The 57,671-nt window shown below is 38.4% G+C and carries 58 protein-coding genes (1 of these 58 running past the window's edge); 38 read left to right on the top strand and 20 right to left on the bottom strand.

Features of this window, described 5'->3' with window-relative positions; translation table 11 throughout:
* Positions 1-1,027 carry the 5' portion of a sulfurtransferase gene (locus DI076_RS07465; protein WP_108959328.1) on the bottom strand. 557 nt of this gene lie to the left of the window's left edge, so only the first 1,027 of its 1,584 coding nucleotides appear in the window; its start codon is at positions 1,025-1,027; its stop codon lies beyond the left edge, outside the window.
* A gap of 377 nt (positions 1,028-1,404) precedes the next feature.
* Between DI076_RS07465 and acpP the strand changes: the two genes are divergently transcribed.
* From acpP to DI076_RS07435, 6 genes are read left to right on the top strand one after another with little or no spacing between them, the layout of a single operon-like run.
* On the top strand, positions 1,405-1,638 hold the full coding sequence (gene acpP, locus DI076_RS07460) for an acyl carrier protein (protein WP_002974954.1): 234 nt from the start codon (positions 1,405-1,407) through the stop codon (positions 1,636-1,638).
* A 53-nt stretch (positions 1,639-1,691) separates the two neighbouring features.
* On the top strand, positions 1,692-2,420 hold the full coding sequence (rnc, locus tag DI076_RS07455) for a ribonuclease III (protein ID WP_108959327.1): 729 nt from the start codon (positions 1,692-1,694) through the stop codon (positions 2,418-2,420).
* On the top strand, positions 2,420-2,881 hold the full coding sequence (locus tag DI076_RS07450; protein WP_372487286.1) for an NUDIX hydrolase: 462 nt from the start codon (positions 2,420-2,422) through the stop codon (positions 2,879-2,881). Before rnc ends, DI076_RS07450 begins: the two co-directional genes overlap by 1 nt.
* Positions 2,878-3,978 (top strand): 3-dehydroquinate synthase, encoded by a 1,101-nt coding sequence (gene aroB, locus DI076_RS07445; RefSeq protein ID WP_108959326.1) that lies wholly within the window; start codon positions 2,878-2,880, stop codon positions 3,976-3,978. The genes DI076_RS07450 and aroB overlap by 4 nt, the downstream gene beginning before the upstream one ends.
* A complete protein-coding gene (locus DI076_RS07440; protein WP_108959325.1) occupies positions 3,971-4,867 on the top strand; it encodes a mechanosensitive ion channel family protein in 897 nt (298 codons plus the stop codon). Before aroB ends, DI076_RS07440 begins: the two co-directional genes overlap by 8 nt.
* The gene (locus DI076_RS07435; RefSeq protein ID WP_108959324.1) at positions 4,842-5,582 is read left to right on the top strand and encodes a toxin-antitoxin system YwqK family antitoxin; all 741 of its coding nucleotides are present in this window, start codon (positions 4,842-4,844) and stop codon (positions 5,580-5,582) included. The genes DI076_RS07440 and DI076_RS07435 overlap by 26 nt, the downstream gene beginning before the upstream one ends.
* 2 nt (positions 5,583-5,584) lie before the next feature.
* Here DI076_RS07435 and DI076_RS07430 read toward each other — a convergent pair whose 3' ends face one another.
* Together DI076_RS07430 and DI076_RS07425 are read right to left on the bottom strand one after the other, a co-directional pair.
* On the bottom strand, positions 5,585-6,604 hold the full coding sequence (locus tag DI076_RS07430; RefSeq protein ID WP_108959323.1) for an LIC_10230 family protein: 1,020 nt from the start codon (positions 6,602-6,604) through the stop codon (positions 5,585-5,587).
* A gap of 6 nt (positions 6,605-6,610) precedes the next feature.
* Complete coding sequence (locus tag DI076_RS07425; RefSeq protein WP_108959322.1) at positions 6,611-7,597, bottom strand: hypothetical protein; 987 nt, start codon at positions 7,595-7,597, stop codon at positions 6,611-6,613.
* A gap of 60 nt (positions 7,598-7,657) precedes the next feature.
* On the opposite strand from DI076_RS07425, the gene DI076_RS07420 reads away from it, so the two are divergent.
* The 11 genes from DI076_RS07420 to DI076_RS07370 all read left to right on the top strand — a co-directional run bounded on the left by DI076_RS07420 (position 7,658) and on the right by DI076_RS07370 (position 19,645).
* The gene (locus tag DI076_RS07420) at positions 7,658-9,010 is read left to right on the top strand and encodes an ABC transporter permease (protein ID WP_174705034.1); all 1,353 of its coding nucleotides are present in this window, start codon (positions 7,658-7,660) and stop codon (positions 9,008-9,010) included.
* Entirely contained in the window at positions 9,003-9,701 is a 699-nt protein-coding gene (locus tag DI076_RS07415) for an ABC transporter ATP-binding protein (RefSeq protein ID WP_108959321.1), read from the top strand. The genes DI076_RS07420 and DI076_RS07415 overlap by 8 nt, the downstream gene beginning before the upstream one ends.
* A complete protein-coding gene (locus DI076_RS07410) occupies positions 9,701-10,495 on the top strand; it encodes an ATP--guanido phosphotransferase (RefSeq protein ID WP_108959320.1) in 795 nt (264 codons plus the stop codon). Before DI076_RS07415 ends, DI076_RS07410 begins: the two co-directional genes overlap by 1 nt.
* Positions 10,496-10,555: 60 nt before the next feature.
* Entirely contained in the window at positions 10,556-13,108 is a 2,553-nt protein-coding gene (locus tag DI076_RS07405; RefSeq protein WP_108959319.1) for an ATP-dependent Clp protease ATP-binding subunit, read from the top strand.
* A gap of 25 nt (positions 13,109-13,133) precedes the next feature.
* Positions 13,134-13,568, top strand: a complete 435-nt coding sequence (locus tag DI076_RS07400; protein ID WP_108959318.1) for a hypothetical protein — start codon at positions 13,134-13,136, stop codon at positions 13,566-13,568.
* Positions 13,565-14,344, top strand: coding sequence for a tetratricopeptide repeat protein (locus DI076_RS07395; protein WP_108959317.1), 780 nt, complete (start codon positions 13,565-13,567; stop codon positions 14,342-14,344). The genes DI076_RS07400 and DI076_RS07395 overlap by 4 nt, the downstream gene beginning before the upstream one ends.
* Entirely contained in the window at positions 14,341-15,630 is a 1,290-nt protein-coding gene (gene mtaB, locus DI076_RS07390) for a tRNA (N(6)-L-threonylcarbamoyladenosine(37)-C(2))-methylthiotransferase MtaB (RefSeq protein WP_108959316.1), read from the top strand. Before DI076_RS07395 ends, mtaB begins: the two co-directional genes overlap by 4 nt.
* A 53-nt stretch (positions 15,631-15,683) precedes the next feature.
* Positions 15,684-16,454 carry an efflux RND transporter periplasmic adaptor subunit gene (locus tag DI076_RS07385; protein ID WP_108959315.1) on the top strand — a complete coding sequence of 257 codons (771 nt, stop codon included), beginning with the start codon at positions 15,684-15,686 and terminating at the stop codon, positions 16,452-16,454.
* Positions 16,455-17,708, top strand: a complete 1,254-nt coding sequence (locus tag DI076_RS07380; RefSeq protein ID WP_108959314.1) for an ABC transporter permease — start codon at positions 16,455-16,457, stop codon at positions 17,706-17,708.
* Positions 17,705-18,376, top strand: a complete 672-nt coding sequence (locus tag DI076_RS07375) for an ABC transporter ATP-binding protein (protein ID WP_108959313.1) — start codon at positions 17,705-17,707, stop codon at positions 18,374-18,376. Before DI076_RS07380 ends, DI076_RS07375 begins: the two co-directional genes overlap by 4 nt.
* Positions 18,377-18,472: 96 nt before the next feature.
* Entirely contained in the window at positions 18,473-19,645 is a 1,173-nt protein-coding gene (locus tag DI076_RS07370) for a trans-sulfuration enzyme family protein (protein ID WP_108959312.1), read from the top strand.
* Here the strand turns inward: DI076_RS07370 and DI076_RS07365 are convergent.
* From DI076_RS07365 to DI076_RS07330, 8 genes are all read right to left on the bottom strand, one after another.
* Entirely contained in the window at positions 19,605-20,666 is a 1,062-nt protein-coding gene (locus DI076_RS07365) for a multiheme c-type cytochrome (RefSeq protein ID WP_245918323.1), read from the bottom strand. The two genes, DI076_RS07370 and DI076_RS07365, sit on opposite strands and share 41 nt — an antisense overlap.
* A 190-nt stretch (positions 20,667-20,856) precedes the next feature.
* On the bottom strand, positions 20,857-22,305 hold the full coding sequence (locus tag DI076_RS07360) for a rhodanese (RefSeq protein WP_108959310.1): 1,449 nt from the start codon (positions 22,303-22,305) through the stop codon (positions 20,857-20,859).
* A gap of 9 nt (positions 22,306-22,314) precedes the next feature.
* On the bottom strand, positions 22,315-23,271 hold the full coding sequence (locus DI076_RS07355; RefSeq protein WP_108959309.1) for a hypothetical protein: 957 nt from the start codon (positions 23,269-23,271) through the stop codon (positions 22,315-22,317).
* Entirely contained in the window at positions 23,268-23,633 is a 366-nt protein-coding gene (locus tag DI076_RS07350) for a hypothetical protein (RefSeq protein WP_108959308.1), read from the bottom strand. Before DI076_RS07350 ends, DI076_RS07355 begins: the two co-directional genes overlap by 4 nt.
* An 81-nt stretch (positions 23,634-23,714) precedes the next feature.
* The gene (locus DI076_RS07345) at positions 23,715-25,070 is read right to left on the bottom strand and encodes a rhodanese-like domain-containing protein (protein WP_108959307.1); all 1,356 of its coding nucleotides are present in this window, start codon (positions 25,068-25,070) and stop codon (positions 23,715-23,717) included.
* 222 nt (positions 25,071-25,292) lie between these two features.
* The gene (locus DI076_RS07340) at positions 25,293-25,904 is read right to left on the bottom strand and encodes an XRE family transcriptional regulator (protein WP_108959306.1); all 612 of its coding nucleotides are present in this window, start codon (positions 25,902-25,904) and stop codon (positions 25,293-25,295) included.
* A gap of 4 nt (positions 25,905-25,908) precedes the next feature.
* Positions 25,909-27,201 carry a hypothetical protein gene (locus DI076_RS07335; RefSeq protein WP_245918322.1) on the bottom strand — a complete coding sequence of 431 codons (1,293 nt, stop codon included), beginning with the start codon at positions 27,199-27,201 and terminating at the stop codon, positions 25,909-25,911.
* A 10-nt stretch (positions 27,202-27,211) separates the two neighbouring features.
* Entirely contained in the window at positions 27,212-27,688 is a 477-nt protein-coding gene (locus DI076_RS07330) for a DUF4395 domain-containing protein (RefSeq protein WP_108959305.1), read from the bottom strand.
* 137 nt (positions 27,689-27,825) lie between these two features.
* Between DI076_RS07330 and DI076_RS07325 the strand changes: the two genes are divergently transcribed.
* Genes DI076_RS07325 through DI076_RS07305 form a run of 5 tightly spaced genes read left to right on the top strand, consistent with a single transcriptional unit; the run spans position 27,826 to position 32,609 of the window.
* Positions 27,826-28,746 (top strand): sulfurtransferase, encoded by a 921-nt coding sequence (locus DI076_RS07325; protein WP_108959304.1) that lies wholly within the window; start codon positions 27,826-27,828, stop codon positions 28,744-28,746.
* A 2-nt stretch (positions 28,747-28,748) separates the two neighbouring features.
* On the top strand, positions 28,749-30,071 hold the full coding sequence (locus DI076_RS07320; RefSeq protein WP_245918321.1) for a multiheme c-type cytochrome: 1,323 nt from the start codon (positions 28,749-28,751) through the stop codon (positions 30,069-30,071).
* On the top strand, positions 30,049-30,774 hold the full coding sequence (locus tag DI076_RS07315; RefSeq protein ID WP_108959302.1) for a glycosyltransferase family 2 protein: 726 nt from the start codon (positions 30,049-30,051) through the stop codon (positions 30,772-30,774). Before DI076_RS07320 ends, DI076_RS07315 begins: the two co-directional genes overlap by 23 nt.
* A 16-nt stretch (positions 30,775-30,790) precedes the next feature.
* On the top strand, positions 30,791-32,077 hold the full coding sequence (locus DI076_RS07310; protein WP_108959502.1) for an MptA/MptB family glycosyltransferase: 1,287 nt from the start codon (positions 30,791-30,793) through the stop codon (positions 32,075-32,077).
* A complete protein-coding gene (locus DI076_RS07305) occupies positions 32,070-32,609 on the top strand; it encodes a TIGR04282 family arsenosugar biosynthesis glycosyltransferase (RefSeq protein WP_369689761.1) in 540 nt (179 codons plus the stop codon). The genes DI076_RS07310 and DI076_RS07305 overlap by 8 nt, the downstream gene beginning before the upstream one ends.
* Here DI076_RS07305 and DI076_RS07300 read toward each other — a convergent pair.
* Complete coding sequence (locus DI076_RS07300) at positions 32,599-33,078, bottom strand: OmpA family protein (RefSeq protein WP_108959300.1); 480 nt, start codon at positions 33,076-33,078, stop codon at positions 32,599-32,601. The genes DI076_RS07305 and DI076_RS07300 overlap by 11 nt on opposite strands.
* 102 nt (positions 33,079-33,180) lie before the next feature.
* Here DI076_RS07300 and lpxD point away from each other — a divergent pair, with 102 nt between their 5' ends.
* Positions 33,181-34,200, top strand: coding sequence for a UDP-3-O-(3-hydroxymyristoyl)glucosamine N-acyltransferase (lpxD, locus tag DI076_RS07295; RefSeq protein ID WP_108959299.1), 1,020 nt, complete (start codon positions 33,181-33,183; stop codon positions 34,198-34,200).
* A gap of 7 nt (positions 34,201-34,207) precedes the next feature.
* Here lpxD and DI076_RS07290 read toward each other — a convergent pair whose 3' ends face one another.
* Genes DI076_RS07290 through DI076_RS07275 form a run of 4 tightly spaced genes read right to left on the bottom strand, consistent with a single transcriptional unit; the run spans position 34,208 to position 36,075 of the window.
* Positions 34,208-34,627: an SRPBCC family protein gene (locus DI076_RS07290; protein WP_108959298.1), complete on the bottom strand. Its 420-nt coding sequence runs from the start codon at positions 34,625-34,627 to the stop codon at positions 34,208-34,210.
* Positions 34,628-34,975: an arsenate reductase family protein gene (locus DI076_RS07285; protein ID WP_108959297.1), complete on the bottom strand. Its 348-nt coding sequence runs from the start codon at positions 34,973-34,975 to the stop codon at positions 34,628-34,630.
* Positions 34,972-35,211: a hypothetical protein gene (locus DI076_RS07280; RefSeq protein ID WP_108959296.1), complete on the bottom strand. Its 240-nt coding sequence runs from the start codon at positions 35,209-35,211 to the stop codon at positions 34,972-34,974. The genes DI076_RS07285 and DI076_RS07280 overlap by 4 nt, the downstream gene beginning before the upstream one ends.
* A 39-nt stretch (positions 35,212-35,250) precedes the next feature.
* A complete protein-coding gene (locus DI076_RS07275) occupies positions 35,251-36,075 on the bottom strand; it encodes an LIC_11366 family protein (RefSeq protein WP_108959501.1) in 825 nt (274 codons plus the stop codon).
* A gap of 35 nt (positions 36,076-36,110) precedes the next feature.
* Here DI076_RS07275 and asd point away from each other — a divergent pair, with 35 nt between their 5' ends.
* From asd to DI076_RS07205, 14 genes are all read left to right on the top strand, one after another.
* Positions 36,111-38,357 (top strand): archaetidylserine decarboxylase, encoded by a 2,247-nt coding sequence (gene asd, locus DI076_RS07270; RefSeq protein WP_108959295.1) that lies wholly within the window; start codon positions 36,111-36,113, stop codon positions 38,355-38,357.
* A 1-nt stretch (position 38,358) separates the two neighbouring features.
* Positions 38,359-38,679 (top strand): DUF971 domain-containing protein, encoded by a 321-nt coding sequence (locus DI076_RS07265; protein ID WP_100718993.1) that lies wholly within the window; start codon positions 38,359-38,361, stop codon positions 38,677-38,679.
* Positions 38,680-38,775: 96 nt separating this feature from the next.
* Complete coding sequence (gene fliN / locus DI076_RS07260; RefSeq protein ID WP_108959294.1) at positions 38,776-39,846, top strand: flagellar motor switch protein FliN; 1,071 nt, start codon at positions 38,776-38,778, stop codon at positions 39,844-39,846.
* A gap of 17 nt (positions 39,847-39,863) precedes the next feature.
* Positions 39,864-40,673, top strand: coding sequence for a FliO/MopB family protein (locus DI076_RS07255; protein WP_245918320.1), 810 nt, complete (start codon positions 39,864-39,866; stop codon positions 40,671-40,673).
* The gene (fliP, locus tag DI076_RS07250; RefSeq protein WP_108959293.1) at positions 40,670-41,479 is read left to right on the top strand and encodes a flagellar type III secretion system pore protein FliP; all 810 of its coding nucleotides are present in this window, start codon (positions 40,670-40,672) and stop codon (positions 41,477-41,479) included. Before DI076_RS07255 ends, fliP begins: the two co-directional genes overlap by 4 nt.
* Entirely contained in the window at positions 41,476-41,739 is a 264-nt protein-coding gene (fliQ, locus tag DI076_RS07245) for a flagellar biosynthesis protein FliQ (RefSeq protein WP_012389491.1), read from the top strand. Before fliP ends, fliQ begins: the two co-directional genes overlap by 4 nt.
* A 1-nt stretch (position 41,740) precedes the next feature.
* Positions 41,741-42,523 carry a flagellar biosynthetic protein FliR gene (fliR, locus tag DI076_RS07240; RefSeq protein WP_108959292.1) on the top strand — a complete coding sequence of 261 codons (783 nt, stop codon included), beginning with the start codon at positions 41,741-41,743 and terminating at the stop codon, positions 42,521-42,523.
* Complete coding sequence (locus DI076_RS07235; protein WP_245918319.1) at positions 42,520-43,791, top strand: EscU/YscU/HrcU family type III secretion system export apparatus switch protein; 1,272 nt, start codon at positions 42,520-42,522, stop codon at positions 43,789-43,791. The genes fliR and DI076_RS07235 overlap by 4 nt, the downstream gene beginning before the upstream one ends.
* Before the next feature lie 4 nt (positions 43,792-43,795).
* Positions 43,796-45,910: a flagellar biosynthesis protein FlhA gene (locus tag DI076_RS07230; protein WP_108959291.1), complete on the top strand. Its 2,115-nt coding sequence runs from the start codon at positions 43,796-43,798 to the stop codon at positions 45,908-45,910.
* 10 nt (positions 45,911-45,920) lie between these two features.
* On the top strand, positions 45,921-46,892 hold the full coding sequence (gene dusA, locus DI076_RS07225; RefSeq protein WP_108959290.1) for a tRNA dihydrouridine(20/20a) synthase DusA: 972 nt from the start codon (positions 45,921-45,923) through the stop codon (positions 46,890-46,892).
* Positions 46,893-47,215: 323 nt separating this feature from the next.
* Positions 47,216-48,913 carry a DNA repair helicase XPB gene (locus DI076_RS07220; protein WP_108959498.1) on the top strand — a complete coding sequence of 566 codons (1,698 nt, stop codon included), beginning with the start codon at positions 47,216-47,218 and terminating at the stop codon, positions 48,911-48,913.
* 8 nt (positions 48,914-48,921) lie between these two features.
* On the top strand, positions 48,922-50,139 hold the full coding sequence (locus DI076_RS07215) for a pyridoxal phosphate-dependent aminotransferase (RefSeq protein ID WP_108959289.1): 1,218 nt from the start codon (positions 48,922-48,924) through the stop codon (positions 50,137-50,139).
* A gap of 1 nt (position 50,140) precedes the next feature.
* Positions 50,141-51,283 (top strand): SH3 domain-containing protein, encoded by a 1,143-nt coding sequence (locus DI076_RS07210; protein WP_174705033.1) that lies wholly within the window; start codon positions 50,141-50,143, stop codon positions 51,281-51,283.
* A gap of 34 nt (positions 51,284-51,317) precedes the next feature.
* Positions 51,318-52,115 (top strand): alpha/beta fold hydrolase, encoded by a 798-nt coding sequence (locus DI076_RS07205; protein WP_108959288.1) that lies wholly within the window; start codon positions 51,318-51,320, stop codon positions 52,113-52,115.
* A 5-nt stretch (positions 52,116-52,120) separates the two neighbouring features.
* On the opposite strand, the gene DI076_RS07200 is transcribed toward DI076_RS07205, so the two are convergent.
* Entirely contained in the window at positions 52,121-52,591 is a 471-nt protein-coding gene (locus DI076_RS07200) for a Dps family protein (RefSeq protein WP_108959287.1), read from the bottom strand.
* Between the two features lie 75 nt (positions 52,592-52,666).
* On the bottom strand, positions 52,667-53,284 hold the full coding sequence (locus tag DI076_RS07195; RefSeq protein ID WP_245918318.1) for a CsgG/HfaB family protein: 618 nt from the start codon (positions 53,282-53,284) through the stop codon (positions 52,667-52,669).
* A gap of 126 nt (positions 53,285-53,410) precedes the next feature.
* On the opposite strand from DI076_RS07195, the gene DI076_RS07190 reads away from it, so the two are divergent.
* Entirely contained in the window at positions 53,411-54,322 is a 912-nt protein-coding gene (locus DI076_RS07190; protein WP_108959495.1) for an alpha/beta hydrolase, read from the top strand.
* A 47-nt stretch (positions 54,323-54,369) separates the two neighbouring features.
* Here DI076_RS07190 and DI076_RS07185 read toward each other — a convergent pair whose 3' ends face one another.
* Both DI076_RS07185 and DI076_RS07180 read right to left on the bottom strand, forming a co-directional pair.
* Positions 54,370-56,082 (bottom strand): hypothetical protein, encoded by a 1,713-nt coding sequence (locus tag DI076_RS07185; RefSeq protein ID WP_108959286.1) that lies wholly within the window; start codon positions 56,080-56,082, stop codon positions 54,370-54,372.
* Positions 56,083-56,092: 10 nt separating this feature from the next.
* On the bottom strand, positions 56,093-57,124 hold the full coding sequence (locus DI076_RS07180; protein WP_108959285.1) for an LA_0442/LA_0875 N-terminal domain-containing protein: 1,032 nt from the start codon (positions 57,122-57,124) through the stop codon (positions 56,093-56,095).
* Positions 57,125-57,671 lie beyond the last annotated feature (547 nt).

The following is a 57,671-nucleotide window of genomic DNA, read 5'->3' as shown; positions in this document are numbered from 1 at the left end:
CACTTGCTCCCCAAACAACTGGAGCACCTGCAGAATCATAACCAGTTGTTATGTATTGAGAGGTATCACCATTCACTCCAGCAGACCGACCAGATCCAAATTGTGTAGAGGGTCTTGCATCAATCAGAAATTGTGTATTCGTAATCCCAAATACATTGGAAGTTGTTAGATTGTTTTTTGCAATTTCATATACATCTTCTAAACCAAGTGTAATTGCAGTATTGTCCACACGCAATTGGCGCACACTGAATGTTCCTTTGGTAGTTGGTAATGTCGATTTTGTTGTACTGGTTTGCGCAGATTGAACGAAATTATTGGTGATATTGTATCGTAAGTTTCCATTCAATATGGCTAAATGTTTTACATCCACTCCCCAATACCGTAACCAATAAAATCCTCTAGTTATGTCTTGGATGGCTCCTGCAACCGTGGCAGTGGCTGCTCCTGGATCAGCACTAACAGTAGTTCCATTCCCCGTACCAGCAGCAAACACAACTAAATCTTTTGTTGGATCAATATTGTAAGTGTTTAACCAATCATCCACAAACGTTCCATTGGCCTGGTAACGGATGGAATTATTGAATAAACCTGAGTCACGAGTTTGGTTAAACCGAAATCCACCGGAGGGAAGGTCTGGTGTTGTGTAATCATTTAACAAATAAACATAAACACCTGAAGATGGATCGGATTTGATATATGCATTATGACCATCACCCGAAACACGGTTTGCGGCATCTGTTTGTAAGACCACAAGTTTCCCTGTAATCCCCGAGGGTCGATTTGTTTGCCAGTTGCTCACCCAAGAATTTAGAGTTGATCCTGTGATGAGTCCCCATTTGTTCTCATTATAATCAGCAGAAGATTCATTCGTGAGATCAGATACTGTATTCACGCGGATCTGATTGGCTGCCAAAACGAGTAGGCTTGCGAGTAATGAATCGTTATTCTCATCTTTTTTTTCAGTACAAAAAACGAAGGAAGAGAGTAGGAAGAGGGAAGTGAGAGTTTTTGTCCATTTCCGAATCATGGAAGTCTCCTAAAAAAGTTATTTCTTAGAGTTGATTTCGGATTCCCTTCCTGGTTCGGGAAGTAAGTTTCGTTATAACGAAGTATATTTCTGTTAAAATGGATCAATTGGCTGGAAATCAGGGCAAGATATTGCCATCTCTTGGAAACTAAGACAGAATGGTTCTTTTTTCCGCGTTTGTTTCGATAGAAGATCCTATTAATATATGTTAGGTGATGTTAGAACGATGTCAAAGGTTTCAAGAGGAAAATAATCTATTTAGACTTGCCAAAAATTCCGACAATTTCATTTTAAAAAAACGCTAGGCGTACATATATACCTGGCGGAAAACGATTTAACACTTGCCCCACTGTTCACAGTGGCCTGGAGGATATAAAATGGCAGATTTCGAAAAAATTAAGTCAATCATCGTAGAACAACTTGGTGTTGATGAATCAGAAGTTACACCTGAAGCTCACTTCATCAATGATCTTGGTGCTGACTCTCTTGACACAGTTGAACTAGTGATGGCTCTTGAAGAAGAGTTTGGTGTGGAAATTTCTGATGAAGACGCAGAAAAAATCCAAACCGTAGGCGATGTAATTAAATTCATCGATAAACTTAAGGGGTAATTCCCAATCCAAAAACCGGGTTCCCCGAATAGAGGAACCCGGATCTTTTTCCCTTGTCCCAATCCATTCGCATCAAACTTTCTCCTGAAAGAATCATCTCTCTAAAAGAACTACAATCCCTTACAAACACAAGTTTTAAGGATGTTTCTCTTCTCCACCTAGCTTTTGTTCATAGGTCCTTTGCCAATGAAGATTCAGATCGGTATCTATCTGACAATGAACGATTGGAATTTTTAGGTGATTCGGTCCTTGGGATCCTGGCAGCTGAATACCTTTATAAATCATTACCTAAGGGCAAGGAGGGGATCTTAGCGAAACTCAAAAGCAAAATGGTATCTGCACCTGCTATTGCCAAATTGGCACGTGTGTACCGGTTCCCTGATTTTTTGTTATTGGGAAAGGGTGAAAAAGAAAAAGGGGAAGTGAACTTAAATTTACAAGCAGACTGTTTTGAAGCTTTCTTAGGTGCTTTGTATCTTGACCAAGGTTTGAACAGTTGTCGGATCTTTTTAACCCCACATTTCCAAACGATGGAAAAAAAAATAGAGTCTGCGGAAGAAACAAAAGATTACAAAACCATATTACAGGAATATTGCCAAAAAAAATGGAAAAAATTACCTGAGTATATTCTATTGAAAGAAGAAGGGCCTGACCACGATAAAGAATTTTCTGTATCAGTTTCCTGTGAAAATCATTTTCAAACGACGGGTGATGGAAAGAATAAACGGAGAGCCGAACAAATGGCCGCAAAAGCAGCTCTGCGTGTTTTGAACTTATTATGATCGATTTTTTACTCAAATCAAAATCCATGAGAGTCCGGGTAGCCGCACTCATCCAAGATCCCAAAGGCAAAATTTTACTCGTCCAACAACAGAAAAAACAATCTGGGTATTGGTTACTTCCTGGTGGGGGAATTGAATTTGGTGAATCTGGTGAAGAAGCTCTCAAACGAGAACTAAGAGAAGAACTGTCTCTCGAAGTAAGCCACACTGAATTTTTATTATTAAATGAATCCATTGATCCCAACAAAAAAAGACACCTGATACAAATTGTATTTTTAACAAAGGTAAAAGAACTTTTGCCAGTACTCAATGCGAAAGAAAAAGCAATATCAGGATTTGGTTATTTCACACCAAAAGAAATTCTATCTATGGATTTAAGACCTGATATAAAACATTTCTTTCGGACCAAAAGCACAAATAAACCTAGATATATTTCAAGCCCATGGGTGAATGAACCATGAAGTTATCAGAACGAGAAGTCGTCGGTTCAGGATTTGTTTACCCTGTCGAGTTACATGAAGACTTTGTTGGTCTTTCTGAAAAACTGAACAAACTCAAAAAAATATCACATGTCTTTGTTCTCACAAGCCGTGAAATCGCAGGCATTTACGAAAAGTATTTAATCAAAGAACTCAAAAACAGCTCTCTTCCTTTTTCCTTTATTTACTTAAAATCTGGTGAAAAAAACAAACACATTGACCGCGTCAAAAAAGTGTACCACCAACTCATTGAAGCCGATGCTGATCGAAATGCGGTGATCATTGCCTTTGGTGGCGGAGTGGTGGGTGATTTTGCTGGTTTCATCGCTGCTACCTACCAGAGAGGGGTTCGGTTCATCCAAGTCCCTACAACCTTACTTGCTTGCGTGGATTCTTCTGTAGGTGGAAAGGTCGCAGTAAATGTTGATTCAGGCAAAAACATGGTGGGTGCATTTTACCAACCACAATTTGTTTTTGCTCCCCTTTTCACACTCTCTACCTTACCAAAAAAAGAATGGAGTTGTGGTCTTGCGGAAGTGGTCAAACATTCCTTTTTAGACGGTGGGAATTTTTTAGAAACTATTTCCAAATCCAAACGTTCTGATTTTTTTGAAAAGTCAGATATCCTGCGTTATGCGATCGAAGAATCCGTACGAGTGAAGTCATCAATTGTTTCCCAAGATGAAAAAGAATCGGGATTACGTGCCGTCCTCAATTTAGGGCACACAACTGGCCATGCAATTGAATCCCTAACACTTTACAAAAAGTATTCACATGGAGAGGCAGTTTCTGTAGGTCTTGTAACTGCATTGTTATTATCAAAAGAATTAGTTGGTTTTTCTGAATCCAACTTCCAAAAAGCGATTTCACTCATGTCCCAATTAGAATTGCCAACTGTATTGGAAGAAAAACCGGATTTGGTTCTGAAACACATGGAACATGATAAAAAAAAGGATGGAAATACTTTAAAGTTTGTTCTCTTGGAAGACTTCGGTAAACCAAAGTTTGGTGTTCCAGTGGAAAGGAAACAAATTCTCGAAATATTGAAACGCCATAAAGGAAACAAACTCAATGGGTAGTGGAAGTATAAAAGAATTTTATTTAGATCTCAATCCATTAACTCTACTTAAAAATAGTAATAGAGAATTTGCTGAAACGCTCATTTTATTTGCGTACATGGTTGTGTTTGCAGTGATTTGTTACAAAATCACAATGTTCCTTGTCGAGAGAATTAAACCGGCTCTCGACCCAGTTCATGAATACAATCGAAGGAAAGTAGCAAGGATGGGTTTTTTAATCGTTTTTGCGATAGCCTATTTACCTATCATTTTTTCGAGTTTATCACTTCTTCCAACAGTGCTAGGTCTTGCTGGCGCAGGGATTGTGATCTCACTGAAAGAAGTTTGGCTCAACATGGTTGGTTGGTTTATGATCATGGGAGCCAATGGATTTAAGGTGGGTGATCGGATAGAAATTGATTCGATCAAGGGTGATGTTGTAAACATTGGATTTTTTAAGTTTACCTTACTTGAAATTGCACAAGACCCAAGATTTGAACAGTCGACAAATCGTCTGATTCATTTCCCAAATTATAATATTGTCTTACATCGTTTTTTTGTCGTATCAGAAACTATGGATTTTGTTTGGGATGAGTTTCGTGTATACTTGGAACTTCGATCCAACTGGGAAAAAGCAGAAAAAATTTGTTCCCAAATTTTACATGAAGAGTTGGTGCTCGCTCCTGAACTAGTGGAATCCAAAATTCGAGAAATGTCAAAAAACTATCTCGTAAGACTTGGTAAAACAACACCAATTGTTTACACATCATTGGAACCAGAAGGAACCATTTTAATGTGTTTGCGTTATCTTACACCAATTCGTTCCAAACGATTGAATCGAATCTTAATCTCAAAAGAAATCTTAACCAAATTTAGAGAAGAAAATGACATCTACATCTACACCCATTAAAGACAGTCCTGTTTGGATTTTTATTTCCCTTCTCTTAATTATTTTCCTTGGTGGATATTTATTTGGTCCATGCAAAGGAAGTACTGAAAGACCAAATACAGTTCCTAAAGATGCAAGTTTTGATAAAAAAACGAATCACTACCAAATGATTGGAGAAGGTTATTTTCGTGAATGGTATGAAAACGGTAATTTAGTGGCAATTGTACCCATCGATGCTCTCGGAAGGCCAGATGGAATTGGAAAAAAATTAAACTATTTCGATGGTACCACCATTATGGAAGGAAAAATGGTGAATGGTGAGAGAGATGGACTTTGGAAATTCTACTTCTCAGATGGCAAAATGTATATAGAACAAAACTATAAAGCAGGTTACCGAAAAAAACAACTTTGGATCCAATCTGCTGAAATTGGAAATGAAAACGGTGCTTACTTTCGTTATTACCGCAATGGCAGATTGAATGAAAAGGGATTCTTTGATGGAGGGCTTCGCACAGGTGATTGGGTTAGATATTACCCTGATACAAAAGTAGAAGCTAAGGGCAGTTATTCAGAAGACAAAAAAATCGGTGAGTGGTTTTATTATTATCCAACGGGTGTTAAAGAAGCATCCGAATTGTATTCTGAATCAGGGGAATTGGTTTCACGTAACACGTATTATCCGAATGGAAGCCCGTGGTGTATTGTAAAACAAAACAAAACACCTGAATGTAATTAAAATTAAAACTCTGTCGTTTTTCCGAATAATCCCAAATTGTTTTGGATGAGATCAATATTAAAGAGTAATAAACTAAACAAAAACGTCACAAATAAAATGATAAGTATCGTGCTAAAAATGGAAAAAAATCCATTTCGTAAAAAACGATATTGTAAGTAGGCAAAACTGACAGATAGGTTTTGCCAATTTTTGTTTTTGGACTCACCACCTACTTTGTTGTAATTGAAGATATAAAATACAGATAAGAGTCCAATTAAAAAGAAAATAAAGTAACTGAATTCGCTTACATAATGTTTTTGTAAGAGAAAGAGTGGGATATAAATTAAATTCCCAATTAGAATTCCAATCAGTATGATTACGAGGACATGGAAAATAGGCGCAAAATAGGTGCCCGTTTTGGTTTGGCCAGGAGATCTTCCTTCCTCTTCTAATGAAGACGAAAATTGTAAAGATTGAAACCCTTCATATGGTTCCTTGTCTTTGATGATGGTTCGATAAGCTAGAATCGTAAAGATATATGTACAAATTAGGAATAGAAAATAAAAATAAGAAAAGATATCTTTTTGAACCATTAAGTTCAATTGGAAAAATATTTTTGGTAATAAGACAACCAGTGAAACAGGATACAAAACATGTGCCATTGATTTATGAAACCAAACATGGAACATGTAGGTCATTGCAGTTGAAAAGGTTAAAAAGAGATAAAACAATAGAAGGCCAAGTAATAGTTTTTGGCCAATTAACACTCGTTTGACGTTGTCTTTTGTGTCCTCTAAATCAGTATCAATTGGCAATTCTTTTGATTCTATTTCGACTAAAAAAGATTCAAGATAAGAAATTCTACCGATGACACCATTTTCAGCGATAACCTTCGGTTTTATTGTTTCCAAATTTGATTCTGGTGATTCAGAAGAGATAAAATCAGGGAATTGTACTGTGTAGTCCACAAAAAGTGAGTGTAGGACAACCAGTGCGATGAAGAAAGGGGAAAGGATTGGTAATTTTTTTCTGAATTGGGTCATTAGATTTTAGAGAATTACAAAAATTGTCATCATACCGATTGCAAGTACAACAAGCATAATGATATAAGGCATCAAATGGAAACTTTCATCAGCGGTTAAATTAGGATTTTGTTTTGCTTTCGTAATTTTAGCTGTTGGAGAGGCGACAGAGTTCATGATATTGGCAGCACCCATATTGCTATCAGTGGTTTTGATTTTCACTGAGTTTTCTTCTTCAATGATTTTTCCATAGATTTGTTCATTGATTTTGATCACAACTTCCGAAAAGTTTTTGTTATTCGAAATGTTTACAATTTTGGCTGGCATTTGTTTGATTGCGCCAGATTCTTCCTTTAACTCCAAAGTGTTAATGATAGAATCAGTGATTGAATCTCCAGGTACCAATCTTACATATACATTGTCACCTGCTTTCAGTTCTACGAGTGGTACACCATTCACAGGTGAGAGTTGGAATTTAAACTGCACAATTTGTTTGTCAGCAGGGATCAGAAATCCAGACGCCTGTGGAACAGGTGTTATTGGAGGTGCTTCTTTTTTGGCAATCTCCTCTTCGTCCACAGTAGTTTTAGTCATGTCGTTTGGATCAATCAGTTCAAAATGGATTTCCACTTTGGGTTCTGAATTTCCAGCAGTTCGTTTGTGAATTTCACTGAAAACAAAGTCCAATCGGTCCGTTAGATTGTGATCCATGTAATGAAGGATCTCTTCTAAAAAACTTTCAGAACCAAACTTGGTTTTGATGAGTTCCTGTAAGGACTTTGTAATGTTTTTTTGTTGTTCTCCCTTATAGATCACTCTTTGCATTCGGTTATAAAAGTCTTGGAATGTGGACCGAACGGGCAAAAGTGAAAGGGGGCTTGTACAAGAAACACCCTCAAATTTCACCGATTTGATTTCAACCGGGTCAATGATGGCAGAAACCATGGTGTACACCATATTGGCTTCGTCTCGAAGATTGACTTTGACAGAATAATAGTTTGGTGTTTCAGGCATAAGGTTCTTTTTTGACAGTATCCATCTTTCGAAGAAAGCTGTCAAAAAGATTAGGTCATCATGGGAATCGTCTCTTTAATCACAATCCGTTACATCCGAGGGTCCCGCGTTCTAGGGTTTCTCTCTATCAAATCCAGACTATCGTTCATCGTGATGGCTGTGGGAGTTGGGCTTCTTGTTGTGGTTCTTTCCATTTTTAATGGATTCCAAAAACAAGTAAAAGAATCCCTTTGGCAAGGTGGTCCTCACATCACGATTGAAAATTCGTACGGGTCGGGGGCTATTTATGATTATGAAACAGTCATCAATCATCTCAAATCTGATCCAAAACTCGCGGAATCCTTTGTTTCTGTAGAAGGGAATATCACAAGCCACGGCCTCATCCAAAGTAATAATAATTTTAACCCGATTATGATCCGTGCGGTTCCCATTGACTCGATTGAAAAATTGGTGGAAAATGGACTTCCAAATTTCCCACGTATTTTGCAGTACAACCGAGACGAAATCCCAGCCATCAATACCAAAAAAATGGTCGTGGTAGGAAAGGAAATGAGTGCCATTTATGGGTATGGGATTGGACGGGAGATTACCATGGCAGTACCTGGAGGAAGGTTTACTGTGGAACGAGGTGTACAAGTGAACGTACAATCCTTTCGTTTGGTGGGTCTTTTTAAAACAGGTTACTACAATTACGATTCTAAGTTTGTCTTTTTATCTCTCCCGCAAGCCCAAGAATTTTTTAAGATGAAAGGTGCGGTAAACCAAATTGCCATCAAAGTTCGTTCTTTGGATGATTTAAAACTCACCAAACATAGAATCTTATCTAGGTTAAACGAAGAAAACTGGAACCAGAAAATCCAAGATGATACGTCTTGGTCGGTCAGGACCATTGCAGAAGAACAAGAGAACTTCCTTGCAGCCCTTCGTTTGGAAAAAACCATCATCTCCATCATTGTGTTTCTATTCATTGTGCTTGCCGCCCTTGGGATGGTCGCAACTGTACACTCTCTCATTCGCGCGAAACGAAGGTCCATTGGAACGTTAAAAGCACTTGGACTTGCATCTACTGATATTCTACTCATCTTCACACTGAATGCCATGATCGTAGGAATTTTGTCTTCTCTTGTGGGTGGAATGACGGGAATTTTTATCGCGACCAAATTAGAAGTCATCATCAATGCGATTTCGGAAATCATCAATGGTGTGGGGAGTCTCTTAAATCCAGGGGATTGGGATCCTGTGGAACTTGTTCCGAAAGATATCTATTACTTTGATCACATCCCAGTGGACATTGATATTTCCTTTATCTTTATGGTGACAACAGCTGCTACCATTCTCTCAGGCCTTGCTGGGTATTTCCCTGCACGTATGGCTGCTAATTTAAACCCAGTGGATACCATTCGCAATGACTAATTCTGAAATCAAACCAACTGTTTCTGTTCGTAAATTAGAAAAATATTACCAAGTTGTGGACAAACGGTACCATATCATTTCTGGTCTCGACTTTGAAGTGTTACCTGGTGAAATCGTTTCCGTGGAAGGAGCATCTGGTGTCGGAAAATCCACACTCCTCAATATCCTCGGCGCCATGGACTCGTTTGACGACGGTGAGGTGGAAGTCTGTGGAGTTTCTCTGAAAAACCTAAGTGAAAAACAAAGAGAGAGTTTTCGTGCGGAAAAAATTTCCTTTATCTTCCAACAACACTTACTGCTTCCTGATTTTACTGCTTTAGAAAATGTAATGATGCCACTTCTCATTGCAAGGATGAATCCATCACAAGCAAAATCCGAGGCAATTGAAATCTTAAAAAAAGTAGGTCTTGGCGAACGAACCGAAAGTTTTCCTTCCCAACTTTCAGGGGGAGAAAGTGCACGTGTGGGAGTGGCTCGTGCCCTTGTGGGAAGAAGGCAACTCATCCTGGCAGATGAACCGACAGGAAACTTGGATCGGGATAATTCAAGGCATCTCATGGATCTCATCAAAGACTTACAAAACGAATTTAAATTTTCACTGATCCTTGTGACTCATGACTTAGAACTTGCTTCCATGGCACACAAACGGAATCGAATTGTTTCTGGAAAACTATCGCCTGTTAGTTTGTAATGTTTTGCCGGATTTGTGGCACAAAGGATACCCAATTTCAAATTTCTGGTAAATATGGGTGCGAACATTGTGTCACAGTGTTTCCGGTTCCCAAACAACCTCGTCGTTTGTGGATACCCACTTCACTTTTAAAAGAAATCGAGGAAATTTTCACTCATAGCCAATCCAAGATCAAATTCCTTTCGTATCGAACTCGGATCACAAGGAATTTGGCACATTCTTTGTTTCCCTTTTATGAACCTAAGGAAACGGAAGTAAAACAATTGTTAGCCGAAAATGGATATTGGGAAAATTGGGAAGAGGAATCAAACAGTCTTACCGTATCAAAAGAAGGAGTAAGTCCAGTTTACCACTTGTATTTGGGTTCAGAGGACCACGTACGTTTGGAAATTCTTCACATTTTGGATCTAAACTACGGACAATTGCAAAACACTAACAAATCGTTACCAACAAGGGTTTCTAAAGAGAATCGATCTCTCCTTCGTTTGTTCTACAGACGAAAACTCTGGGCATATCGCAAAGGGATTGGGTTTCTTTCCTCTTGTCCTACCAATTTGGGGAAAGGACGGAGGGATTCTCTCTTACTCGGAATCAAAGAAGGAGTGGATCCCAGGTTCTTTTCACTTTTCGAGAAACTTTCTGAATTTGGTATAGAAATTGCTCCTTCCACCGATCATAGAAGAGAGTCCCTGGGAAACTTCCGTGGACTTGTCGTAAAAATCTCGTGGAAGAACGCATTCGCGGTCCAAAAACGTCAGTTTTACAAAATTCTTGGTTTACGAGGCTCCCTTTAAACCAGTACGGTCGTGATGGGAACAAGGACGTTCGTCTAATTACTAAAGGCAGGGTGCGGCATGTTGGAATTCACAAAAAGAGCAAAAAGAGTCATCAACGAAATCGCCCAAGATGAGGCTAAACGTTTAGGCTCCGATTTTATCGGTCCTGAACACATTCTACTTGGGCTTCTCCGGGAAGAGGACTCTGTCGCGATTAAGATTCTAACGAATCTAAACATCAATTTAAACGAACTCCGTAAAGAAGTGGAGAAACGTACCCGTGAGGGTTCGGGTGCTTTGTTACTCGATGTCAGCCAAGGGCAAGACAAGTACCAAAAAATGATCGAAGTTTCCAAAGAAGAGGCAAAACGCCTCAAACATAATTATGTGGGAACCGAACACATTTTACTCGCATTACTTCGTGATAATAATAACATCGCTGGCGGATCATTATCTTCCTTCAGTGTGAACTATAATGTCATCAAGTCGGAAATTTTACGACTACTCGGAGCTCCACCTTCGGGTGCAGTAGGTGGTGGGACAACTGGTTCTCAAACCACTGGGCAAAGCCAAACACAAACGGCAACTCCTAGACAAGAAAAAAGTAAAACTCCGATCCTAGACGAATTTGCACGTGACCTCACACAACTCGCTCGTGAGAAAAAATTGGATCCTGTCATCGGAAGGTCAAAAGAGATCGAACGAGTGATTCAGATTTTATCTCGTAAGACAAAAAACAACCCAGTGCTCGTAGGAGAATCGGGTGTTGGTAAAACTGCAATTGTAGAAGGTCTTGCACAAGCGGTGATTGAAAAGTTAGTGCCTGATCTCCTTTTCGAAAAACGAGTGTTATCTTTGGATTTGGCAAGCCTCATTGCAGGAACCAAATACCGTGGTGAGTTCGAAGAACGATTGAAAAAAATCATGAAAGAAATCGTCACTTCACAAAACATCATCATCTTCATTGATGAGTTACACACTCTCATTGGAGCAGGTGCTGCTGAAGGAGCAGTGGATGCTGCTAACATTCTTAAACCAGCACTCGCTCGTGGGGAACTACAATGTATTGGTGCGACAACCAATAACGAATACCGTAAATACATCGAAAAAGATTCTGCTTTGGAAAGACGATTCCAAATGGTGAAGGTTCTTGAACCTTCTGTGGATGATGCAGTTCTTATCTTAGATGGTTTGAAAAAAGCTTACGAAGCCCACCATAAAGTGCGTTATTCGGAAAAAGCCATAGAACAAGCTGTGAAATTATCTCATCGTTATATCAATGATCGTTTTTTACCAGACAAGGCAATTGACATCATTGATGAAGCTGGAGCCAAAGCACGCCTTGCGAATTGCCAACGACCTAATGAAATCAAAGAGATTGAAGAAGAGATCAAAGCACTTTCTGTCAAAAAAGAAGATTTGGTTCGTAGCCAAGAATATGAGAAAGCAGCAGCTGTTCGTGATGAAGTGAATCGTAAAAAAGGCCAATTGGAAGAAAAAACCAAACAATGGCAAGAACGTATGGAAGGATATGCTGTTTCGATCGAAGAAGAAGACATCCTTTCTGTGGTCAGTTTATGGACTGGCATTCCTTTGAAAAAAATGGAACAGTCCGAAAACACCAAACTTCTCAATTTGGAAGAGGACATCAAATCTCGAATTGTCGGCCAAACCGAAGCCATCGAAAAAGTGGCACGTGCTGTCAGACGTTCACGCACTGGTCTCAAAAGTGAAAAGCGACCTACAGGTTCTTTTATCTTCCTTGGACCAACAGGAGTGGGAAAAACAGAACTCGCAAAAGCTCTCGCTGAGCAGTTGTTTGGTTCAGAAGACAATATGCTTCGTATTGATATGTCTGAATACATGGAACCTCATGCAGTTTCCAGACTCATCGGAGCACCTCCAGGGTATGTTGGGTATGATGATGGTGGCCAACTCACTGAATTTGTGAGGAGAAAACCATATAGTTTGGTGTTACTCGATGAGATTGAAAAAGCACACCATGATTTGTTTAATATCCTACTCCAAATAATGGAAGAGGGAAATTTAACAGACACCAAAGGTCGTAAGGTGAATTTCCGAGATACCATTATCATCATGACATCCAATATTGCCGCTAAGGAAATTTCCAAAGGTGGACGATTGGGTTTTGAAGATTTTGCGGAAGAAAGAGAAACTTACAAAGCAGAACAAGCTAGAGAACAATTGAAAAAACATTTCAATCCTGAGTTTCTCAACCGTGTAGATGAAGTCGTATACTTTGCTCCTCTCAAAAAAGAAGAAATCGTTAGCATTGTTGATATCATGTTGAAGGATTTTAACAAACGTTTGACGGAGAAAAAAGTTCTAGTGGAACTATCACAAGGTGCAAAAGAACATTTTGCTACCATCGGATACGACCAAAACTATGGGGCACGTCCTCTCAGACGTGTGTTCCAAAGAGAGTTGGAAGATTATATGGCAGTGCAGTCTCTAAAAGGGGTGTATGACAACCCTACCAAAATATTGGTAGATATGGCAGAAGGGAAACTTGTATATTCCGAAACTCCTTGGTCCGACTACAAAGAAGTCCCGAAAAAAGATGACGGTTCTTCTCCAAACACTGAGGAAAAAGACTTAGCTCTCGTTTAGAGAGTGAGAAGGAAGGCGAACGGAAATGGCAATTCTCATTCCCCTCGTCTTCCTGTTTTCTTACTTTTTCATTCGTAAAATTTGGTTCCAACTACGTAAAATTCGCACTGTTGGGACGATAGAACGAATCGAACTCGGATACATCCGGCCGAATTTAATCCTACCTGAAGTCAAAGTTCATTACAAATACTACTTCCAATCGGGTTTGTATTATGGTTCAGGGTATCTGAATTTATCCGATTTTTTACCTACTGAAGAATTCCATCTGCACCTGGGCCCTGGGGAAAATCCAATTCTTTATGTAGGGGATATGGAAATCATTACAGAAGAACATATCGAACATTACTTGCTTTCCAAAGGGGGAAGCGTTTTCCTATACCTGGACCCTATTGAACCATACCATTCCAGGATCGATACGGTCAATTTGAACTCCATTACGGTTCCCTCGGATTTACTATGAAACATTTTTTTCACATCACTGCTGTTATTTGTCTACTTGTATCCACATTGTATGCGCAAGAGAAGGAACAAGTTGGTTCTGCTTATTTCCAAGCGGTGGATGAATACAAAACTAAAAACTATTCTAAATCAATCGAACTCGTAAAAAGCCTACTTGCGGATGGTAAGTCATCTTACGAATTTTTTGCCTTACTTGCTTACAATTATGATAAGTTAAACGACTTTGATAATTCCTACAAAAATATGTTGGAAGCAAGAAAACGAAAACCAGATGATGAAGACCTCCTCCAAGGAAGCCTTGCCATATTAACTCGACACAAAAAATGGAAACCTGCGATTGAGTTGGCTGAAAAAGCCATCCCCATGTACCCACAAAATCCAGAGATTCGTTATTATTATGCATTGGCACTCTCTGAAAAGGGAGCTTCCAAAACTGCTCTTTCCCAAATTGAAAAAGCAAAAGCCGGAAGTCCGAGTGATGTTCGTATGTTAGAGTTAGAAGGTAAAATTTATTACCAATTAAAAAATTATGACAAGGCTGATATGAGTTTACGTTGGGCATCTAGTATCAACCAAAACTCTGCAGAAATTTGGAATAACCTAGCACTCGTTCAAGAATCACTATATAGAACGAATAAAAAATTGGGCAAAAAAAATCAGGCCAATACCTTTTTGGAAGAAGCCAAAACATGTATCGAAAAGGCATCCTCTCTCAATGGAGAAAGTAATACCATTAAAGAAAATTCGAAAAGGATTACCGCACTCGCAGCCCTGTGAAAATTAAGTTCCATACACTCGGTTGCCGTCTCAATTTTTTTGAGACAGATGGAATGTACTCCGTCCTAAAAGACAAAGGGTTTACCCTCGCTACAGCAGATGAAAACGCAGAGTACATCGTTGTAAACACATGTACCGTAACAAACAAAGCTGATGTCAAAAATCGAAACATCATCCGTAATGCCATTCGCACAAATCCTGGTGCAAAAGTATATGTGACTGGCTGTTATGCGGAGACCGACAAAGAAGTTTTACAAAATATCCCTGGGGTGTTTGGAGTTTTTGGGAATACCGAAAAAAGCAGTTTGCCTTACCAAATCTTAGCAGATTGGGAAGGCAAATCCTACTCACAACCACCTAACTTAGATCGTTTTTCTTACTCAGACGTATTACCGGAAGGACATACTAGAGCCTATCTAAAAATCCAAGATGGTTGTAATCGAAAGTGTTCTTATTGCAAAATTCCTGCGGCAAGAGGACTTGGGGTCAGTCGAAACTACGGGGACATTATAGACCAAGTTAAATACTTACAAGACAATGGAGTGGGTGAAATTCAATTAACGGGCGTTAATTTGGGTTGGTACCGATTGGAAAACGGAGAAAAAGGGTTTCTGAACTTAGTGGAAGATATCTTAAAAGTATTAGAATACTCAAGGATTCGTTTGTCCTCCATTGAGCCTCCTGATGTTGGCTCTGGGTTACTTGATTTAATGCAACACCCAAGGTTTTGTAAATTTTTACATGTTCCCATCCAAAGTGGTAGTCGAAAAATCTTAAAAGATATGCGACGAACCTACCACCCTGATGCGTTTCGTACACGTATTGAACTTGCAAAATCAAAACTACCCAATTTGTTTTTAGGAACAGATGTGATTGTAGGTTTCCCTTCAGAAACAGAAGTGGAATTCCGAGAAACCAAGCGATTGTTAGTTGAGCTTGGGTTTGCCAAATTACACGTATTCCCGTATTCTGTTCGCAAAGGAACCTCCGCCGAAAGTTTGGGTGATCCTATCCCTGGGGATGAAAAAAAACGCAGAGTATTAGATCTTATGGCGCTCAGCTCCCAACTACACGAAGTTTATGCAAAATCTGCCATCGGGAAAACCTTTGAAGCCATATTGGAAAACGATGGAAGGCTTGTGACGGATCATTATTTAAAAGGACGTCTTCCTGAAACATTCCCTATTGATACCTTACAAAAAGGGCAGTTTGTTGATGTTAGGTGCGAAGAATATTTCCCCGCCAAAGACAAAGAAGGTGAATTTCTCTTTACCTTTGCTCGTTAATTCAAAAGAAAAAAGATTTCCAAATCAAACGAAGTGATCATGATGGGGTCATCATGAATCGTAAAAAACTCTACGGGTTCGTATCCTTCATTGTAATCATTCTAATTTTGATCCTTGTCATTGTCTTTCGGGGTTCGAAGTCCAATTTGCTTGTCATCAAAAAAGGTTCGTTAGTGGAAGCTGTCTATGCACTAGGAACTGTGAAACCGGTTGATAGTTTTATCTTAAAATTTGGAATCGCGGCATCTGTCCGAGAAATTTATGTGGAAGAAGGACAATCAGTCAAAAAGGGAGATCCACTCTTAGTGAATGATTCGGGAATTACCTTCCGTTCCCCGATTACAGGCACTGTTACCAAACTCAGCATTGCCAAAAACGAAACGGCTATGCCTGGGTTACCCATTTTGGAAATCCAAAACCTAAAAGAGGTGTACATCTCTGTTTCCCTCGACCAAGAATCAGCATTACGAGTGAAACCTGGGCAACATGCCCAACTCAGTTTTGAATCCATCCGAGGGAATGTTTATAAAGGGGAAGTAGAACGAATTTATCCATCAAACGGCCAGTTTCTCGTGAGGATAGGACCACATGAATTGCCCCAAGGAATTTTACCTGATATGACAACAGATGTTGCCATTGAAGTTTCTTCCAAAGACAATGTGATCCTTGTACCTTTAGTCTCTGTGGAAAGAGGGAAACTCACACGTTATCGAAATGGGAAACGTGAAAAAATCGAAATTCGAATTGGTGCCATTAATTCAGAGTTTGGTGAACTCATACAAGGGGATTTAATCGAAGGGGATGAGGTCCTAGTCAAAAATTAGATGTTATTCCTTGCGATCCGACAAATCTTTTCGAGACCCCAACAATCGATTTTAACGCTAATTGGGATTGTACTTGGGACAGCTGGATATATTGTATTTTCTGGAATTATGCTTGGTTTCCAAGCAGTCATTACTGACCAACTTGTGAATTCTGATGGTCAAATCAAAATTTCTCCGAAAGATGAGCTAATCACCGAACGTACGTTCGATGATGTGTTCTTCCAAGGAAAAGAAGTTAGATGGCTTTCTCCTCCTTCTGGTAGAACCGATAACTCACGATTAACGAATGTTCTTGGGTGGATGGATAAATTGTCCAATGACCATAGGGTGATATCCTATGCTCCTCAACTCACAAAAGAAGTCATTTTTGTGAACGGAAAATCAACGGCTCCTGCTAGGTTTGTGGGTGTGGATCCAAATATCCAACCTAAAGTGACGAATCTCAGTGATTACATTGTCGAAGGAAAATTAGCTGACCTATCACGAGGAACTTCCCTTGCCATTGCGGGTGAAGGGGTTCTGAATAAACTCGGTGCCAAAGTAGATGATACCATTTTTGTATATATCCCAGGAACAGATCTCATCCCGATCAAAATCGTCGGTATATTAAGTACGGGAAATCGTATGATAGATGAAGTGACAGTTTATTCTTCCTTATCCTCTGTTCAAAGTATTACAAAGTCCAGTGGTGAAATTTCACAGATCATTGTCAAAATTAAAGACATTCGTATGGCAAAAGAAATTGCTGAAGACTGGAGATACTTTAGCAAAGATAAGGTTGAAAGTTGGGACGAAGTGAACGCTAGTATCTTACAAGTGTTTCGGACTCAAGATATTGTAAGAAACTCAACAACCTTTACGATCATCCTTGTTGTTGCCTTTGGAATTTATAACATACTCAATATGGTGGTGAACCAAAAAAAGAAGGAAGTTGCGATTTTACGGTCCATTGGTTTCGATGAAAAGGATACAATCCAATTGTTTATTTTTCAAGGACTATTTTTAGGAACATTGGGTGCCATTCTAGGAATTTTTGTAGGTATTCTTGGATGTTATTATATAGATGGAATTCCTATTGGAGATCCAAAACAAAACTCTAAAGCACTCATGAAAACAATGATGATTTCTTGGGATGTGATGATTTATGTAAAAGGTTTTTCAATTGCAGTTCTTAGTGCATCAATTGCCAGTTATATTCCAGCTCGTATGGCAAGTCGTTTGTCTCCAGTTGACATCATCAGAGGTGCTACATGAATTTGGGTATAGAAGCCAACCAAATTTTTAAATCATTTGGAGAACCCCCTCAAGTTGTCTTACAAGATGTATCTTTACAGATCAAAGAAGGTGATTTTGTTGCCCTCACAGGAAAGTCTGGTTCCGGTAAGTCAACACTTTTGTATATCGTGAGTGGACTTGATTTTCCAACAAGTGGTGATGTGAAACTTGGTGGTAATTCTTTATTGCAAATGGATAGCAAAGCCCTTCATGAGCTTAGAAATCTATCCATTGGATTTGTTTTCCAATTCCATTATTTATTACCAGAATTAACAGGCTTAGAAAATATTACGATGCCCGCTCGTAAAACAGGGAAACAAAAGTTAGTAGAAGACTATGCTCTTCATTTGATGGAAAGTTTTTCCGTTTCCCATTGTAAGGATAAGTTCCCAAGTCAAATGTCAGGTGGTGAAGGGCAAAGGGTAGCGATTGCACGTGCTCTTGTCCAAAAACCAAAGTTTTTGTTTGCCGATGAACCCACTGGAAATTTGGATACAGCTAACGGGGACAAGGTGATGGAGATCTTCAAACGGATCAACAAAGAAGATGGAACTACGATTCTGTTTGTAACGCATGACCCTGATTATGCGGCAATTGCCAGGCAGAGAATCCATATGGTGGATGGAAAAATTGCTGAAATTTCATAGAAATTCTGTTATAGTAGTCTAAATTCGATTCTATAGCAGATATTTTCCAAAAAAAATGATGAATTCGTATGCTCTTCACTAAGTTTGGTAGAAGACATGTTTGAACATTTTGAAACTGAAGCCATCCGCATCCAAACGAAACGTACTGGGGAAAAAGAACATTCGACCCCCTTATTTTTAACATCCAGCTTTGTATTTGATGATGCCGAACATGCGAGGGCACTTTTTGCGGAAGAGGTAACTGGAAACCAATACACTCGGTTTTCCAATCCCAATACAACCGAACTTATCGAAAAATTATGTGCCTTAGAGCACACAGAAGATGGAATCGCCACTGCGTCTGGAATGTCTGCTGTGTTTACCTCTATTTTTGGACTTGTAAAATCAGGGGATCACATAGTATCGGCAAGAGCAATTTTTGGATCTACACATCAAATTTTTGCGAACATCTTACCACGGTTTGGTGTAACGACAACTTATGTTGACATGGATAAACCAGAGGACTGGGAATCGGCCATCAAAGAAAATACCAAGATCCTTTACATTGAAACACCTTCTAATCCAGGGCTTGATATCGTTGACTTGGAATGGGTAGGCACTTTATGCAAAAAGAAAAAAGTCATTCTCATAGTTGACAATTGTTTTTGTTCTCCCTATGTGCAAAGGCCTGCAGACTTCGGAGCAGACATTGTGATCCATTCTGCAACAAAATACTTAGATGGTCAAGGTAGAGTAATTGCTGGTGTGATTTTAGGTAAAAAAGAACTCATCCAACCGATCCGGTATATGGCAAGAAACACTGGTCCTTCACTCTCACCTATGAATGCTTGGATCATATCAAAAAGTTTGGAAACATTGGCAGTTCGAATGGACCGCCATGCGGAAAATGCGATGAAACTTGCCACATTTTTACAAGAATCAGCTGATGTGGAACTAGTAAGGTATCCTTTTTTGCCGAATGACCCAGGTTATGCGGTTGCTAAAAAACAAATGCGATCTGGTGGAGGAATTGTTTCCTTCGTGATAAAAGGTGGAGTCGAAAGGGCTAAAAAATTCTTGGATGCACTCAAATGGTTTTCTTTAACTGCTAATTTGGGAGATACAAGAACCACTGTGACACATCCTACAACAACCACACATTCCAAACTTACGGAAGAGGAAAGGTTGGCAGTGGGGATAAAACCCGGACTCATTCGGGTTTCTGTGGGGCTGGAACACATAGATGACATCATTGTCGAAGTAAAACAGGCATTGGTAAACTCAAAGTAAACAATTTGTATAGACTTTCTCTTTTTTCGGAAAGAGAAAGTTCTAACTGTTTTTTAGTTTCCTTGGATAAAAATTCACTCTTTTCAATTAAACTTTCTTCAAAACTGCGAACATAGTGTTCATCTGGATCAACTATAGTTTCCCATTCTATTTTTTCTATCTTCAAATTGTTCAATTTGTATGTAAAGTCTATCGTATGTTTATCGTTAGGTGCTATTCTTGTGTCATAGTATTCTTCTGAAAGATTCGTATTGACAAGCCTTCCAATGATGGATTCTTCGATTAACGTTTTTTTTCCGTTTGTCTCGATTGTATAAAATCGTAAATAAACTTTTGGCACCAAGTAAGTTGGGAATTTGTGACCAACGGCGATAGATTTAAGTTCTGCATAGATTCGAATTTCACCATTGGATATCCTTTCCAGTTTCCAAGAAGGTTGTACAGACTTTCTCACAAATTCTGGATCATGAATTCCTTTCCAAGAATGTTCCCTGTTGGGCATATGGCAATTTTGGCATTGGAAATCTTGTTTGGCAAATGATGAGTTCTCCCATTCTTTGTAGACTTCCATCAGTTGTTTCCCATTCAAAAACACTCCATACTTAGGACTTTCATGACAGGATTTACAAAAAAGTGAGTTCTCAAATTCTGATTTCGCCTGAAATCCGTTATGCGGAAAGAAATCATCTTCAGTTTTATTTTGATTTAATGTTTTTCTTGGAGGACCATACCATGTTTGATTTCGGATATGGCAACTTGCACATTGTATAGATGGATTCGAAATTCCTTCAGGGAAATGTTGTTTTTGGGATTGGAAGATTTCATTTGTACGTAATGTTCCGGAAAGTTCAACTTTAGTTTCTAATAAAGGGGAATGGCAATTTAAACAATTGTTAAATTCCTTTGAATCTAATACTTGTTTTTGCCAGATCAGTCCATTCCCAATGGACTTCGCATGAAAACTATTCTTCCAAGATTTCCACTGGTCTTCATGGCAACGGGCACATTGTTTTGGATCCATATTGGATTCCATGGAGGAAAGTTGTAATTGTTTCCCCTGGTTTGAACCATTTAACAGAGGTAAGGGATGTTTCCAATGATCAACATGAAATGAATTCTCTTTACAACTGAAGAAATTGATTGAAACACAAAACATTATCGTCAGTTGTAAAGTAGGAAACTTCATCTCTTAGAATGTTATTTACGATTGATTATCCACCGCAAGCATTTCCTCCACCACCAGAGGGAGCACCACTCCCACCACTAGTTCCCCCACTTGTACTACTTCCCCGTAAAAACAACTTATCTTCGGATCTGATTTTATTCGAAGATTTTGTAAATTGTCTGGTAAAGTCTAACTGGTAATTTGGTACGTTGGCGTCAGCATTTGAGGTAATGGCGTCTGCAAGTGCAGAAATGTCTGTCCTCCAATAGGAGGCAGGTTGGGTAATGGCACTAGGACTGGAACCAGAAGTTGGTGAACGTAATCCTAAAGCACCGAATTGTTTCCAACCTGCTTCATAAAACCGTGTTGGTTTTCCGAGGATCTGGTGTAAGACAAACCATACAACCGAAGTGCGAATCCCTTCTTCCCCATACAAATAGATTAACTTCTGGTCAATATAGCCAGTGTTAGTTAAGTAAGTTCCTAGCTGTAAAAAGGACTTGAATTGAAAACTAGTTCCGTCATATAAATCGGTTGGAACCAGATTTGTTGCCGATTTCACTCTCCCTTCATACGTCGTTACACAGGAATTGGAAACAAAACTAGCATTTGTTTTGGTTGTACAATTTGTGTATTTTGAACCTGATGCTGTAGAGTTAGTTGTTCCAGTAAATGCTGCATTAGGTCTGCCATCAATTAAGTAATAACCTTCAACGGGGACTGGATCTACTTCTTCCAGATTAGAATTTCCATTCTTTATGGAGTGAATGAGATCTCCAATCGTGAGTTGTATCGATGTATGATCACGTAACAAAGTTTTGGTAAGACCAGCTCTATTGCTATTCGCGTAATTATATGAAGGTGTTGTAAAAAGAGTATTGGAAGCTGTTAAATCTGCAATCGATCCATTGAGAACTGCCAACCTTTCCTTTGGGAATCCCCAATACAATAACGCATAGTAGGCAAAAGTAGCCGATGATAAATTTGATAAATTTGAAGTGTCTTGGGCAAATACAACATAATCAATCGCCGGATCAATTCCATAAATTGCAAAAAAATCAGAGATTTTTTTACCTTTGCCTACAATCCCATCAACTGATAAAACACCATCATCTCTTGTATCTGTTAACAATTCGTTTAGATTCGAAACAGGGTATGCATATGTTTGTTTTCCATCAAAAAATACAAACCTTCCGCTTGAACCTGAAGACTGAATTTGAAATACTATTAGATTTCCAAAAACGTAATTAGGTTTGTTTGTTGACCAATTGGATAAAAACCTCGAAAGTTTTGTCCCTGTAATCAGCCCACTTTGGTTCTGGTTGTAATCCGAATTGGAAAGAGTCGCAAGTTCTAACGGAGTATAGTTTCTAAAAAGAAAGGGCGTTAAGTCAATTTTAAGGTTCTGAGGTAAAAAAGCATACTCAGGTTGGCCTTTGCAACTTAGAACAGCAAATAAAAAAAGAATCAGTAGTTTATATTTTGGATATCGCATTGTTTCCTCTTATAAGTTATAAGGTAAAGTGATGGCAAAGCCGACAGTTTGTAACTTTGCTGTGTTATAACCTGCAATGGTTTCTGAATAAAATAAAGTGTAGAAGTTCCCAAAACTATCTACGTAACTAAATCCTAATTCTGCATTATGAAAGACTTCTTTCCTTCCCCATGCAGGTCGTTCATTTTGTACATAAACATCGTAAGGATTGATGCCGTAAACACTAGGTTGAGGGTAACGAACTAAATTCCATGGAGGTTGTTGCCTTGGATCAGCGTAAGCATAACCACCTTGGCCAATTTGTCCTCGCATACCAATCGTTAGGAATAAGGATTCAAAGAATCGTTTGTAAAGGGCTGAATAATAGAGGATATCATCTGGAACAGGGTTTTCTCTTTTCCGGTAAGACAATTCACCAAGTCCACCCATTCCCCAAACACCAAAATCTTTTGCCAGATACAAATTGACCTCACCGCCACTCGCTCCATCTCCTAAGGATTGAGGATTCCGGTCATAATCACCTCGTTTGATTCCGCCTACTCGTAACGAAATAGTTGGCATCCATCTGTATTTTGAGTCAAACTCATCGACTAGTTTGTAGCGTAATCCAAACCGTGTATCCATAAAACCGTATTTGTCTGGGACTTCTGGAGTTTGTTGTAATCCTAAATAACGATTAAAAATCCGATGTCGTCCTAGTTTACCAAAACCTATCGTTAGGTCAGCTGTTAGGCGATCTGTGATTCCATATTCTAAAGCTAAATTCGCAACTGAAATTCTCACATTGTCATCATATTTTGCCTTTTGACCTGCAAGAAAAGCACTGTCATATTCAGAATGAATGAATACGGGACGTACCCAAAGTTGCCTCTCATAAGGAGCCCAAGCTTGTTGGGAATACAAACTCGATATGGAAAGAGAAAATAGAAGTAAGGATATTTTTAAAAATGGAAAGGGTATTTTCATTCTTTATCCTTCTTTTTTTCTGGTAATTTAATGTTAAAACGAATTTGGACAAAGTATTCTAATGCTTGTAATTGTTCCTCTGTGAGTTTACCAGATAAGTCTGGTAAGTTGACCCTACGTTTTTCTGTATTGGGTAAACTTCCTTGTAAGTATTCCAATCTTTCGTCTTGATCATTGGCGTTAATATTTGTTTGCTTTTCAAGACTAAGCTCTTGGTTGAAGATTGCTTTCCCTAAATGGTATTTCTCACGATCTTGGCCTTGGGGAATATTGGCGATCCCACCACCACCGATACCACCAGATGCAAGTATGATATTTGTTAGTAATAAACTTCCGAATAAAAATTGAACTATATATTTCATAAAACTTTCCCTGTTTCTGTATTAATTCATTAATAACCACCAAGAGAATAGCGGATCTATTCACTTAGTGGTTATGTTGGTTTATCGTTTGTAAGCTTTGTCTTCTTCGATGATTTTTCGAGATGTAGTAGCAAACGAATTTAAGTTAGTTGGCAAGTTTGGATCAACGTCACCAGCCACATTGTAAGTGATAATATCCGATAGTTCAGGAATATCAGTTCTATACGGTGAGTCTGGTGGGAGTTTTGGAGCTGGTCCACCACCTGTTAAACTACCCCATTCAATCCAACTACCATCATAATAAGTAGAAGGGTAACCTAATATCGCAATGTAGGAAAACCCAGTAACTTGGGATCGATTATTGGTTCTGCAAAGTTGGATTGCTGTTTGACCCTTTTGGTACCCTCTCGCATCATAATATGCTTTGAGATCAGATTTTGGTTTGAATCGAAACTCTGTATCCAATAATCCTGTCCAAGGTACGTCTTTAGCTCCTTTGATATGACCTTCAAATCCTACGTATTTTCCAGAGACTTCAGAAGTTGTACTTCGAATCACACCATTGTATTCGTTGCTACTCCCTGATGAAGACCTTGCATCTGATACAAAAACACTCGATGTGATCCCCGCTATATTGACGTTGTTTGGATCTTTTACAGCTTTAATCACATCTTCTACGGGTAACATAAGGATTGTATTGTCTACCCTTAGACTTTTGACACTGTACCGATTATTTAAGTTAGGTGGCGTGTTTGTTGTTGTACTAAATGGTACAAAATTTCCATCAGTTACAGCTAGTCGAGGAAGTGTTCCATTTAGGAAGGCTAAATTTTTATGATCAAATCCCCAATACCTAAAGGAATAAAAGCCACGAAGTGTTCCTTGGACATGGCTGGCTGCGTTAGCAGAAGAAACAAAGACAACCAAGTCATTAACAGGATCAATGCCAAAACGATTTAAGATAGCATCGATTTTTGGTCCATTGGCAATGATGGATACGGTATCACTAAGTCCACTATTTCGTTTTTGGCTAAACCCATCTCCACCGTCTAACGCATTAGCACCGTCAGAAAAAGTGAAGGAATAAACGACCACATCGTTTCCATTCCCTGCGATGTATTCTTTTCCAACAGTGGCACTTGGACCATTTTGTAAAATGACGAGTTTACCTGTTATTCCATTCGGTTTAGTAGATGACCAATTATTAACCCACTTACCTAAAGTTTGTGGAGTGATAAGTCCATATTCATTTAAGTTATAATCGTCGTTAGACTCTTTTGCCAGGTCTACTGCTGTATTTACTTTGATCCCATTCGAAAGCGCTAGTGCCGCTAAGAGTAGGTTTTTTTGATCATCATTTTGGTTGTTTCCACCGCAGGCTCCGAGAAACCCCGCGGTAAAAAGTGCTACCAACTGATGTTGAAGACTTGTTTTCATATTGAATCCTTCATTTGAATTCCAATCCTTTCTCTGTAGGGGCTTGCACCAAAGAATGAGGAGATTGGTTTCTCTAAAATAAAAACAGGGGGTGAAGGAAAAAGTTGAAATTTGATTTAACAGAGGGAAACTCTGCAATAGCGTATATTATTTTGGACAAATTTCCAAAGTGGACAACAGAGTTTCAAAAGAGGAAGTTGGAAAACGAATGATAGGAAATGATTATCGAAATTTCTTAGATGAGATCCATAAAAACTTCGCTGGAATGTCAGAACCATTCTCTATCGAATCAAGTTCTGAAATCGGGAAAAAGAGACTATCCCCAACTTCTAATTGGAAGGATTTGTGTTTCAGTTTGATTTTGGAAGTTCCACTGACTTGGTAAATTTTAATATCATGGGCTTGGGGGAGGTGTTGGAATTGGGTTAATTTTCCTTGTTCTAAAATCCATTCCACAATGTTAAATCGTTCCCTTTCTTCTTGGTATAAAACCCTTGATTTTATTGGGTATTTTTGTGATGCCCACACTTTCCCTTCATTGGCTGCGATAAAACGTGGGGATTGAGAAAACAAATCAGGAATCATTTCACCAATCGGGATCCTGAGAGTTTTGGAAAGTTTCCATAAAATACCAATGCTAGGTGTGGTTTTTCCAGATTCAATGAGCCCGAGCATTCCCCGGCTGACAGTTGATAATTGTGAGAGTTTTTCCATAGAAAGACCAAGTTCGAGCCTACGTCGTTTCAAAGTTTCGCCAAGTACGACTGTTAAGACCTCTTCAACCGTTTGGTCCGATGTGTTTCGTTCTGTAGTTTCCTCGTATTGTCCTTCCATGACATCATCCTTTCTTAGTCATGTTCGATATATTGGATAAATTGTAAAGTAAAATGAATATTTGGGAGAAATAGTAGAAGAGACAAATAATGGAAATCAGTGCTTGGAGGAGGAGAATTTGGTCCGAAATTTCGTAAAAAAATTGGTAAGGTATGCGTAATCGAATGTTTGTTAGGTAAGAAAATTGAAAGACGGAAATTAAAATCCAAGGGAGTACTGATTGGTTACGAGAAATGGCAATGAGAGGGATCAGGATTAAAAAATACCAAGGGTTGTAAACAGGGAGTAGGGTAAGAAAAAAATACCCCAAATAAAAAACAAAATGGTATTTCCTGCATAACAGAATGAACCTTAGGTTTCTTTTTTTTTGAGGGATCAGTAGGTAAAGGTAAATATATAAAAGAATAAATTGAAAGAAAAACGGAACACTTCTAAGGTTTATCGAAAAACAAAACCTCCAAATAGGTTCATAAATTTGGTTAAAGGTAAATGAATCACCAAATTTTTGTAAGTTGTTGATTCCAAAATCAGTAAATTTTGAAAATACAAGAAGGTAAAGAAAGTAAAAACTAAAAAATCCAATCAAAAATGATAAAAGGAAATTTAAAGATTGAAGTATGTAATGTTTTTTCTTATGGAAAAAAACATAGGGAAAAAGAAAAATTCCATATATAACTGCCAATAATTTTGTATGTAAAAGTAATCCAAATACAATGCCACTTTGATTGTATTTTTTATTTTTTAAGAAATACCAATACATCCAAAAGAATATGATTACTAAAACTTCGAAATGCATATTGGCATAGACTTCTTTGGTATAAACTGGATATATCCAAAAGAGAAGAATTGGTTTTTTCCAATGTGATCGATTGAAAAACCAGATAGATATCGCCTCGAAAATTAAATAACTAGTTTTTAATAGAAATGTTGAATATCCGTAGGTAAAAAGGGAAAAATAGAATAAAACAAATGGGCTATAGATCGTTGTCCAATCAGGATGATTGATATTAGAAAGAATTTCTGATGAAAATGAATCATGGGAATCAAAGGAGAAAAACTGAGATGGTGAAACTTCATACGGCGAAATCAAGTTACGAATGAGTTGCCCCTCCCAAAGGTAACGTGCCCAATCATCTTCCCATATTGGATCTAGAAATAAACAAAGGATTCTAAGTCCTAGACCAAGGAAAAGTAAGGATTTAAAATGTATGTTAAAAAATTGGTTTGGTAAGGTTACTACTTTTAGAAAAAAAGCAGTAACCAGAATTGTGCTCGAAAATAAAAACCAATCAATCAAATGACAGTTACTATTTATTAAAATTTAGATTGTTGCAACGTTCACAAACTTCTTCTGGGATGACTCCCACTTTCATCAGTAATCCAAACATAAAACAACCTGCACACCATCCTAAGAATGATTCAAGAGATGCAAAAAACACAAGGGTTGCGAGGACAATTTGGTAAGATAAAAAAAGACCATTCAAAAACAATATAATTGCTGTTAGACTAAATGAAAACCCGATAAGTTGGGCAAAACGTTTTGGTGGTCCAGCGCTTGGAACAAAAGAGATCCCGAGCCAAGGAACTAAATACCGAGATGTAAAAAAAGCAAATGGTTCCCATTTTGGCCCATAACTCAACCGGAGTAAAAACCCCAACAGAAGTAAACCTAACACAACGAGATTCGGAAATATGATGGCAACGACACCAAAAACAACAACTGTTGATGCGACAATCCTTGTGACATTTTCATTGACGACATCTGGATAAAACCCGAGTTTCATATGAATCCTCCTACAAAAGGTTCTACAGATTGGACTCAAATTGGCAAGAAAAATTCGCTTTCTTGGAGGAAATGTTTATTTTATTGACGAAAATTCGTCTTAGAAGAGTCTTAATGTTGAATTGGGAGGGGAATTGTATGAAAATCCAGAAAACCTATGGAGTTTATCTATTTGCCATTTCATTATTTTGGGCCCTTTGGTTACAATTAACGGCAGGTCCATCCAAACCTCATCCCAAAACCAAAGGTGAAACTTGGTTCTTAACAACAAAAGAGACCCTGGCATTGCCAGAATTCAAGACAATTGACACTAGGTCTTTTCCTTCTCGTGTGAAAGAAAAAATGCCAAATTCAATTGTTCTCAGCTGGGAAGACCTTTCCCAGAAAGAAACTCCCAATCGAGGAAAACTACTTGAGACAAAAATCCTCCAAAAAAAAATTTCTAGTTTAGGAATTGAAACATCTGATCTCATCATTGTGTTAGGTGATGGAAAAAATGGATGGGGGGAAGAAGGTCGGATTGTCTGGAGTTTACGAGAAGTTGGATATACAAAGTCGTTTTGGTTTGATGGAGATGTGTCATCTTTGAAAGAAGTAGTAAATCAAAGAAAAAATAAAATGGTTTCTCAAGGGGAAACGAATCAATCTTTCTTATTAGCAGAAAAAGAAAGCCAAATTCATACAGATATCACAAAGGATGACATCACCAAACAATTAAACATAGGTTCTTACCAAATTTTAGATACAAGAGAACCACGAGAATTTTCTGGTTCCACACCTTATGGGGAATTCAGAGGAGGCCATATCCCTGGTGCAAAATCCTTTTTTTACCAAAATTTATTTGATGACCATGGTAAAATCAAAACAAAAGAAGAAGTTGAAAACTCACTCACACAAATAGGAATTACTAAGTCAAAACCAATCATTGCCTATTGTACTGGTGGTGTAAGATCTGCATTTGTTGTTGGCATCTTACGATCTTATGGTTATAACGCTTATAATTATTCAGGATCAATGTGGGAATGGTCTTCTTACAAAGACTTACCATTGGAAAAATAAACTTGAAACAGTTTTTTATTCTATTCTTACTTATTTCTGTAACTATTGTTACTGGTTACTATCTATATGAAAATCGAAGGGAAGTCCCGATTGAAGAAGTGTTTCCTGGGAAAAGTTGGGCAAAACCGATTCCTTCTCTTCCCGATCTAAAAGGAGTAGGTGCACCTACAGCAAAAAACTGTGGCAATTGCCATACGGAAATTTATGAAGAGTGGAAACTTTCCACACATGCAAATGCTCTGAGTGATGTTCAATTTCAATCTGAATTAGCAAAATCTAGTTCACCCAAATGGATTTGTCTTAATTGTCATATACCAGTCCAAAACCAAAGAGAAATGGTTACCACTGCTTTACGTGGAGGAAATTATTTCGATCCAATTGAAGTCCCTAATCCTAATTTTAATCCTGAGATGAAGGAAGAAGCCATTACGTGTGCAACATGCCATGTTCGGGTTGATAAAGAATCACATCAAAGTTATGTGATTGGGGGATCAGGTGGTACATCTCCTCCCCATCCAGTTCAAATCAATCGTGAGTTTTTGAAAAATAGATGTAATGATTGCCATAATGAAACATACACACTTAACGAAAGTTTGGTTTGTTCCTTTCAAACAGGAACAGAATTAAAAAGTACAAATACAGACAAATCTTGTGTTTCTTGCCACCTACCAGAGGTGAAACGATCGTTCGTAAAATCTTCTCTTCATCGTCCCGTGCGAGTGGCCCACAAGCATGGTTTTATTGGCGGGGGAGTTCCCAAACGATTTGATTTATACAAAGACCAAATTCGGCTGGGATACAAACCAGGACTTGTCCTTTCTGATTTTAAATGGGAAAATGAAAAAATTCTATTACAATTGCAAAATCAAAATGCAAACCATCATGTTACCTCCGGTGATCCCGAAAGGTTCTATCGTTTTGTGATAGAAGGAATCGATCAGTATGGAAATGTAATTTACAGGAACGAATCGAAAGTTGGCCAAGAATGGGAATGGTCACCCAAAGCAAAAAAAATTAGTGATTTACGTATCCCAAATGGTGAGACATTTAAATGGGAATTGCCTTCTATTCCAAAATCCAATTTAATCACCAAGTTTCGGTTCCAAGCAATCCATGTTCGTCTGAAAGATATCACTTCAGATTATATGATTCAATCGTCTAACGCTGTCCCAGAAACTTATAGAAATAAAGTAAAACAGATTAAGGAGATTTACCCTCACAGTTCCATTGTGATCGAAAGTATTTATGATGTAAAAAGTAAATCGAGGAAAGATACTCCTTTGGAAAGTTTATTCAAACGAAATGAAAAACGTAGAGGAGAATAATATTCTTTGTATCATTCCTGCTAGGGATGAAGAAGAAAGTATTGAAAAGGCATTAAGTGGTCTAATTCAAAATTCAGGATTATCAACTAAAAATTTTATTGTCGTAAATAATGCCTCAAAAGACGAAACATTCTCCATTGTCAATCGAATGGGGATCAAAGTATTGGACTGTCCTCAAATAGGTTATGGGAATGCGTGCCTTCTTGCTTTGGATTGGATCCAAAAAAATAATTACCAGCCAGAATATATTCTTTTTTGTGATGCAGATGGATCAGATGATCCAAAAGATATTCAAAGACTCATCTATACTATAGGCGAAACAAATTCTGATTTAGTCATTGGTTCTAGGACATTAGGAAATGCGGAAGAAGGATCACTTTCTCCCATTCAAATTTTTGGTAATGCCTTAACATGTTTTCTCATTCGAATATTCTTTGGGAGACATTACACAGATATGGGGCCATTGAGAATCATCAGATACCAATCCTTATCTCTACTTGGTATGAAAGATACAACATGGGGATGGAACATTGAAATGCATATCAAAGCATTACAAAAAAATATGAAGGTGATTGAAATTCCTGTTCAATACCGAAAAAGGATAGCTGGAGTTTCCAAAATATCAGGGACTCTCTCTATGTCACTTCGAGTTGGGTGTAAAATTCTTTATACATTTTTTAAATTACTTATTTTTGGTAAGTGAAAAACTTGGGAGTGAAATGTTACTCTTTTTCATTTATCCTTTTCTTTTGATTTTTGTGGTAAATGGATTTGATCGAAATTCATTTACGATTGTTATCATTTCAGCAGTTTTATTAAGTTTGTATTTTTTCTTTTTAGGAAAAAAACTACACCAATTCAAAAATCAGTTTTGGATATTTTTCTTATACAATCTTATACTTCGATGTGTTGTCATTGGGTCAACACCTCATTTCAGTGACGATGTTTACCGGTATCTATTTGATGCAAATATACTTTTGAGCGGCCAATTCCCTTATGAATTCACTCCTAGTGAGTGGATGAACCTACACCCCAATATCGGCGGACATTTTAACATCTTATATTCGAATATGAATAGTTCTCATTATTACTCTGTATACCCTTTGTTTTTACTTATGTTTTTTGTGGTAGGGTCAGTTCTAAATTCATTATTACATTCTATGTTTTTAGGAGTTCAGATCGTTTTTGTTTTGGTTGATTTGCTGAATTTGTCACTGATACGGCGTTGGTATCGAAATGAATCATTGCAGTTTTATTGGGTCTATTTTGCAAATCCGATCATCCTCATTGAAGGCATCTCTCAGATGCATCCTGAGATTTTACTAATTCCTTGGATCCTTATCTTACTTCAAACTAAAAGCAATTGGAAACAAGGAATGGTGTTATCAATTCTAACACAGCTAAAATTTAATGCTATATTATTTGTATTTGGTTATATAAAAGAGAAACGAAAAAATTTTTGTATATTGGTTGGGGTAATCTTTTCCTTTATCCTGTGGAAACTGACTGTATTTGCAAATTTAGAATCACAAGGGAGTAATGGCATTGGGTTGTTTTTTCATTCCTTCCGTTTTGCTGGACTATTGGAACCCTTCCTTTATTTAATTTTGAATCAGATAGGACATGCATACCTATCGGGATTTTTTTCACTGTCTTTGTGTAGTCTCCTTTTTTTCTATTTAATCATGAACAAAAGTTTTTGTAATTTCTCTCTGGAAAAACGATTGTTTGTTTTCTATTTTTGTTTTTTGCTATGGTCTCCCGTCATTCATCCTTGGTATTGGATTTTATTCATTCTTTTGGGGGTGGTAAATCGGATGCATTTAATTTGGCAGGCATTACTCGTATTCCTTACCTTCTTATCTTATCTAATCTATGTTTCTGAGTATTATTTTTACTTATATTGGGTTCTATCTTTTTTAGTTATAGGATTATATGGATTTAAAGAAATTGATTATTTTCGCAAAACAACCCATCCAAGGGCAAGTGAAAACTCGTTTGGCTAAGACACTCGGAGATAAAACTACCTTAGATATTTATAAGAAGTTATTACACATCACAGAGGACATTACTTCGAAACTAAACATTTCGAAGACTGTTTATTGGGACCAAATTCTAAATCAAACAAATTTATATTTTAAAAATGGGTATACTTTCAAAGAACAATCCCAAGGTGACCTGGGCAAAAAAATGAAAGATGCCTTTCGGGAAGAATTTGATGAGTCTTTTAATAAAATTTTGATCATTGGAACAGATTGCCCCTATTTAACTGAACGAATTTTTGAAGATGCATATCATGCATTAGAAAATTCGGATATTGTCATTGGTCCAGCAAAAGATGGAGGTTATTATTTATTGGGCATGAAAGATTTTAAAGCTTCTTTGTTTGAAGGAATTCCGTGGAGCACGGAATTAGTGTTCAATTTGACTATCGAAAAAATAAAGGAACTTAATCTAACATTCTCTGTTTTACCAGAATTAAATGATATCGATACAGAGAAAGATTGGTTAGAATGGGAAGAGAAAATTAACCAATAGGTTTGAGTAAAATTTCAACTCTTCGATTCAGAGCTTCATGTTCTTTTGTTTGGTTTGGAGATTTTGAATTTCCAAAGAAAAGTCGTCTAATTTGGTTAGGTTCTACTGAGTGGATGAGTAAAAAACGTTCCACTTCTAATGATCGTTTTTCGCTGATCAATACATTCTCTTTGTTTGTTTTTCCTTCCACTGCATGGGCACTGATCATAACCTCATAGTTTCGATTTCGGTATAAAAAATCTGCAACTGATTGTAGTCTAACTTGGTCTTGTTTGGGAATCAGATTGGATTTTTTTGAAAAATAAATTGTGAATTGAGTAACGTCTGTTTGTTTTTCAGTTTTTTTATATGGATTTTCGAAAATGACACCTTCTTCAGCTAACAAATCTGGAAATGGCAAAGATAAGTATTGAACAGTGTAAGTTAACAAAATGCAAACTAGTACTTTGTTGGTTTTATAAAGATGCATATAATTAATTTCGGTAAGTTTCTAATTTTTCAGAAGATAAGGATCAAAAATTATGATTGAAATATGTCCCTTCTCGTAATTTTTCTCATCTAAGGGTTGAATATGAAACTGAAAGAGTTAGCAGAACGTTTAAATGCAAAGTTCACTGGTAATGGTGAATTGGAAGTGAATGGCATAAAAGATTTAGAACATCATACAGAAGTTGATCCGAATAGCATCTATTATGTGGCTTCAAAAAAGTATTTAAATAAACATCAAAAAGCAACAGATGTTAAAATTGCTCTGACTATTGATTCATTAGCATCTTCCTTTCCCAACTCTATTATTGTTCCTGAAGAAGGTTCCAAGGTAAAATTCATTCAAGTCATTTCCTTATTTGAGAAGAAGCCAAGTATTCAATCTTCTGTTTCACTAAAAGCAAGTATCCATCCAACTGCTAAGATTGGTGAAAATGTGACGATCATGGATTTTGTCGTTATCCAAGAGAATGTTGTTGTCGGTGATAATGTGGTATTGTATCCGAATGTTGTTCTGGAACCAAATGTAGAAGTTGGAGATGATACAGTAATCAAGTCTGGTGTTGTCATTTATTATAATTGCAAGGTAGGAAAAAGAAATTTAATCCATTCAAATACTGTGATTGGCGCCGATGGATTTGGATTTTATGATTATGCGGGAGTTCGTTACAAAGTTCCTCAAATTGGAAATGTGATTATAGGTGATGATGTGGAAATGGGTGCACATTGTACGGTAGATAGGGCTGCCTTAGAATCTACAACCATTGGTAATTTCACAAAATTTGATGATCATGTTCACGTTGGTCATAATTGCCGAGTGGGTAATTACGTTTATATCGCAGGTGCAACGGTACTTGCTGGATCTGTTACCATCGAAGATGGATGTTTTTTGGCAGGGCAATCTGCTGTCGCAGAACATCTAACGATGAAAAAGGGTTCTATTCTTTTAGGTTTATCTGGACTAACGGAAGACTCAAAGGAAAAAACCGCATATTTCGGTATCCCAGCAAGGCCTGCTCTTGAAATGCATCGGATCCATTCTTCCTTGCCTTTATTGCCAGAACTTGTAAAAGACCATGCAAAAAGAAAAAACTCTGAAAAGTAAGAAAGGTTTAAGATTCTAAAATCTTTTTTAAAGACTGTAGATTCTCATTCATTTGTGATTTAAGATTCATTCTGACAAGGCCTTCACTCAGTTTGAATAGGCCATTGAGTTCCATTTTATCAGAAATGATCAATTGGCAATGGTTCCCATTTTCTATAAATTCATATCTATCGGTAAACTTCATTCCATTGGCCGTACAACTTGCAATGATTAGTTTGTTTTCTACAACTTCTTCAATTTTATAAATTTCGTTTAAATGGAATATACCTAAATCAATTTTAATTTTATATTCAGTTGCATCTTGATTGATGGCTTCTACCGAATGAATGCTTTTGTTATAAGAAGTTTGGTTCAACATATTGCGAACATAACTAAAAACTTCAGGCAAGGATTTGTGAATTAACGTTTCAACTTTTGTTTCTATCATTTATTTTTTGGATTCGCTCAACCACTGTTTCCAAATTTCAGGAACAAAGCCAATTGTAGCTTTTTTACCATCTCTCACAATTGGGGTTTTAAACAGAAGGGGATTTGTCAATAAAGCCTCTTCTTTATCGTATAACATGTATTTTAAGTTTTTGTCTTCGTAAACTTTGGATTCGGTATCGATCAAATCATCTAAACTGACACTTCCAAGTATGGATCTGAGTTCCCCTTTGCTCATTTCTTTTTCTTGTAAGTTGATAAATTGAAAAGGAATACGTCTCTCCTGAAAGAAGAGTTGTGCCTTTTTAGAATCTTTGCATTTTTTTGTGCCGAAGATCTGGAGGTTCATCCAAATATAGACTTTTTGAATTCTTCGAGTAATGGTTCTGATCCAGATAACATCAATTCAATTTGATCTTTATCTAAATCATACATAACATGAGCTTGTAAAAACAATGTAAACTCTTCTGCGGAAACTTTTTTTGCATCGAAGTTTTCTTTTAGAAAGTTATACCAAGCAGCCAATATGACCTTTTGGTGGGCCAATTCTTTGATACCGATGGTAATGATTTTTGGGGATTTCATGTAATTTTCTTAAAGAATTTCATCCTTTCTTTGGGATCGTCAATCCAAAAACCTTTGGAAGGCTGAAAAATACAATGTCCATGCACCTGTGTTCATATCTAACCTCCGAAATGTTTGTGCAGTGCTCACAGTCGCATCGATGATCCTTGTATCATCAATGACACCCACTCGACCATCCGCCCGAATGTAAAAACTTGATGTTTCTCCGTTATAATTCCCGCTAAATTTATCAATTGCGATGTGATGGTATCCAATTCCAATTTGGAAAAAAGTATTTTCGTATAACCTGTGATTGATGGCAGTTTCAGCTCGATAAACAAGTCCGCTGCCTCTAAGCCTACCTCTTTGGTTGAAATACTGAGTATTGGGTAGTGGTTCTCCGATGGAATACCCACGAATATTCCAATCAGCAGAAGTAAAACCCATTCCCACTCCATTTTCCCATTCCCAATTTCGAAAGATTGGCATCGAAAAATGATACATTCCAAGGACATGATAAGAATAAATTTCGGAGTTCAATTTTGTGTAGTATAAATCGCTTGTAACTTCAGTTAGTTGCAGATTTTGCCAATCATTCCTGCCGACATAAAAGCCAACTCGATTTCTCGAATCTAATAAAAATCGTACAAATCCTTCATACAGATTGGTTGTTTTCCCTCCTTTGAGATTTACATCAGAAAAAACGAGAGGGTTAAACGTGGAAGAAAATTGCCTTAAGTCACCATCAAACCTTCCTGGGATTCTTTCTCCAGCACCATATCGCATCCCCACTTCAATTCCAGAAGGTTCTGCTGTAAGGTCCCCACTTGTCAGAAAGGAAATTAGAAAAACAGGAAACGAAAGGATTACAATACATCTTGACATAACAATTTCATCCAATTTCGTGAGGAAGAACCTATATGGAAACACTCTTTCAAAACGGATCTAAGTTTAATCTCATTTTAGGATCAGACATCCTAAGCCCATATTTTTACCTCATCCTCCTCGCCTCAGTTTACTTAAGCTTTCGATTGGGATTTCCTCAGATCCGATTCCTCTTTTTGTCCCTCAAAATTCTAACTGGAAACATGGATTTTAAAGGGTCCAAAGGGCAACTTGTTCATTCCCAAGCTTTTTTTGCAGGGATAGGTTCCTCGTTACTTGCAGGTTCGGTCATCGGGACTGCTCTAGCCATCGCCTACGGTGGGATTGGTGTTCTTTTTTGGATTTGGGTCATGAGCCTTTTTGTGATGCCCATACGGTTTGTTTCTTCCACCTTAGCAGTCAAATTTCGTAACCAACTTCCAAGTGGCCGTTACCTTTCTGGTCCCATGTACTTCATCGAAAAAGCACTTCGTGCGAAGTGGCTTGCAGTTGCATTTTCCTTGGCAAGTCTTGTGACAGTTCTTGTGTTTGGTGGTATATTCCCTTTTGTTGGACTTACTTACTTAACAAAAGAAGGCCTTAGTTTATCAGGATTGTCTGGCCCCATTTCTCTTTCTGTCATTTTATTATTCATTGTCATTGGTGGCGTTAGGCGAGTCGGAAAAGCAGCAAGTGTCCTTGCACCAATTGGAATTTTGTTATTTTTATTCGGCTACATTTCCCTTTTTTCCAATGGGATGATTTCCTTTATTGGATTTTTGTCAGATGTAACAAAGGAAGCATTTTCAATTAAAGCCTTACAGGGTGGAGGAGCATTTGGAGTATTAAGAGCTCTTTCTGTTTCCTTAAGTACTTTCTTTTTATCAACAGAAACTGCTGTTGGAAAGTCATCGGGGATTGCCGGTGTTGTGAGAACTGACTACGCCGCAAAACAAGGATTAGTGAGCATGCTAGCATCCTTCTTTGAAGGGTTTATTATGGCGACTATGGTTGGGTATGTTTTATACTCTTATGGGGCAGTAAACCTCGAAACCATTTTAATTTTCCCTAGTCGAATTCTGGAACAAAAGGATTCCATTCCTGTCATCTTGTTTGTTGTGTCCTTTTTATGTTTTGGGGTTTTGAGTTTGGCTGGTTGGTTTTACAGTGGTGAACAGAACGCCTTTTATGTGTTTGGTGAAAAATTTGCTAACTTTTTTAGGATGTTATTCATTGGGTCAACACTTGGTTTTGCTTATTTATATGTAAAGTATGGCGTTGATGTTTTAAGTTTTGTGATGCATTGGGGGTATGTGGCAGCTGTCATCACAAGTGTTCCACTGCTAGTGTCTCTCATGTTACTTGGCAAATCTGCTAATCTGGAACTTAAAAAATACCTCTCTGAATCAGGGGCGAGGTATGAAATTTTCAAAGATATTTATTTACTCTTTTTAACCTTACTTCCTAAAAACCTAATCTCCAAAATTTTTGGTTATTTTTCGACTCTCAAACTGCCAAGGTTTATGATGATTCCGATCCTAAAGGCATTTGCAAAGGCCTATAAGATCAATTTAAGTGAAGCGGAACTTGAAATCAAAGAGTATGCTTCTCTCAATCAGTTTTTCACTCGTGCCCTACGTGCCGAAGCCCGTATCATTGACTCTGCTCCCAATGCAGTTGTTTCCCCAACGGATTCTAAGATCACAAGTTTCGGAAATATCAACCAATCTACCATCATCCAAGCAAAAGGAATTGATTATTCCGTAAAAGAGTTGTTAGGTTCAGAGAAATTTTACCCACATTTTACGAACGGTAAATACATTACCTTTTATCTTTCCCCACAAGATTACCATAGGATCCACAGCCCATTTGCGGGGCAAATTTTAGGATACTATTATGAACCAGGAAAGTTATTCCCTGTAAACGACTTAGCGGTTCTCAATATCCGAGGTCTTTTCCCAAAAAACGAGAGACTCATCACCTTCTTACAAACTGAATATGGGAAAATTGCAGTGATCAAAGTAGGGGCATCCAATGTGGGGAAAATCCGAGTCACTTACGACAATAAAATTGTGACCAATAATTGGATTCGTTTTGCCAAAGAACACCACTACAAAGACGTCTCTATCATGATTGAGAAAGGTTCCGAGATGGGTCGTTTTGAAATGGGTTCCACTGTGATCTTAGTGTTTGAAAACGACACGATTGATTTGACAAACATCCAACTCGGAGATAAAATCCAATACGGAACCACTGTCGGACATTTTAAATCCAAAAAAACAAGCCTACCGGTTAAATTCTAATATGAATTCACAACTTGCTACCTTCCCAAAAGAAATTTCTTTCGATGACGACTACCTCTATATCGAGTGGAAAGACGGGCATGGAAGCAAATACTCGTTGTTAGACCTACGTAAAAAATGCCCCTGTGCGACTTGCCGTGGTGGTCATGGTGGGAAAGTGGGGCAAGCAACTGGCCATATAGACTCCATCAAACTCATCTCTTGGACCAAAGTAGGTCGGTATGCGATTTCCATCGTATGGAGTGACTACCACAACACGGGAATTTATTCCTATGACCATTTACGAGCCTACGCTGAGGGAAATTCCGGCGCCTTTGACTGAGGTTTGGTTACTTTTTGTCAATTCGGAAAAAAACTGAGTGACAAAAACATTCGTATTATGTCTCATTATCCTAAGTTTTTCCGGAGATAAAAGGGCATGGGTGAAGGTTCACTCTCACAAGACGAGATAGACGCATTACTACAAGGTGCGGATGATACATTCGACCTCTCTTCCTTAAGTGGCGCATCCAGTTCGTCATCGGACAACCTATCTCCTATTGACCGCGACATTATTTCCGATGTGATCGGCTCTGCATTCCAGGTGGCGGGGAACACACTTGGCACGATCTTGGCAAAAAACACTCGTTTTATGAACCCTGCCACCGAATCGAGCTCCTCTGCTGACATCCAAAAAGAGTTGGGCTCTAAGTCGGTAAGTTTATATTCAACCATTAGCGGCAGTTTGGCGGGACGAGTCTGTCTTGTTATGGCACAAGAAAACGCCGCAAAAATTGCTGGTGTGATGATGGGAGGAATGGCTCCTCCTGGTCAACTTGACAATGCACAGTTACAAACTTTAAAAGATTCGCTTGCTCCCATCCTTGGAACTGTTACGGCTCAGATCGGTATGAAACTTGGTGGTACCATGTCTGGTAGTCCTCCAGAGATTTCGCTTGTGAATTCGGGGCGTGATTTACAACTTCCAGATGACAGTAGTTTGGTGAAAACTTCCCTCAGTTTGAATATTGATGGTGTTGGATCCTTTAAAGTCTATTATGTAATCTCCTTGACTATGGCAAATTCCATCCTGGATATCCAAAAGGGTGGCGGCCAAAAACAACAACAACAATCCGGCGGAATGAATGTCAACATGCAACCCAATATGGGCATGGGTGGTGGACAAGGTTCTGTTGGAATCAAAGGTGTCAACTTTCCATCACTTGCTACCGCCGGTGGTGGACCAGGGCAAACCAATCTCAATCTCCTTATGGATGTACAAATGGCTCTTACCGTTGAACTCGGAAGAACCAAAATGTACATCAAAGACATTTTGGGGTTAGGGGAAGGTTCCATCATCGAACTAGATAAGTTAGCTGGTGAGCCAGTCGATTTACTTGTAAACGGCAAACTCATCGCCAAAGGTGAGGTTGTGGTAATCGATGAAAACTTTGGTGTTCGTGTCACTGATATCGTTAGTCCTACCGACAGACTCAAAGGCGAAAAATGATCCAAACAGAAAGGAAAATGAAAAGTCGAAGTGGGAAAGTTATGTACTTTTCTGTACTCTTTCTTTTTTCTTTTTCCCCGTTATTTTCTCAGAATTCAGAAACCAAAGAATTGGATCAGATTTTACGCCAAGAATTAGGCGAATCCAAATCCAAACCAGGATTATCAGATACTGGATCGAATGGAAATTCCAGCTCCAATTTAGACTCAGGTAACCAATCAAATGGGAAACTAGGGAATGGGTTAGGCACCTCAGCTAACACAAGTAAGTCGGGAGATGAAAATAAACAAGAAGAACCCAATTTAATCCAAGAACGTTATAATGAAAACCAAGATGATTCTCCTTCGGCAACTTGGATTTTAGTTAAGATTTTATTTGTACTCGCGATCCTTGTAGGTGCTGGTTATTATTTGGTTTTGCAAATGCAGAAATCCAAATCGGCAAAATACCCTGTAAAAGGGTTTATGAAGGTACTTTCGAGTTTGCCTTTGTCTGCCACACAATCAGTGCAAATCATCGAAGTAGGTGGTCGTACACTCGTGTTAGGTGTTGCGGATGGATCGGTCAGTTTACTCACAGAAGTCACAGCTCCAGAAGAAAAAAACCAAATCCAAAAAATGAAGGAAGAAGCGGATCCTTACGTTCCCAACTTTTTGGAAACAGTGCTAGAAAGTTTACAATCCAAAGCTCAGAGGAAAATCCGAATCAATCCAAACCAAATGGAAGGTTTGGAAATGGATGGTGCAGCAGAAATCCAACGAAAAGCAAAAGAAGGTTTGGAACGCCTTCGCAAACACCGTAAACTTTTGGAAGGAGGAGAGGCATGAAACTTCGTTTTTTTTCCTTCTTAAAGAGACATAAATCTATTATTTTTCTCATAAGCATTTTGTTTTTAGTCTCTGCCAGTGGATTTGCAGGACTCCTTGCCCAAGACAATGGATCAAGGATTCCAATTCCGAATTTATCATTTAACGTAAATGAGGCGAGAGGTCCGAAAGAAACCAGTTTATCGCTGATGATTCTGTTTCTTGTTACGATCCTTTCCTTAGCGCCTGCGATTGTGATGAGTGTGACCTCGTTTACAAAGGTTGTCATTGTATTTGACTTTGTGAGGAGGGCTCTTTCTTTACAAAACCTTCCGCCTAACCAAGTAATGATGGGCCTTGCTTTGTTTGTCACTTTTTTTATCATGGCACCGACCATCGGGAAGGTGAATGAGGAAGCACTACAACCTTACTTAAACGGAAAAATTGACCAGTCTGCTTTTATGGAAGGATCCATGAAACACCTGCGTCAATTTATGATACGACAACTCGGGAAAGATGGAACCAAAGATGTGGCTCTCTTTTTGAAAATTGGCAAAGTACAAAATGTTAAATCTTTTGAAGATGTACCATCTTATGTGCTTGTGCCTGCTTTTATGCTGAGTGAAATCAAAAAAGCATTTATCATCGGGATTTATATCTTTATCCCTTTTATCGTCATCGATCTAATTGTGGCTTCGGCGCTACTTGCGATGGGTTTTATGATGTTACCTCCTGTTATGATCTCTCTTCCTTTAAAACTCATTCTTTTTATCTTAATTGATGGATGGAACTTACTTGTACTGGAACTCGTAAGGAGTTATAAATGACAGAAGTAGATGTAGTCAATATGATGCGGGAAGCTTTTATTGTGACTTTGAAAATTTCAAGTCCAATTCTTATCACAGCTCTTGTGGTAGGTCTCATTGTAGGAATTTTGCAAACTACTACTTCCATCCAAGAACCAACGATTGCCTTTGTACCAAAACTTGTTTCCATTTTTGCAGTGATTGTCTTTTTTTCAGCCTGGATGGTACGTGTGATGACGGACTATACTAGGGAAATCTTTTTTATGATCGAAAAGATATGATATGGAAGCATTCATCTTACACTTTCAATCTTTCCTTTTTGTTTTAGTACGACTGCTTGGATTATTCCTTGTAGCCCCATTTTTTTCATCAGAATCGATCAACTTCTCCCTTCGAATGATTTTTTCCTTTATGGTCTCATTGATCATATACCCTGTTGTGGCAAACTACATGCCACCTGTGCCTGGTCATATGGTGAATTTTGGGATTATGATCATTTCGGAGATGCTCATTGGTGTGTTTATTGGGTTTCTCGTCTCACTCGTGTTTAGCGCATTTCAGATGGCTGGTGAATTTTTTAATAACCAAATTGGATTTGGTTATACAGAAATCCTCGATCCAGTGACACAAAACTCACTCCCTGCTATTGGTACGATGAAAAACTTAATGGCAACCGCCTTATTCCTAGTGATAGGGGCACATCGTTTTCTCATTGAAACCCTTGCCTATTCTTTTGAAAAAATTCGTATTATCTCCTTCACTGGAAAAGTGAATAGTGGATTGTATCGATTGGTAGAAGATGCAATCGGCGCTATGTTTGTAGTATCGTTTAAAATTGCCCTTCCTGTCATGGGTATTCTCTTCTTAGTTTCACTTGCAGAAGGACTAATGGGAAAGGCAGCACAACAAATGAATGTGATGTCCATGTCGTTTCCTTTGAAGGTGTTTATTGGAACACTCACTCTTATTGCAACTCTTACATTTATCGCCACACAAATGGTACAAGGGATTCAAATCTCCATGGACAAAGCGAGTTTACTTGTTCGGGAGTGGCCAAGTTTATGAAGAAGAATTTTGGTTATTGTTTTCAAACTCCGATGATTCGTTCCCTGTTTCATTCTTTACAGGCAATGTTTTTTTCTATATTGGAGCGTTTGCAGGGTATACTAAATGGTTCGTTTTTTTTGGAAGACAAACTGACGCCTGTTAGTGGTTCAAATTTAATATTTCTCACAGGATCTTATGAAATCCAACTGCAACTTTTTGCAGCGGCCGATGAGGGAAGGACAGAACCTCCGAGTGAGCGTCGTAGGCGGGAAGAAAAGGAAAAAGGGAATGTTCCCAAATCCAATGAAGTGGCTTCCACCTTGGTTTTATTAGGTGGGACCGGGGTTCTTTTTTTACTCGGTGATACCTTCATTAAAAACACAGCAATCTTCATTAAAAAATACTTACCTATGGGAATGCACCACGAACGTTTTGGGGCAGAAGAGTTCCGTGTGATCCTTTCTGGTGTTTCCAAAGATTTTTTTAACTTACTATGGCCAGTCCTTGCGATCACTCTCGTATTTGCGATCGTAGGAAATGTAGTCCAAGTAGGGTTTATGTTTTCACCAAGAGCCTTGTCCTTTCGGTTTGATCGTATATCTCCCAATTTTAAACGAGTTTTGCCGAATCGCCAAACATTGTTCAATTTAGTTAAGTCGCTCGCAAAAGTTGTGTTAATTGGAGTGATTAGTTATATCCTGATTTTTGGAGATTTTCTAAAAGTTTTACTCACTGGGAATATGGGGATGATGCAAGCCATCTCACTTGTTACTTATTCTGGTTTTAAGATTATGATGGCGGTTGGTCTGTTGTTGCTTGGGATTGCCGTTGCAGATTTCTTTTTCCAAAAATCAGAGTTTGAAGAATCCTTAAAACAAACTCCTTCAGAAGCCAAACGAGAGATGAAAGAAGATTCTGGGGATCCTGTAATGAAAAACCGCAGGATGCAACTCGCTCGTGATATGATGCAAGGTAATATGTTACGTGAAGTTCCAAAAGCCGATGTGGTGATCACTAATCCAACTCATTATTCAGTCGCATTATCTTATGAAATGGGTAGAGATTCTGCACCCCGTGTGATCGCAAAAGGCGAAAACCGCCTAGCATTGGAAATACGAAGGATTGCACGTGAAAATGATGTTCCCATCGTAGAAAGCCCAAAACAAGCACGCCTTTTGTATGCACAAGTTGAAGTGGGAGAAGAAATCCCACAAGAATTCTTCCAAGCAGTGGTGCAAATCCTCATCACCCTTGAGAAGTTCAAAAAAAAAGTAGGAATGGCATAACCATATGAACTTTAGAGATATTTTAAAACAATCAGATGTTGTGTTAGGTGTGGGAACCTTGATGATCCTTGGGATGTTAATTGTCCCACTCCCTGGATTTGTTTTGGATATCCTGATTGTTGTGAGTATAGGACTTGGACTCCTCATTCTCATGACAGCTTTATCGGTAACAGAACCGAGTGAGTTTTCGATTTTCCCTAGTTTACTCCTTATCACCACACTTTTTCGTTTAGCACTCAACGTATCGACAACAAGACAGATCCTTTCCAAAGGACCTGCAATGAATTCCAGTGTGATCGAAGCCTTTGGAACGTTTGTGGTTGGTGGTGAGTCTGGACTAGGAAAGTATGTTGTGGGTCTTATTATCTTTATTATCCTCACCATCGTACAGGTGTTAGTAATCACAAAAGGTGCAACTCGGATCTCGGAAGTGGCAGCAAGGTTTACACTCGACGGATTACCACAAAAACAAATGTCCATTGATATGGAACTCAATAGTGGTGCCATCACGGAAGCGGAAGCCAAGGTAAAACGTAAAAAAGTCCAACGTGAAGTGGATTTTTATGGGGCCATGGATGGAGCATCCAAATTTGTTCAAGGGGATGTGAGAGCAGGGCTTATCATTACTGCCATTAACTTGATAGGTGGGATTCTCATTGGATCTACGATTCGTGGGGAATCCTTCCTTGCATCGATTGAAACTTATGGTAAATTTACCATTGGAGATGGACTTGTTTCCCAGATACCAGGTCTACTTTCCACAACGGCAACAGGTATTATTGTCACAAGATCTAGTTCCGAAAAAAAACTAACGGTAGAGATCAAAGACCAACTTTTTGGAAATGCAAAAACATTATACGTAGTTTCGGGTGCACTGGGACTTGCAAGTCTCATTCCTGGTCTTCCTTTTTTCTCACTTCTCTTCTTAGCGAGTGCCATTGGATACTTAGGGTATTCGATCGAACAAGTTGCCAAAGAAGAAATCAAAAAAATCGAAACTGTTTCCCAAGAGAAAGTCCAAGAGAAAAAACCAGAAAATTACATCAAAGAAATATCTGTCGAAGCTATACAGGTGGAACTTGGACGTGATTTACTGCCGTTAGTTGATGCTTCTTCCGGTGGGCATTTACTCGAACAAATTGCTAATACTCGTAAAAAGTTTGCGATTGATTTTGGGCTAGTGATCCCGGCGATACGTATCATTGACAATTTAGAAATCCCTCATGATAATTATAGCATTCGTATCAATGGTGTAGTGGTTGGACAGGCGGCTGTAAAAGCAGATAGGCTTATGGCGATGAACAATACATCTCGTAACTTGGAACCAATTGTTGGTGAACCTTTCACAGAACCTGCGTTTGGTTTAAAAGCGACTTGGATTGATCCAAATGATAAAATTGAAGTGGAAAACAAAGGGTATTCCGTAGTAGATCCATCGACTGTGATCATCACTCACTTAAAAGAACTCATTTCTAATTATGCATCTCAACTTCTAGGAAGAGAAGAAGTAAAAGCACTACTCGAACATTTACGCCAAACCCATCCTACTCTTGTGGGTGAATTGGATTATGACAAACAAGGAAGACTTGGTATCATCCAACAGACTTTACAGAATCTATTGGCAGAAGGTTTGTCTATTAAGAACCTTCCCAAAATTATGGATGCAATTGCAAACCATCTCCCACGCACAAACAATCCGTTTGATTTAGCAGAACATGTTAGGCAAGCGCTTTCTCGCCAAATCATCAATGATTTCCTCTCTCCAGATGGGAAGTTACATGTGGTAACCATTGATCCAAGGATCATTGATCGTATGAATAAAAGTATCACACTCGATGAATCCGATGGTAGTAAACTCATCATCCTACCTCATGATATTAGGGTGCGGATCTTAGAATCGGTTTATAATGAATTACAAAAGGCATTGGATGAAAATCGTTTCCTTATCTTTGTAGTTTCTAGGTACTTAAGACAAGCCTTTGCATTCTTTTTGACAAAGGAACTACCCCCAAGGAACTTTGCAGTAATTGCTTCTGAAGAAATCCATAGAGGGGTTCCGACAGAAATTGCCTCGGTTTTAAGCCTTCCATCCAGAGAGGAACACCCACAAGAAGCATAGGAGAATCTTTTTGCCAAGTCCTGTCCCATCGCACCGCATTTCTGTTGCTCCGATGATGGACTGGACAGACAGACATTTTCGTTTTTTTATCCGACTTATCTCCAAACACGCGTTACTGTATACAGAGATGGTGACGACAGGTGCCATCCTTCGGGGAAAAGATAACCATCGACACTTAGATTTTTCAAAAGAAGAACATCCCATTGCTCTCCAGTTAGGGGGAGATTCACCAGCGGCTCTTGTGGAATGCGCTAAAATTGGGGAAGATTATGGGTATGATGAAATCAATTTGAATGTGGGTTGTCCTTCTGACCGGGTGCAAAGTGGAAGTTTTGGTGCCTGTCTCATGAAAGAACCAAACCTTGTGGCAGAGATGGTTTCCGCTTGTAAATCAAAAGTCAAAATCCCAATTACCGTTAAACATCGAATAGGTGTGAATGGGAAAGAATCCTATGAAGACTTATACAATTTTGTTTCCAAAATAAAAAACGCCAGAGTGGACCATTGTATCGTTCATGCAAGGATTGCCATCCTCGAAGGACTCTCACCGAAGGAAAACCGAACGGTTCCTCCTCTTCGTTATGAAGATGTTTACCGACTGAAACAAGACTTCCCTGATTTGCCAATAACGATTAATGGGGGGATCAAATCACATGAGGAAATAAGAGAACACCTAACGAAAGTAAATGGTGTGATGATTGGACGTGCGGCCTATGATCATCCATTTTTATTTTCTACTGTAGATTCTTTGTATTTTGGATCAAAACAAGAACCACAAACGAGGGAGTCCGTTTTGGAATCCATGATTCCTTATGTACGATCTGTTCGTGAAAATGGCGGTAAAGTCCATCACGTACTTCGGCATATCTTGGGTTTATACTATGGAGAACGAGGAGCAAGAGAATTTCGAAAGTATCTGACAGATCGGATGCATTTGGATACGGCCACTGAGTCCATTTTAGAATCTTATCTAACGCGTTAAGGATCCGTAGGGCTTGGTCATTTCTCTTCGTCGTTAGGCGAAAAGAAATGACGGGAGCGAAAGCGAACCCCGAAGGAGCCTGCCCCTTTTTCCAATCCATGGTTATTTTAAAAATGATTGGGAACGCCAAAACTTATCATGCAAACGCAATCGATTTTTGAATGAAAGAGTAACATATCTTAGACGGTAGTTGGTTTGTTTTTGTTCATTCTTTTTGGTTTTGCCCTAAAAATGGCGGGAAAATGCATCCAAAATCTCTTAAAATCAAATGGGTTGACAGGGCGGTTTCTCTCCCCAGCCTGGTTAAATTGAGAGGGAATACCATGACCAAGCCACTCACCGTACAAAGTGACAAAACAATGCTTCTAGAGGTGGATAACCCAGAATTTGAAGCCTGTCGGGACCTCATTGCCAAGTTTGCGGAGCTCGAAAAAAGCCCTGAATACATGCATACCTACCGTATTTCTCCACTTTCATTGTGGAATGCTGCTTCTATTAAAATGACGGCTGATGAAATCATTGAAGGCCTTACTAAATTTGCTCGTTATTCCGTTCCTAAAAACGTGATGAACGAAGTGAGAGAACAAATCTCTCGTTATGGAAAAGTGAAATTGGTAAAAGAAGAGTCGGGAGAGTTGTATATCATCTCAAACGAAAAAGGTTTTATCACTGAGATCGCAAACAACCGGGCCGTTCAACCCTTTGTGGATGGAATGGAAGGTGACAAAATTCGTATCAAAAAAGAATACCGAGGACACATCAAACAAGCGTTAATCAAGATTGGTTTTCCTGTGGAAGACCTTGCTGGTTACGATGAAGGGAATAAATACCCATTTAACTTACGTCCTACGACAAAAGGTGGGATAAAGTTTGGAATGCGAGACTACCAAAGAGCATCTGTGGAAGCCTTCCACGCTGGTGGGCGTAACGAAGGTGGATCGGGTGTGGTTGTTCTTCCTTGTGGTGCGGGTAAAACCATCGTGGGAATGGGTGTCATGCAAATTGTAGGAGCGGAAACTCTGATCCTTGTAACGAACACTCTGTCCATCCGCCAGTGGAGAAATGAAATTTTAGACAAAACGGATATCCCTGAGTCAGACATTGGAGAGTATTCGGGTGAGATGAAAGAAATCAAACCGATTACGATTGCAACTTATAACATCCTCACTCATAGAAAGAAAAAAGGGGGAGACTTCACCCACTTTCATATCTTTAGTGCAAACAACTGGGGACTCATTGTCTATGATGAGGTGCATTTATTACCAGCTCCAGTTTTCCGTATGACATCGGAACTCCAAGCCAAACGTAGGTTAGGTTTGACAGCTACGCTTGTTCGGGAAGATGGACTTGAGGAAGATGTGTTTTCACTCATTGGACCTAAAAAATACGATGTACCTTGGAAGGAACTCGAAGCGAAGTCTTGGATTGCGGAAGCCAATTGTGTGGAAATCCGTGTTCCTATGGAAGATGACCTTCGTATGAAATACTCTGTTGCGGATGATCGTGAGAAATTCCGATTAGCTTCAGAAAACCCAGAAAAACTTCGTGCGATCAGCTATATTTTAAAGAAACACTCCACTAACAACATTTTGGTGATTGGACAGTATATCAATCAGTTAGAAGAGATTTCCAATACATTCAAGATCCCTTTGATTACGGGAAAAACTCCGCTACCAGAAAGACAAGAACTCTACCAAGCGTTCCGTACGGGTCAAATCAAACAACTAGTAGTATCAAAGGTGGCAAACTTTTCCATCGACTTACCGGATGCGAACATTGCCATTCAGGTTTCGGGAACGTTTGGATCAAGACAAGAAGAAGCACAGCGTTTAGGACGTATCCTTCGTCCAAAATCCCAAGACAATACAGCTATTTTTTACTCTCTGATTTCGCGTGATACCAACGAAGAAAGGTTTGGCCAAAACAGACAACTCTTCCTCACCGAACAAGGGTATGAATACGAAATTTATACTTTGGATCAGTTCAAAGAAACAGTGCCAGAAGAACCACTCACGAAATAGAGGACAAAATGAAACTTATAGCAAAACGACTCGATGTCGTAGAACCTTCTCCCACTCTCGCGATCACGGCTAAAGCCAATCAATTGAAAGCGAGTGGACTTGATGTGGTTGGATTTGGTGCAGGGGAACCTGACTTCGATACACCAACTCATATCAAAGAAGCTGCTAAAAAAGCAATGGACCAAGGGAAAACCAAATACACTCCCGTGAGTGGAACCGTTTCTCTGAAAGATGCCATTATTAAGAAGTTTGAAACCGAAAACGGATTAAAGTACGAAAAAAATCAAATCATTGTGGGAACGGGTGGAAAACAAGTTCTTTATAATTTTTTTATGGCGACTCTCAATCCTGGTGATGAAGTAATTATCCCTGCACCGTATTGGGTGAGTTATGCGGATATCGTTCGTTTGGCAGAAGGAACTCCTGTGATTGTTGCAACGGACATTTCCAGTGGATTTAAAATCACGGCGGAACAATTAGAAAAGGCAATCACTCCGAAAACAAAAGTCTTTATTTTTAATTCTCCATCCAATCCAACGGGAGCAGCTTACACCCGTTCGGATGTAGAAGCACTCGTGAAGGTTTTGGAACCAAAAGACATACTAACTGTTTCCGATGATATTTACGAAAAAATCATCTATGATGGATTGGAATTTGTGAACCCTGCGATGATTTCACCTAAGATGAAAGAAAAAACCTTTGTCATCAATGGTGTATCGAAAGCGTACTCGATGACGGGTTGGAGAATTGGATACGGGGCAGGGAATGTAGAGATTGTGAAAAACATGGATACCATGCAAGGCCAATCCACGAGCAATGCTTCTTCCATTTCCCAAGCTGCAGCGGAAGCCGCTCTCATAGGGGACCAAACACCTGTGGCAGAAATGTTAAAGGCTTTTGACAAACGTCGTAAACTCATTGTGGGACTTTTACGAGAGATTCCAGGTGTGGAATGCCGAATGCCTGAAGGTGCTTTTTATGCATTCCCTTATATCACGGGCGTGTATGAATTGCCTGGATTCAAACGACTCTTGGCTGAAAAAAAGGAAACTTCTCTTTCGAAACTTTTTTGTGATGTGCTTCTCGACAAATACAATGTGGCAGCAGTGCCCGGGATTGCCTTTGGAGATGACAAAGCCATTCGTTTGTCTTATGCGTTAGGTGATAAAGACATCGAAAAAGGTGTAGCACGTATCAAACAAATGGTTGAGGATTTACAAAAATAAGATGAAACTTGTTCCTTTACTAAAACTATTTTGTAAAGGGACAATCGGAATTGGTATGAAACGATTTCGATTCCTATGGATTGGAAACAAAATGCAAAATTTTGGTTCTAGTCTTCCGTTTAGATTTTTAGGAAAAATCAGCTTTGTATTGTTAGTTGCTCTATTCGGAATTACTCCCCTTTTTGCAGCTCCTACGTTCCAGGAAAAACCAAAACAGACCAAACCATCTGAACTTTTTCAAAGGGACCTACATTCTGAGATTGTCATCCCAGTGATTGGTCTTAATTTACATCTCTTTGCAGACCAAAAAAGTGATGTTTTGCGAAAACTAAAGTTTGGTGAACCTGTTACGTATGATCAAAATTCATTGGAAAGCCCCAAAGAAGATTGGATTCCAGTCAAACTCCAAGATGGACTTTCCGGATTTATCAAACGATCAGTGGTGCGTTCAGTTCCTCCAAAACAATACCTTTCCACATTGTTATTTGAAGCAGAGAAATTGATTCAATCGAAACAAGTGGATTTTTTGGCAAAACAAGAAATCACTGATACAATATTTTCGATTTCTTCTTCAGGTAAATTTACAGGGGATGAGTTTATTTTCCTTAGAGCGAAAGCAGGTTTTTTCTTAAAAAAAACTGTGGATTTGATGAATGAAAAAGGAATCAAACCAGACAATGATCCAGAGACTCTTGAGTTTTTAAAACGCCACCAAACAAAGTTATTATATGATTATTCTTCTGGAAAATATTATGTAGATTCCAATTATTTTTGGAAATTACTCGAATCCTATCCAAAAACAAAACATTCGGATTACGCAGGTTATCTGGCAACTGAAAGTATTCCCGTGAATGATTGTGGAGCGGACTTACGTTGTCGATTGGAAGAGATACGTAAAGGTAAATTACGATATTTGTACCTATTTCCGACAGGAAATTACGTGAACATATATACAAAAGATATTGTAAAAAACCTAATCTCTATGACTAAAGATCCAGATTCGATTCCATGTTTTCCACCAGTGGGAGAAGGAATCAAATCAGAAATCAACCAAATGTTTCGTTATGCATCGGAAATTGGTCCTCGCGAAAAAAAACAAATCCTGCCTCATTTACAGATTCTAAAAAAAGAATGTTTTCGCTAATCTCTAATTAATTTTCAAACATAAGGAAAGTTTTGTGAAATTAAATTACAAAGTTTATCCATTTCAAAATTCCGATCCAACTAAAAAGTCAATGGGTGATATAGTCATTTTACATGGGTTATTTGGTTCTTCGAAAAATTGGGTGACAGTCGCAAGATTTTTATCCGAGTTTGGTCAAGTTTATGCAATTGACCAAAGGAATCATGGAGATTCTCCACACAGTGACGAACATTCCATACCACTCATGGCAGATGATTTGGAAACTTTCCTAAATCAATTAAATATCCAAAATCCGATTTTACTCGGTCATTCGATGGGAGGTCTCGTGGCGATGTATTTTGATTTGATGCACCCAGGTTTGCTCAGAAGTCTCATCATACAAGACATTGCACCAAGGTCATATCCGTTTGCCTATGACAATGAGATTTTATCGATGTCATTTCCACTCAGTGGATTTAACTCACGTACGGAAATTGATACGGAAATGGCGAAGTATGTAAAAGATACGTTTATCCGCCAATTTTTACAAATGAATTTGGAACGAGAGGAAGATGGTTCTTATCGTTGGAAATTGAACGTAGAGGGAATCAATCACGCTAGAAGGGTTTTTGATGATGTATTTTCATTTGATAGAATTTCAAATACTCGGACTTTGTTTTTGTTAGGTGGAAATTCCGAATACATAAAAGAATCTGATCTTTCCATTATGGATCGGTTTTTTAAAAATAATGTAAAAGTAAAAATTGAAGGTGGTGGGCATTATATCCATTTTACCCACCAAAAAGTATTTTTGGAAAAACTTGGAAATTGGTTACAAAACGAGTTTGTTTGATTCCCTTACTCTTCAAGTAACGAACGTAACATCCATGCTGTTTTTTCGTGAATGTCAAGTCTTTGTGTTAATAGATCCAGGGTTGCTTGGTCATTCCCTTTTTCTGCCGGAGCATAAGCTGCACGTGCTGTGCGAATCACGGCTTCGTTCCCTTCCACTAAATTTTTGATCATGTCTTTTGCTTTTGGAACTTCTTTGTCTTCTGAAATACTAGAATACTTTGCAAATTCCCATCCACCCATTGGTGCATAATACCCGAGAGAGCGGACTCGTTCTGCAATTGGATCAATTGCATTCCAGAGTTCAGTGTATTGAGTCATAAAAAGAAGGTGTAAAGTTTGGAACATAGGCCCTGTTACATTCCAATGGTAACTATGTGTTTTTTGGTAGAGAGTGTATGTATCAGCTAACAGTTTTTTTAAAGATTCTGAAATGGCACTTCTTTCTTCTTCTGGAATTCCAATATTAATTTTCATTTAAGGTTCCTCTTTGTTCTATAAATTTAGACGTGATTGAATCCGATTGATCCAATCAAATGAGACTGATAAAAATTATTTAGCCAGTTCACTTACAATTCGATCGACTAAACTTTCCGCGACAAAATCGTATTGGCTTGTTGCAATTAAAATATCCTCACGACTCCAAATCAGCCCAAATCCTAGACTATACTGTAAAAGTCGTGCCATGGTCCAATCGGCACCTGGTTTTTTTCGCGCATTGACAATGACTTGTCCGGATTCTATGTGAACGATTTTTAGGGATACGGTATCGACTAAATTTGGGATGAGTTTTCCTTTATCATCGAATTTTTTTAGAGCAGAACCTCTGCCAAAAACTAGAGCATCCACACCTAGAACTTTTCCAATTCTAACAGCTGTTTGCGTATCTATGATTCCGGTTTTGGAAAAACTCTGCTCATTCACAACTTTGGAAAGTTGTTCACGTTCTATGACTTTGAAAGGAAGTGATTTTGCGATTTGTAAGGAAACTGCATCTGTGAATTCGTCACCCCATTTTGCTTCTTCAATATCAAAAATGAGTACAGCAACTTTTGTGATTCCGAGATTGGATTTTCCTGTTTCAGGGTATTGGATCGCTGCATCCATTGTCCGACAATTGGTTAACGATACCGAAAGTAGTAGGGAGAAAAACGCTAAATATTGTTTCATAGATTTCGTAAAGATGAAGGTAAAGTTGTTATGAGAGCAATTCTTTTTCGGCTTAAATTGGAAGATTTTGAAAAATTCGCTTCCCACTTGGCTAAGTTCCTAGAACTTCCTACTAGGCACATGTCCATGAAAAAAACTCTAAGTTGGATCCTACTCATACTCGCCTTCTTTCTGCTAGTTGCTTCTTATTTTCTTTCCGAACAAATTCTAACACCTTCCAATCCAAGTGAATCAGACGATGAAAACTTGAGAAAACAAATCTCTTTTTCTGAATTTGAGTTGCCAACGCCGGAAACAATTCGTTTTCAAAATGGTGTTTTGCGATTACGGGGCTGGTATTTCAAAAATCCCAAAAAACAAAATTGTGGGGTTATTCTTTTACACGGATTTTCTAATTTTAAAATCCAAATGTTACCTTATGCGACTCCGTTTTGGAAACGAGGTTGTAGTTTATTTTTGTATGATGCTAGGGCTCATGCGGAAAGTGATGGTAAGTATTCCACATATGGTTACCATGAAAAAATGGATTTAGAGAGGGCGGTTGAATATTTTTCAGAAATAGATAATACTCCTGAAGATCGGATTGGAATTGTTGGTATCGATTTAGGAGCATCAACCGCACTACAATTTGCAGATGGACAATACGAATATGGATTTGTGATCGCAGATACTCCCTATAAAGACATGCGGTCTTATGTGGAACATCGTTATGAAAGTCTTTATTCTAGATTGATTCGATTTTTCATTCCACTCAGTTTATCGATCGCGGAACTAAGAGGTGATTTATTAGTTGATGAGGTATCACCACTGAATACAGCAAAAATGATCAACAAACCAGTATTGATTTTGTTTCCTAATGATGGTGACGAAACACAAAAACAGGATGCAGAATTGATTGGTTCAAATTTAAAAACGACTTCCAAAAAATTAGTAACTTATTCGACTCAAAAAACTTTATTGCACCAAAACAAAACCATTTCACCTGCATTTGAAATGATCCTTCAGAGTTTTTTGAAAGAAATTAAGTTTGTAAAATAAGTACCTTATAGATTCGAAAGGATACTCTCTACTCCCAGTCATAGGTTTTATTTTATTTTGATCAGTTTTGGTAAACTTTCCCACGTACCGTCATCACGAGTGGTATAGTTTAGGTAAACGGGCAATGAACCGATGCCAATCCCTGCTGATATGGCATAACTAAAATTGAGTTTTCCATTGGCAGATTGGATTTGTTCTGGATTTGTAATACCTGTACTATATAAACTTGGGAGTGATGGAACTTGGCTAACGCTAGTTAAGTTGTCGCTACTACGATAGATTTCGATTGTTGGAGTGGCAAAATTTGGTGCATTAGAAAGTAAAAAATAATGGTTGGAATTAGAACTTTTGACAGTTCTTAATCGTGAGGAACCTCCCCCGATACTAGAAGTAAAACCGGTAATCTGGGTACTATTTTTTGTAATGGTTGGACTTGGATTTGCATAGGAACCTTTCGGAAAGGTTGTACCAAAATAATTTGGTGAAGAAAATAAAACTGCTACCAATTGGTCTTGGACAGGAAAAACAGGTGAGTCGAAAGTAGTAGGTGAGACTGCATCAAAGGTAACTGGGTTTGTGGTGAGTTCTGGAATTTTGATGCTGTTTGAGATAAATGTACTCCCAAATGCATTTGTTGGGCATTGTAAGTAATTCACACCTAAATGTGAAATGAGTTGGTAAGCAACTAATTCGGCATCAGGAGATGATGTTAGACAACTGAAGCCACTTACTAAATCAGATGTTGTATCGGAATCCAATTGGATGATTAGTGGTCTCGGGACTCCGGAAAGCAGTGGGGTACCCAAATACTTACCACTCCCTAGGGAAAGAGCAGGGTAATACCAAGCATTATCAACACTCTCAAAAAATCGATGGAGGGTAGGTAATGTTTTCTCAATTGCAGTTGCTGAAGCAGGCGGTAAGAAGGCAGAGAATTTCACGTATAAATTTTTATTACTTAAAAATGTTAAAGCAGGATAGTTTCTTGTTTCAGCTGAAAGGAAAAAAACATACTCGGATCCATTGTACATGGGAAGAGAGACTTTTAATACAGTTTCCGTGGTGGTGTTCCTTGCCAAACTGACTCCGTCAATTTTTGTGATTTGGTCATAATATTCACCGTCAGCACTCGAAGCAATGTAACCAGTTGTTGTAAAATTATTAGCACTAATAAAATTGGATTGTACTTCAAGATAGATGAATTGCCTTCCGTTGGCAGAACCAAGAGAAGTGAATGTATTACTTGTTGCTAATCTATTTCTATAATTTGCTAAATCTTCCAGGATGTACTGTGCATTACCTGTTTGTTTATAAATGGAAAATAATTGTTTTGTGATGCCATTATAAATGCGAAAGGAGACCGTCCCAATAAAGGTATTACTTACATTTTTTAAGGATACATTTGCAATTCCTCTTTCACTAAAAAACAAAAATGCTCTACCGGATGTATCAAGTGTTGCTGTATAAATTTGTACATTGCCAGATTCACCATAAGGTGAGGTCGCCACACCATTTTCATCTGCTTCGTTATAAACAAAGTATTCGATGACTCCATTTGCATAAGGAGTTCCATTGGAGTCTGTAAACTTCATGAATAAAACAGATTGGCTTTGTGTATTAAAGGCATCTGCTAGAGCGAGTAATCTTAGTAACGCTTGTAATGAACCAATGTCTTCTGAGGGATCCAAGCTAGATGGTTTAAAGATTCTACATTGGAAAAATAAAATTGAGATAAAAACGGTTAAGATGATTCGATTCATAAAAATATCCTTAAAATAAGATTGAATACCGAAGTTCTGCGTATATCGAATTGAATTGAGGGCGATATACATTTACACCTTGAGGTTTATCCCAACTGGATTCAAAATCGAAACCCTCTTTAAATTGTTTTCCGCCCGATTGGACAACTGGTCTTTCTGGGTATCTATCTCTTCCGATCATGTAGGCATGTATGATATTTGTGATATAGATGATGCTCGCCGTTCCAAGTCCTGCAAGGTACTTTGTGTTGGCTTCTTTTGCATTGTTTTTACTTTTTACGATTAAGTCATCTGTAATTGATGTTTCGATATATCCTGCTAGGAATTCATTCGGCAAACTAATGTTTTGTGCGGTAAGTCTAGTTCCTGGTCCTCCTATTTGGTTTAATAGTACCATTGTATCGTAATGTGATTTTGCATTTTTTTCTTCAGTACGTAAGGGACCCAAACTATAAAGAAGGGATCCAAAAAATAAGATTCCGAATGTACCTGCGGAAGTATTGTGTCCCCCGCAGTATTGTCCCCATCCAGGTAAAACCGTAGATCTCCAGACCAATGCCAAACGACCTCCACATTTTGTGGCAGCAGGAGAGGGAACAAGTTGCCTAGTAGCCAGCCATTCCGCCTCGGCTTTTGCTTCTTTTTCTGCTTGTGATTCTTGTTTCGCTGCTTCTTCTTGCCTTTGTTTTTCTGCAAGTTTCTCTTCTTCTTCTAAACGTTTGCGTTCCTTTTCGTCTGCGATTTGTTTTTCCTTTTCTAATTTTGCCTTTTCTTTCTCTTCCTTATCTCGTAATTTTTTTTCTTCAGCGATGCGAATTTTTTCTGCTTCTTGTTCGCTTACATCTTTATAGACAACTTTTAAGATTTGGAATTTCGTAATGGTTTGTATCCCATCACTCGTTTGGATGGTGAGCCCTTTTTCGTTTTGATCAGTTACCTTCCCTTTGATGGTTTTCCCATTTTTTAAAATCACTGTGTTGATGGCAAAAATTGGAATTGAGAAGGTGAGGATGAGGATAAGGATAAGTAGGTACTTTTTCATGGCATGGATTCTTCAGAGGGTTCTTGTATGGTTATGCTTAGTCAAGAAATTGCAAGTGTATTTTTGGGTTTAGGGGTGTCTGTTATATGGGTATTGTTGGTTTATTGAATATTAAGATTTATGAAAATATGGCATGGGAGAGTAGGAAGGTATAGATCCCCGCCCGTATCGAACTGGGTGGGGTAATCCACCCGCCACCCAATACGCTCCATCTATCACATAACGGCAAATCTATCCACACGAATCTGGGTTTCGCCAAAAATAAATCCAAACAAGTTCACCTTTTCGCCGTCAGGTGGCAAACACAACTCGCCTAGGTTTATAGGATGCACCTAACAGTATACAGTCTTTGATTTTATAATCTATCACACGTTAAACGACCACCTGTTCTTCTTGGAACACTCCCTTTACCGCCGCATTACCCCTCTTATCTTTATATTTCACGTAAACGAATTATGTCACATTATACCAACATTATGTCTCATATCGCCACGAGGTCCCGAGCCAATTTAGAAAAATAATCCCAATGAACTGCGAACTTTTTTAT

Origin of the sequence: Leptospira ellinghausenii, assembly GCF_003114815.1 — a bacterium.
Taxonomy (GTDB): Bacteria; Spirochaetota; Leptospiria; order Leptospirales; family Leptospiraceae; genus Leptospira_A; species Leptospira_A ellinghausenii.
This window is presented reverse-complemented; position numbering and strand designations above follow the sequence as displayed.

What these genes read in the sequence shown, in the direction of transcription:
- fliN (WP_108959294.1), top strand. Translation starts at nt 38,776, where the DNA reads ATGGGTGAAGGTTCACTCTCACAAGACGAGATAGACGCATTACTACAA.
- DI076_RS07355 (WP_108959309.1), bottom strand. Translation starts at nt 23,271, where the DNA reads ATGAAAATACCCTTTCCATTTTTAAAAATATCCTTACTTCTATTTTCT.
- DI076_RS07265 (WP_100718993.1), top strand. Translation starts at nt 38,359, where the DNA reads ATGAATTCACAACTTGCTACCTTCCCAAAAGAAATTTCTTTCGATGAC.
- DI076_RS07410 (WP_108959320.1), top strand. Translation starts at nt 9,701, where the DNA reads ATGTTTTGCCGGATTTGTGGCACAAAGGATACCCAATTTCAAATTTCT.
- DI076_RS07415 (WP_108959321.1), top strand. Translation starts at nt 9,003, where the DNA reads ATGACTAATTCTGAAATCAAACCAACTGTTTCTGTTCGTAAATTAGAA.
- DI076_RS07185 (WP_108959286.1), bottom strand. Translation starts at nt 56,082, where the DNA reads ATGAATCGAATCATCTTAACCGTTTTTATCTCAATTTTATTTTTCCAA.
- DI076_RS07220 (WP_108959498.1), top strand. Translation starts at nt 47,216, where the DNA reads ATGACCAAGCCACTCACCGTACAAAGTGACAAAACAATGCTTCTAGAG.
- DI076_RS07340 (WP_108959306.1), bottom strand. Translation starts at nt 25,904, where the DNA reads ATGGAAGGACAATACGAGGAAACTACAGAACGAAACACATCGGACCAA.
- DI076_RS07440 (WP_108959325.1), top strand. Translation starts at nt 3,971, where the DNA reads ATGGGTAGTGGAAGTATAAAAGAATTTTATTTAGATCTCAATCCATTA.
- DI076_RS07195 (WP_245918318.1), bottom strand. Translation starts at nt 53,284, where the DNA reads ATGAAACAATATTTAGCGTTTTTCTCCCTACTACTTTCGGTATCGTTA.
- aroB (WP_108959326.1), top strand. Translation starts at nt 2,878, where the DNA reads ATGAAGTTATCAGAACGAGAAGTCGTCGGTTCAGGATTTGTTTACCCT.
- DI076_RS07395 (WP_108959317.1), top strand. Translation starts at nt 13,565, where the DNA reads ATGAAACATTTTTTTCACATCACTGCTGTTATTTGTCTACTTGTATCC.
- DI076_RS07215 (WP_108959289.1), top strand. Translation starts at nt 48,922, where the DNA reads ATGAAACTTATAGCAAAACGACTCGATGTCGTAGAACCTTCTCCCACT.
- acpP (WP_002974954.1), top strand. Translation starts at nt 1,405, where the DNA reads ATGGCAGATTTCGAAAAAATTAAGTCAATCATCGTAGAACAACTTGGT.
- DI076_RS07315 (WP_108959302.1), top strand. Translation starts at nt 30,049, where the DNA reads ATGAAAAACGTAGAGGAGAATAATATTCTTTGTATCATTCCTGCTAGG.
- DI076_RS07280 (WP_108959296.1), bottom strand. Translation starts at nt 35,211, where the DNA reads ATGAAATCCCCAAAAATCATTACCATCGGTATCAAAGAATTGGCCCAC.
- DI076_RS07275 (WP_108959501.1), bottom strand. Translation starts at nt 36,075, where the DNA reads ATGTCAAGATGTATTGTAATCCTTTCGTTTCCTGTTTTTCTAATTTCC.
- DI076_RS07255 (WP_245918320.1), top strand. Translation starts at nt 39,864, where the DNA reads ATGAAAAGTCGAAGTGGGAAAGTTATGTACTTTTCTGTACTCTTTCTT.
- DI076_RS07310 (WP_108959502.1), top strand. Translation starts at nt 30,791, where the DNA reads ATGTTACTCTTTTTCATTTATCCTTTTCTTTTGATTTTTGTGGTAAAT.
- DI076_RS07385 (WP_108959315.1), top strand. Translation starts at nt 15,684, where the DNA reads ATGAATCGTAAAAAACTCTACGGGTTCGTATCCTTCATTGTAATCATT.
- DI076_RS07290 (WP_108959298.1), bottom strand. Translation starts at nt 34,627, where the DNA reads ATGATAGAAACAAAAGTTGAAACGTTAATTCACAAATCCTTGCCTGAA.
- DI076_RS07380 (WP_108959314.1), top strand. Translation starts at nt 16,455, where the DNA reads ATGTTATTCCTTGCGATCCGACAAATCTTTTCGAGACCCCAACAATCG.
- fliR (WP_108959292.1), top strand. Translation starts at nt 41,741, where the DNA reads ATGGAAGCATTCATCTTACACTTTCAATCTTTCCTTTTTGTTTTAGTA.
- fliP (WP_108959293.1), top strand. Translation starts at nt 40,670, where the DNA reads ATGAAACTTCGTTTTTTTTCCTTCTTAAAGAGACATAAATCTATTATT.
- DI076_RS07300 (WP_108959300.1), bottom strand. Translation starts at nt 33,078, where the DNA reads ATGCATCTTTATAAAACCAACAAAGTACTAGTTTGCATTTTGTTAACT.
- DI076_RS07405 (WP_108959319.1), top strand. Translation starts at nt 10,556, where the DNA reads ATGTTGGAATTCACAAAAAGAGCAAAAAGAGTCATCAACGAAATCGCC.
- DI076_RS07180 (WP_108959285.1), bottom strand. Translation starts at nt 57,124, where the DNA reads ATGAAAAAGTACCTACTTATCCTTATCCTCATCCTCACCTTCTCAATT.
- DI076_RS07200 (WP_108959287.1), bottom strand. Translation starts at nt 52,591, where the DNA reads ATGAAAATTAATATTGGAATTCCAGAAGAAGAAAGAAGTGCCATTTCA.
- DI076_RS07425 (WP_108959322.1), bottom strand. Translation starts at nt 7,597, where the DNA reads ATGCCTGAAACACCAAACTATTATTCTGTCAAAGTCAATCTTCGAGAC.
- DI076_RS07230 (WP_108959291.1), top strand. Translation starts at nt 43,796, where the DNA reads ATGAACTTTAGAGATATTTTAAAACAATCAGATGTTGTGTTAGGTGTG.
- DI076_RS07365 (WP_245918323.1), bottom strand. Translation starts at nt 20,666, where the DNA reads ATGGATCCAAAACAATGTGCCCGTTGCCATGAAGACCAGTGGAAATCT.
- DI076_RS07360 (WP_108959310.1), bottom strand. Translation starts at nt 22,305, where the DNA reads ATGCGATATCCAAAATATAAACTACTGATTCTTTTTTTATTTGCTGTT.
- DI076_RS07325 (WP_108959304.1), top strand. Translation starts at nt 27,826, where the DNA reads ATGAAAATCCAGAAAACCTATGGAGTTTATCTATTTGCCATTTCATTA.
- DI076_RS07420 (WP_174705034.1), top strand. Translation starts at nt 7,658, where the DNA reads ATGGGAATCGTCTCTTTAATCACAATCCGTTACATCCGAGGGTCCCGC.
- lpxD (WP_108959299.1), top strand. Translation starts at nt 33,181, where the DNA reads ATGAAACTGAAAGAGTTAGCAGAACGTTTAAATGCAAAGTTCACTGGT.
- DI076_RS07430 (WP_108959323.1), bottom strand. Translation starts at nt 6,604, where the DNA reads ATGACCCAATTCAGAAAAAAATTACCAATCCTTTCCCCTTTCTTCATC.
- DI076_RS07375 (WP_108959313.1), top strand. Translation starts at nt 17,705, where the DNA reads ATGAATTTGGGTATAGAAGCCAACCAAATTTTTAAATCATTTGGAGAA.
- DI076_RS07210 (WP_174705033.1), top strand. Translation starts at nt 50,141, where the DNA reads ATGAAACTTGTTCCTTTACTAAAACTATTTTGTAAAGGGACAATCGGA.
- DI076_RS07285 (WP_108959297.1), bottom strand. Translation starts at nt 34,975, where the DNA reads ATGAACCTCCAGATCTTCGGCACAAAAAAATGCAAAGATTCTAAAAAG.
- DI076_RS07400 (WP_108959318.1), top strand. Translation starts at nt 13,134, where the DNA reads ATGGCAATTCTCATTCCCCTCGTCTTCCTGTTTTCTTACTTTTTCATT.
- fliQ (WP_012389491.1), top strand. Translation starts at nt 41,476, where the DNA reads ATGACAGAAGTAGATGTAGTCAATATGATGCGGGAAGCTTTTATTGTG.
- asd (WP_108959295.1), top strand. Translation starts at nt 36,111, where the DNA reads ATGGAAACACTCTTTCAAAACGGATCTAAGTTTAATCTCATTTTAGGA.
- DI076_RS07345 (WP_108959307.1), bottom strand. Translation starts at nt 25,070, where the DNA reads ATGAAAACAAGTCTTCAACATCAGTTGGTAGCACTTTTTACCGCGGGG.
- DI076_RS07435 (WP_108959324.1), top strand. Translation starts at nt 4,842, where the DNA reads ATGACATCTACATCTACACCCATTAAAGACAGTCCTGTTTGGATTTTT.
- DI076_RS07370 (WP_108959312.1), top strand. Translation starts at nt 18,473, where the DNA reads ATGTTTGAACATTTTGAAACTGAAGCCATCCGCATCCAAACGAAACGT.
- DI076_RS07330 (WP_108959305.1), bottom strand. Translation starts at nt 27,688, where the DNA reads ATGAAACTCGGGTTTTATCCAGATGTCGTCAATGAAAATGTCACAAGG.
- DI076_RS07350 (WP_108959308.1), bottom strand. Translation starts at nt 23,633, where the DNA reads ATGAAATATATAGTTCAATTTTTATTCGGAAGTTTATTACTAACAAAT.
- DI076_RS07235 (WP_245918319.1), top strand. Translation starts at nt 42,520, where the DNA reads ATGAAGAAGAATTTTGGTTATTGTTTTCAAACTCCGATGATTCGTTCC.
- DI076_RS07190 (WP_108959495.1), top strand. Translation starts at nt 53,411, where the DNA reads ATGAAAAAAACTCTAAGTTGGATCCTACTCATACTCGCCTTCTTTCTG.